This window comes from Pseudomonas sp. LS1212, assembly GCF_024741815.1.
In the GTDB taxonomy this organism is placed as follows: Bacteria; Pseudomonadota; Gammaproteobacteria; order Pseudomonadales; family Pseudomonadaceae; genus Aquipseudomonas.
On sequence record NZ_CP102951.1, the window covers coordinates 2,024,919 to 2,082,589 of the forward strand.

General features: G+C 60.8%; 44 protein-coding genes, 2 tRNA genes, 3 rRNA genes and 5 pseudogenes (2 of these 54 cut by a window edge). 38 read left to right on the plus strand and 16 right to left on the minus strand.

All coding sequences use genetic code 11. The features are described 5' to 3' along the window. From NVV94_RS09565 to NVV94_RS09585, 5 genes are all read left to right on the plus strand, one after another. On the plus strand, positions 1-1,035 hold the end of the coding sequence (locus NVV94_RS09565; RefSeq protein WP_258446934.1) for an acetate--CoA ligase family protein. The gene continues 1,056 nt to the left of window position 1, outside the view; 1,035 of the gene's 2,091 nt are visible here — the last part of the coding sequence; the start codon falls outside the window, past its left edge; its stop codon occupies positions 1,033-1,035. A gap of 7 nt (positions 1,036-1,042) precedes the next feature. Further along, positions 1,043-2,659 (plus strand): 5-guanidino-2-oxopentanoate decarboxylase, encoded by a 1,617-nt coding sequence (locus NVV94_RS09570; protein WP_408733458.1) that lies wholly within the window; start codon positions 1,043-1,045, stop codon positions 2,657-2,659. Positions 2,660-2,751: 92 nt separating this feature from the next. Next, positions 2,752-3,981, plus strand: coding sequence for an alanine racemase (alr, locus tag NVV94_RS09575; protein ID WP_258446936.1), 1,230 nt, complete (start codon positions 2,752-2,754; stop codon positions 3,979-3,981). A 32-nt stretch (positions 3,982-4,013) separates the two neighbouring features. After that, a complete protein-coding gene (locus NVV94_RS09580; protein WP_258446937.1) occupies positions 4,014-5,201 on the plus strand; it encodes a pyridoxal phosphate-dependent aminotransferase in 1,188 nt (395 codons plus the stop codon). Continuing rightward, positions 5,194-6,612, plus strand: a complete 1,419-nt coding sequence (locus NVV94_RS09585) for an aldehyde dehydrogenase family protein (RefSeq protein ID WP_258446938.1) — start codon at positions 5,194-5,196, stop codon at positions 6,610-6,612. Before NVV94_RS09580 ends, NVV94_RS09585 begins: the two co-directional genes overlap by 8 nt. On the opposite strand, the gene NVV94_RS09590 is transcribed toward NVV94_RS09585, so the two are convergent. Further along, positions 6,603-7,037, minus strand: a complete 435-nt coding sequence (locus tag NVV94_RS09590) for an Rrf2 family transcriptional regulator (RefSeq protein WP_258446939.1) — start codon at positions 7,035-7,037, stop codon at positions 6,603-6,605. The genes NVV94_RS09585 and NVV94_RS09590 overlap by 10 nt on opposite strands. Before the next feature lie 339 nt (positions 7,038-7,376). Between NVV94_RS09590 and NVV94_RS09595 the strand changes: the two genes are divergently transcribed. From NVV94_RS09595 to NVV94_RS09615, 5 genes are read left to right on the plus strand one after another with little or no spacing between them, the layout of a single operon-like run. Then, positions 7,377-8,978 carry an ABC transporter substrate-binding protein gene (locus NVV94_RS09595; protein ID WP_258446940.1) on the plus strand — a complete coding sequence of 534 codons (1,602 nt, stop codon included), beginning with the start codon at positions 7,377-7,379 and terminating at the stop codon, positions 8,976-8,978. Between the two features lie 53 nt (positions 8,979-9,031). After that, positions 9,032-9,991, plus strand: a complete 960-nt coding sequence (locus tag NVV94_RS09600; protein ID WP_258446941.1) for an ABC transporter permease — start codon at positions 9,032-9,034, stop codon at positions 9,989-9,991. 3 nt (positions 9,992-9,994) lie between these two features. Further along, positions 9,995-10,825 carry an ABC transporter permease gene (locus tag NVV94_RS09605; protein WP_258446942.1) on the plus strand — a complete coding sequence of 277 codons (831 nt, stop codon included), beginning with the start codon at positions 9,995-9,997 and terminating at the stop codon, positions 10,823-10,825. A 2-nt stretch (positions 10,826-10,827) separates the two neighbouring features. Then, positions 10,828-12,483 (plus strand): ABC transporter ATP-binding protein, encoded by a 1,656-nt coding sequence (locus NVV94_RS09610; protein ID WP_258446943.1) that lies wholly within the window; start codon positions 10,828-10,830, stop codon positions 12,481-12,483. 17 nt (positions 12,484-12,500) lie between these two features. Then, positions 12,501-13,211 (plus strand): NAD(P)H-dependent oxidoreductase, encoded by a 711-nt coding sequence (locus NVV94_RS09615; RefSeq protein ID WP_258446944.1) that lies wholly within the window; start codon positions 12,501-12,503, stop codon positions 13,209-13,211. A 5-nt stretch (positions 13,212-13,216) separates the two neighbouring features. Here the strand turns inward: NVV94_RS09615 and NVV94_RS09620 are convergent, their stop codons facing one another. Beyond that, positions 13,217-14,515 carry a sugar MFS transporter gene (locus NVV94_RS09620; protein ID WP_258446945.1) on the minus strand — a complete coding sequence of 433 codons (1,299 nt, stop codon included), beginning with the start codon at positions 14,513-14,515 and terminating at the stop codon, positions 13,217-13,219. A gap of 440 nt (positions 14,516-14,955) precedes the next feature. Here NVV94_RS09620 and pgi point away from each other — a divergent pair, with 440 nt between their 5' ends. The 10 genes from pgi (at position 14,956) to NVV94_RS09670 (ending at position 31,402) form a co-directional block, all read left to right on the plus strand. Continuing rightward, positions 14,956-16,644 (plus strand): glucose-6-phosphate isomerase, encoded by a 1,689-nt coding sequence (gene pgi / locus NVV94_RS09625; RefSeq protein ID WP_258446946.1) that lies wholly within the window; start codon positions 14,956-14,958, stop codon positions 16,642-16,644. 180 nt (positions 16,645-16,824) lie between these two features. Further along, the gene (locus NVV94_RS09630; RefSeq protein ID WP_258446947.1) at positions 16,825-18,102 is read left to right on the plus strand and encodes a serine/threonine transporter; all 1,278 of its coding nucleotides are present in this window, start codon (positions 16,825-16,827) and stop codon (positions 18,100-18,102) included. A gap of 188 nt (positions 18,103-18,290) precedes the next feature. Beyond that, the gene (locus NVV94_RS09635) at positions 18,291-18,806 is read left to right on the plus strand and encodes a hypothetical protein (RefSeq protein WP_258446948.1); all 516 of its coding nucleotides are present in this window, start codon (positions 18,291-18,293) and stop codon (positions 18,804-18,806) included. Positions 18,807-19,107: 301 nt separating this feature from the next. After that, complete coding sequence (locus NVV94_RS09640) at positions 19,108-19,374, plus strand: DUF1652 domain-containing protein (RefSeq protein ID WP_258446949.1); 267 nt, start codon at positions 19,108-19,110, stop codon at positions 19,372-19,374. A gap of 188 nt (positions 19,375-19,562) precedes the next feature. Next, the gene (gene tpx / locus NVV94_RS09645) at positions 19,563-20,063 is read left to right on the plus strand and encodes a thiol peroxidase (protein ID WP_258446950.1); all 501 of its coding nucleotides are present in this window, start codon (positions 19,563-19,565) and stop codon (positions 20,061-20,063) included. Positions 20,064-20,218: 155 nt separating this feature from the next. Continuing rightward, positions 20,219-21,508 (plus strand): MdtA/MuxA family multidrug efflux RND transporter periplasmic adaptor subunit, encoded by a 1,290-nt coding sequence (locus NVV94_RS09650; protein WP_258446951.1) that lies wholly within the window; start codon positions 20,219-20,221, stop codon positions 21,506-21,508. Beyond that, on the plus strand, positions 21,505-24,606 hold the full coding sequence (locus NVV94_RS09655; protein ID WP_258446952.1) for an MdtB/MuxB family multidrug efflux RND transporter permease subunit: 3,102 nt from the start codon (positions 21,505-21,507) through the stop codon (positions 24,604-24,606). Before NVV94_RS09650 ends, NVV94_RS09655 begins: the two co-directional genes overlap by 4 nt. Continuing rightward, positions 24,603-27,710, plus strand: a complete 3,108-nt coding sequence (locus tag NVV94_RS09660) for an efflux RND transporter permease subunit (protein ID WP_258446953.1) — start codon at positions 24,603-24,605, stop codon at positions 27,708-27,710. Before NVV94_RS09655 ends, NVV94_RS09660 begins: the two co-directional genes overlap by 4 nt. Further along, positions 27,707-29,200 carry an efflux transporter outer membrane subunit gene (locus NVV94_RS09665; protein WP_309304284.1) on the plus strand — a complete coding sequence of 498 codons (1,494 nt, stop codon included), beginning with the start codon at positions 27,707-27,709 and terminating at the stop codon, positions 29,198-29,200. The genes NVV94_RS09660 and NVV94_RS09665 overlap by 4 nt, the downstream gene beginning before the upstream one ends. Before the next feature lie 117 nt (positions 29,201-29,317). Beyond that, positions 29,318-31,402, plus strand: coding sequence for a bifunctional diguanylate cyclase/phosphodiesterase (locus tag NVV94_RS09670; RefSeq protein WP_258447658.1), 2,085 nt, complete (start codon positions 29,318-29,320; stop codon positions 31,400-31,402). 186 nt (positions 31,403-31,588) lie between these two features. Here NVV94_RS09670 and NVV94_RS09675 read toward each other — a convergent pair whose 3' ends face one another. The 3 genes from NVV94_RS09675 to NVV94_RS09685 all read right to left on the minus strand — a co-directional run bounded on the left by NVV94_RS09675 (position 31,589) and on the right by NVV94_RS09685 (position 34,973). After that, positions 31,589-32,740: an acyl-CoA dehydrogenase family protein gene (locus NVV94_RS09675; RefSeq protein ID WP_258446954.1), complete on the minus strand. Its 1,152-nt coding sequence runs from the start codon at positions 32,738-32,740 to the stop codon at positions 31,589-31,591. Positions 32,741-32,756: 16 nt separating this feature from the next. After that, complete coding sequence (locus tag NVV94_RS09680) at positions 32,757-33,848, minus strand: enoyl-CoA hydratase/isomerase family protein (protein WP_258446955.1); 1,092 nt, start codon at positions 33,846-33,848, stop codon at positions 32,757-32,759. A gap of 165 nt (positions 33,849-34,013) precedes the next feature. After that, the gene (locus NVV94_RS09685) at positions 34,014-34,973 is read right to left on the minus strand and encodes a DMT family transporter (RefSeq protein ID WP_408733459.1); all 960 of its coding nucleotides are present in this window, start codon (positions 34,971-34,973) and stop codon (positions 34,014-34,016) included. A gap of 70 nt (positions 34,974-35,043) precedes the next feature. Between NVV94_RS09685 and NVV94_RS09690 the strand changes: the two genes are divergently transcribed. Continuing rightward, the gene (locus tag NVV94_RS09690; protein WP_258446956.1) at positions 35,044-35,607 is read left to right on the plus strand and encodes a helix-turn-helix domain-containing protein; all 564 of its coding nucleotides are present in this window, start codon (positions 35,044-35,046) and stop codon (positions 35,605-35,607) included. Between the two features lie 143 nt (positions 35,608-35,750). Here the strand turns inward: NVV94_RS09690 and NVV94_RS09695 are convergent, their stop codons facing one another. Next, positions 35,751-36,185: a hypothetical protein gene (locus NVV94_RS09695; protein WP_258446957.1), complete on the minus strand. Its 435-nt coding sequence runs from the start codon at positions 36,183-36,185 to the stop codon at positions 35,751-35,753. Between the two features lie 133 nt (positions 36,186-36,318). Further along, positions 36,319-36,495 (minus strand): annotated as a pseudogene (locus NVV94_RS09700) (alpha/beta fold hydrolase); the annotation flags it as partial. Positions 36,496-36,911: 416 nt separating this feature from the next. On the opposite strand from NVV94_RS09700, the gene NVV94_RS09705 reads away from it, so the two are divergent. Further along, complete coding sequence (locus tag NVV94_RS09705) at positions 36,912-37,181, plus strand: hypothetical protein (RefSeq protein WP_258446958.1); 270 nt, start codon at positions 36,912-36,914, stop codon at positions 37,179-37,181. 6 nt (positions 37,182-37,187) lie between these two features. On the opposite strand, the pseudogene NVV94_RS09710 reads toward NVV94_RS09705, so the two are convergent. Both NVV94_RS09710 and NVV94_RS09715 read right to left on the minus strand, forming a co-directional pair. Further along, a pseudogene (locus NVV94_RS09710) lies at positions 37,188-37,475 on the minus strand (alpha/beta hydrolase); the annotation flags it as partial. Further along, positions 37,399-37,824, minus strand: coding sequence for a DUF3182 family protein (locus tag NVV94_RS09715; protein WP_258446959.1), 426 nt, complete (start codon positions 37,822-37,824; stop codon positions 37,399-37,401). The pseudogene NVV94_RS09710 and the gene NVV94_RS09715, both read right to left, overlap by 77 nt. A 251-nt stretch (positions 37,825-38,075) precedes the next feature. Between NVV94_RS09715 and NVV94_RS09720 the strand changes: the two genes are divergently transcribed. Further along, positions 38,076-39,242: an aminotransferase class V-fold PLP-dependent enzyme gene (locus NVV94_RS09720; protein WP_258446960.1), complete on the plus strand. Its 1,167-nt coding sequence runs from the start codon at positions 38,076-38,078 to the stop codon at positions 39,240-39,242. Between the two features lie 51 nt (positions 39,243-39,293). Beyond that, the gene (locus NVV94_RS09725; protein ID WP_258446961.1) at positions 39,294-41,102 is read left to right on the plus strand and encodes an aminopeptidase P family protein; all 1,809 of its coding nucleotides are present in this window, start codon (positions 39,294-39,296) and stop codon (positions 41,100-41,102) included. 41 nt (positions 41,103-41,143) lie between these two features. Here the strand turns inward: NVV94_RS09725 and NVV94_RS09730 are convergent, their stop codons facing one another. From NVV94_RS09730 to rhtA, 4 genes are all read right to left on the minus strand, one after another. Continuing rightward, complete coding sequence (locus NVV94_RS09730; RefSeq protein WP_258446962.1) at positions 41,144-41,740, minus strand: 2-hydroxychromene-2-carboxylate isomerase; 597 nt, start codon at positions 41,738-41,740, stop codon at positions 41,144-41,146. A 34-nt stretch (positions 41,741-41,774) separates the two neighbouring features. After that, entirely contained in the window at positions 41,775-42,515 is a 741-nt protein-coding gene (locus NVV94_RS09735) for an SDR family oxidoreductase (protein WP_258446963.1), read from the minus strand. Between the two features lie 105 nt (positions 42,516-42,620). After that, positions 42,621-42,902 carry a hypothetical protein gene (locus NVV94_RS09740; protein WP_258446964.1) on the minus strand — a complete coding sequence of 94 codons (282 nt, stop codon included), beginning with the start codon at positions 42,900-42,902 and terminating at the stop codon, positions 42,621-42,623. Positions 42,903-43,072: 170 nt separating this feature from the next. Next, on the minus strand, positions 43,073-43,960 hold the full coding sequence (rhtA, locus tag NVV94_RS09745) for a threonine/homoserine exporter RhtA (protein WP_258446965.1): 888 nt from the start codon (positions 43,958-43,960) through the stop codon (positions 43,073-43,075). A gap of 45 nt (positions 43,961-44,005) precedes the next feature. On the opposite strand from rhtA, the gene NVV94_RS09750 reads away from it, so the two are divergent. The 8 genes and pseudogenes from NVV94_RS09750 to NVV94_RS09785 form a co-directional block, all read left to right on the plus strand. After that, positions 44,006-44,143, plus strand: a complete 138-nt coding sequence (locus NVV94_RS09750; protein WP_258446966.1) for a hypothetical protein — start codon at positions 44,006-44,008, stop codon at positions 44,141-44,143. Positions 44,144-44,204: 61 nt separating this feature from the next. Further along, a complete protein-coding gene (locus NVV94_RS09755; RefSeq protein ID WP_258445958.1) occupies positions 44,205-44,465 on the plus strand; it encodes a hypothetical protein in 261 nt (86 codons plus the stop codon). A gap of 153 nt (positions 44,466-44,618) precedes the next feature. After that, positions 44,619-46,157, plus strand: a 16S ribosomal RNA gene (locus NVV94_RS09760). Between the two features lie 84 nt (positions 46,158-46,241). Then, positions 46,242-46,318, plus strand: a tRNA-Ile gene (locus tag NVV94_RS09765). Between the two features lie 10 nt (positions 46,319-46,328). Continuing rightward, positions 46,329-46,404: transfer RNA gene (locus NVV94_RS09770), tRNA-Ala, on the plus strand. Between the two features lie 224 nt (positions 46,405-46,628). Then, a 23S ribosomal RNA gene (locus NVV94_RS09775) occupies positions 46,629-49,519 on the plus strand. A gap of 135 nt (positions 49,520-49,654) precedes the next feature. Then, positions 49,655-49,770: ribosomal RNA gene (gene rrf / locus NVV94_RS09780) — 5S ribosomal RNA — on the plus strand. The 16S, 23S and 5S rRNA genes sit together here with 2 tRNA genes alongside, the layout of an rRNA operon. Before the next feature lie 104 nt (positions 49,771-49,874). Then, positions 49,875-50,144 (plus strand): annotated as a pseudogene (locus NVV94_RS09785) (DUF4432 family protein); the annotation flags it as partial. 50 nt (positions 50,145-50,194) lie between these two features. Here the strand turns inward: NVV94_RS09785 and queD are convergent. Further along, positions 50,195-50,551: a 6-carboxytetrahydropterin synthase QueD gene (queD, locus tag NVV94_RS09790; RefSeq protein ID WP_258446967.1), complete on the minus strand. Its 357-nt coding sequence runs from the start codon at positions 50,549-50,551 to the stop codon at positions 50,195-50,197. Positions 50,552-50,781: 230 nt separating this feature from the next. On the opposite strand from queD, the gene NVV94_RS09795 reads away from it, so the two are divergent. The 4 genes from NVV94_RS09795 to NVV94_RS09810 are packed head-to-tail and all read left to right on the plus strand — an operon-like array spanning position 50,782 to position 53,386. Beyond that, on the plus strand, positions 50,782-51,090 hold the full coding sequence (locus NVV94_RS09795) for a PepSY domain-containing protein (protein ID WP_258446968.1): 309 nt from the start codon (positions 50,782-50,784) through the stop codon (positions 51,088-51,090). Beyond that, entirely contained in the window at positions 51,091-51,399 is a 309-nt protein-coding gene (locus NVV94_RS09800) for a PepSY domain-containing protein (RefSeq protein WP_258446969.1), read from the plus strand. After that, positions 51,399-52,067, plus strand: coding sequence for a response regulator transcription factor (locus NVV94_RS09805; protein WP_258446970.1), 669 nt, complete (start codon positions 51,399-51,401; stop codon positions 52,065-52,067). The genes NVV94_RS09800 and NVV94_RS09805 overlap by 1 nt, the downstream gene beginning before the upstream one ends. Continuing rightward, positions 52,064-53,386, plus strand: coding sequence for a sensor histidine kinase (locus NVV94_RS09810; protein WP_258446971.1), 1,323 nt, complete (start codon positions 52,064-52,066; stop codon positions 53,384-53,386). The genes NVV94_RS09805 and NVV94_RS09810 overlap by 4 nt, the downstream gene beginning before the upstream one ends. A gap of 40 nt (positions 53,387-53,426) precedes the next feature. On the opposite strand, the gene NVV94_RS26830 is transcribed toward NVV94_RS09810, so the two are convergent. Both NVV94_RS26830 and NVV94_RS26835 read right to left on the minus strand, forming a co-directional pair. Further along, positions 53,427-54,182 (minus strand): methyl-accepting chemotaxis protein, encoded by a 756-nt coding sequence (locus NVV94_RS26830; RefSeq protein ID WP_408733490.1) that lies wholly within the window; start codon positions 54,180-54,182, stop codon positions 53,427-53,429. A gap of 150 nt (positions 54,183-54,332) precedes the next feature. Continuing rightward, positions 54,333-55,574 (minus strand): annotated as a pseudogene (locus NVV94_RS26835) (chemotaxis protein); the annotation flags it as partial. Between the two features lie 356 nt (positions 55,575-55,930). On the opposite strand from NVV94_RS26835, the gene NVV94_RS09820 reads away from it, so the two are divergent. Together NVV94_RS09820 and NVV94_RS09825 are read left to right on the plus strand one after the other, a co-directional pair. Continuing rightward, the gene (locus tag NVV94_RS09820; RefSeq protein ID WP_258446973.1) at positions 55,931-57,250 is read left to right on the plus strand and encodes a Na+/H+ antiporter family protein; all 1,320 of its coding nucleotides are present in this window, start codon (positions 55,931-55,933) and stop codon (positions 57,248-57,250) included. A 119-nt stretch (positions 57,251-57,369) separates the two neighbouring features. Further along, positions 57,370-57,671: pseudogene (locus tag NVV94_RS09825) on the plus strand (AI-2E family transporter); it runs 759 nt beyond the window's last position.

Sequence of the window (57,671 nt, forward strand, 5' to 3'; positions counted from 1 at the left end):
TGGGGTGACCGCGATGCCCTCGAGCGTATGCTCGACAGCGCCCTGCGCACCCCCGCCGACGCAGCCATGCTGGTGCTCGACTACCCGACCGAAGCCACTGGCGAGCGCAAGGAATGCGACCTGTTGCTGGAACTGTACTGCGCGGCGCTCAAGCGCCACGGCAAGACCGGCTTCGTCACCTCGGCCTTCCCGGAACTGCTCCCGGCCAATGCCCGGGAAAAACTTCACGAGCAAGGCGTGGCCGCCCTGCAGGGCGTCGAAGATGGCTTTGCGGCCTGGGGCCTGATCGCCGGTTACCGCCAGCGCCGCGAGGCATTGCTGGCCTTGGGCGAGTCGGCATTGGTGCCGGTCTGCCCGCAGGCATTGGCAGGCGAGGGCGCGCTGCTCGATGAGTGGCAATCCAAGCAAGCCCTGCACGCATTCGGCCTGGCCACCCCACAAGCCCTGTTGAGCACGCCGGCTCAAGCAGCGCAAGCGGCAGCCCAACTGGGTTACCCGCTGGTGCTCAAGGCGGTCAGCGCCCAGTTGCCGCACAAGACCGAAGCCGGCGCAGTGGCCCTGAACCTGGCCGATGAAGCCGCCCTGAACACCGCGCTGGTGACGATGCAACAACGCATCGCCGCCTACGCGCCGGGCGTGCCGTTCGACCAGGTATTGCTCGAGCGCATGGCGACCCCGCCACTGGCCGAGCTGATTGTCGGGATCAAGCGCGAAACCAACTTCGGCCTGGCGCTGGTGATCGGTACCGGCGGGATCCTGGTCGAGCTGCTCAAGGACAGCCGCAGCCTGCTGCTGCCGACCACCGACGGGGCCATCCATGCCGCGCTGCTGGGCTTGCGCAGTGCACCGCTGTTGCAGGGTTTCCGTGGCCGCCAGGCGGCGGACCTGGACGCCCTGGTGGCGGCGATTCGTGCGGTGGCCGACTACGCCTGCGAGAACGCCGGGCAGTTGCTCGAACTCGATGTGAACCCCTTGTTGGTCGGTGCCCAGGGCACGGTAGCGGTCGATGCGTTGATTCGTCTTGGCAAGCAGTGAAGAGGATATGACCATGCAAACTGAACAAACCTTGACGGGCGGCCAGGCGCTGGTGCGCTTGTTGGCCAACTACGGTGTCGACACCGTGTTCGGCATTCCCGGGGTGCATACCCTGGAGCTCTATCGCGGCTTGCCCGGCAGTGGCATCCGCCATGTGCTGACGCGCCACGAACAGGGCGCCGGCTTCATGGCCGATGGCTATGCGCGGGTCAGCGGCAAGCCGGGGGTGTGCTTCATCATCACCGGTCCCGGCGTGACCAATGCCGCGACGGCCATCGGCCAGGCCTATGCCGATTCGATCCCGATGCTGGTGATTTCCAGCGTCAACCATACCGCCAGCCTGGGCAAGGGTTGGGGCTGTCTGCACGAGACCCAGGATCAGCGTGCCATGACGGCGCCGATCACCGCGTTCTCGGCGGTCGCTTTGAGTGCTGAAGACTTGCCCGAGCTGATTGCGCGGGCCTATGCAGTGTTCGACAGTGAACGACCGCGCCCGGTACACATCTCGGTACCCCTCGATGTGCTGTCGGCCAAGGTCGCTCGCGACTGGAGCAATGAGGTCGTACGGCGACCAGGCCGTGGCGTGCCGTCGGCTGATGCGTTGAGCGCTGCCGTGGCAAAGCTGCAGGCTGCGCGCAAGCCGATGATTATCGCCGGTGGCGGTGCAATCGACGCAGGCCAGGAACTCGAGGCGCTGAGCACGCGTCTGGCCGCGCCATTTTTTACCAGTGTCGCCGGCAAGGGCCTGCTGGCGCCGGATGCGCCCTTGAACGCCGGATCAACCCTGTGCGTGCAGCCGGGCTGGGATTTGATTGCCCAGGCCGATGTGCTGCTCGCCATCGGCACTGAAATGGCCGATACCGATTACTGGCGCGAGCGCTTGCCGCTCAATGCCGAAATCATTCGGGTGGATATCGATTCGCGCAAGTTCAATGACTTCTATCCCTGCGCCTTGGCCTTGCAGGGCGATGCGCGGGAAACCGCTGCCGCATTGCTGGCACGTCTGCCCGAGGTTGCACGCGACAGCAGCGCCGCAGTGGCTGCCGTGAGTGCGCTGCGTACAGCGATCAAGTCTGGGCACGGGCCACTGCAGGCGATCCATCAGTCGATCCTGGACCGTATCCATGCGGTGCTGCCGGACAACGCGTTCATCAGCAGTGACATGACTCAACTGGCCTACACCGGCAATTACGCCTTCGCCAGCAATGCCCCGCGCAGCTGGTTGCACCCGACCGGTTACGGCACCCTCGGTTACGGCCTGCCGGCCGGCATCGGTGCCAAGTTCGGCGCGCCCGGGCGGCCGGGGCTGGTGTTGGTCGGCGACGGTGGCTTCCTTTACACCGCCCAGGAGCTGGCCACGGCAACCGAAGAGCTGGACAGCCCGCTGGTGGTACTGCTGTGGAACAACGATGCGCTCGGCCAGATCCGCGACGACATGCTCGGGCTGGATATCGAACCGATCGGCGTGTTGCCGCGCAACCCGAATTTCGCAGGTCTGGGCCGGGCATTCGGCTGCACCGTCAAACAGCCGCAAAGCCTCGATGCGTTGCAGGAGGATCTACGCGCAGGATTCAGCCGAAACGGTGTGACGCTGATCGAATTACGACACAAATACGCCTGTTGAGGGTCCGTAAAATCCTGCGGCGACCACCTGTTTGGTGTAGCCGCAGTCCATCGAACCCACAGTGCTTGATCAAAATAATAAGGATCGTTTCCATGCCCTTTACCCGTACTCTCCTGGCGCTTTCCCTTGGTCTGGTCTTCTTGCAGAGCCAGGTCCAAGCTGCACCACCGCTGACACTGAACAACGGTACCGCCGAGTTGACGGCGCAAAACAGCAACGCCTGGGTCGAGGTCAACAAGGCGGCGCTGGAGCACAATATCCAGACCCTGCAGGCGACGCTTGCCGGAAAGTCCAAGCTCTGCGCGGTACTCAAGGCTGACGCCTACGGTCATGGCATCGGCCTGGTCATGCCTTCGGTGATCAAGCTGGGCGTACCCTGCGTGGCGGTCGCCAGCAATGAAGAGATGCGCGTGGTTCGTCAGAGTGGCTTCAAGGGCCAGTTGGTCCGTGTACGCGCCGCGGCTTTGAGCGAACTGGAGGATGCACTGCAGTACAACGCCGAAGAGCTGGTCGGTAACCTCGACTTCGCTCGCCAGGCTGCCGAGCTTGCCCACAAGCACGGACGCAAGCTGCAGGTGCACATCGGGCTGAACTCCAGCGGCATGAGCCGCAACGGCCTGGAAATGGCCAGCGAGCAGGGCAAGCAGGATGCCGTGGCGATCACCAAGGTGCCGAACCTGGAGGTGGTTGCGATCATGACCCACTTCGCCGTCGAGGATAAGGACGACGTGCGCAAGGGCCTGGCGACCTTCAACGAACAGGCCGCCTGGTTGATGGACGTGGCCCGGCTCGACCGCAAGAAAATCACCCTGCACGCCGCCAACTCGTTCGCCACCCTGGAAGTGCCCGAGTCGCACCTGGACATGGTCCGCACCGGCGGCGCCCTGTTTGGCGATACCGTGGTCTCGCACACCGAGTATCAGCGGGCGATGCAGTTCAAGTCGCACGTGGCGTCGGTCAACAGTTACCCGGCCGGCAATACCGTTGGCTATGACCGTACCTACACCCTGGCGCGCGATTCGAAGCTGGCCAACATCACCGTCGGCTACTCCGATGGTTACCGCCGCGTCTTTACCAACAAGGGCGTGGTGCTGATCAATGGCCATCGCCTGCCGGTGGTGGGCAAGGTTTCGATGAATACCCTGATGGTCGATGTCACCGATGCGCCGGACGTGAAATCCGGCGATGAAGTGGTGCTGTTCGGCAAGCAGGGCGCGGGCGAAATCAGCCAGGCCGAAATCGAGGAAATCAACGGGGCCCTGTTGGCCGACCTCTACACCGTCTGGGGCAATTCAAACCCCAAGGTGCTGGTAGATAAGTAACCACTCAAGCGCTATCCATAGGGGAGAGCATCATGCGTTTTTCCGCACTGACTCAACGCATCGCCGGCGACGGCGCTGCTGCCTGGGACATTCACTACCGTGCCCTGGCCTTGCAGGAACAGGGCGAGGACATTCTGTTGCTCTCGGTCGGCGACCCGGATTTCGATACCCCGGTGCCGATCGTCGACGCAGCAGTCGAGAGCCTTCGGGCCGGCAATACCCATTACGCCGATGTCCGTGGTAAACGGGCCCTGCGTGAAAGCATTGCCAGGCGGCATCAACAGCGCAGCGGCCAGGCGGTCGACGCCGATCAGGTCGTTGTGCTGGCCGGCGCCCAGTGCGCCTTGTTCAGCGTTGCCCAGTGCGTGCTCAACCCCGGCGATGAAGTGCTCGTCGCCGAGCCGATGTATGTCACCTACGAAGCGGTGTTCGGTGCCTGTGGCGCCACAGTGATTCCGGTACCGGTGCGCTCGGAGAATGGCTTTCGGGTGCTGCCCGAAGACGTCGCCGCGCGCATCACCCCGCGCACCCGTGCGCTGGCCCTGAACAGCCCGCACAACCCGTCGGGTGCAAGTCTGCCACGGGCCACCTGGGAGGCGCTTGCCGAGCTGTGCATTGCCCATGATCTATGGCTGATCTCCGACGAGGTCTACAGCGAACTGCTGTTCGACGGCGAACATGTCAGCCCGGGCAGTTTGCCTGGCATGGCCGAGCGCACCGCGACCCTGAACAGTTTGTCGAAATCCCATGCCATGACCGGTTGGCGAGTCGGCTGGGTGGTGGCGCCGTCGGCATTGACCGCGCACCTGGAAAACCTCGCGTTGTGCATGCTCTACGGTTCGCCGGATTTCATCCAGGACGCCGCGGTCGTGGCCCTGGAAGCGCAGTTGCCGGAACTGGAGTCGATGCGCGAAGCCTATCGGCAGCGCCGCGACCTGGTCTGCGAAACCTTTGCGGGCTGCCTGGGCCTGCGTGCCTTGAAGCCCGATGGCGGCATGTTCGTGATGGTCGATATCCGTGAAACCGGGTTGAGTGCCCAGGAATTCTCCAACCGCCTGCTCGATCGCCATGGCGTTTCGGTGCTGGCCGGCGAAGCGTTCGGCCCGAGCGCGGCCGGGCATATCCGCCTTGGCCTGGTGCTGGGCATCGCGCAGTTGCAGGACGCCTGCCAACGTATCGCGCGCTGCGCGGCTGAACTGATGGAGCATCGCAATGCATAAACACACCGCGCTGTTTATCGACGGCGCCTGGCAGGCGCCTTCCGGGCAGGGCCTGGCCGAGGTTGTCAACCCGGCGACCGAAGCCGTGGTCGGTGTCGTGCCTTTGGGCGATGAGCGGGATGTCGACAACGCCGTCGCAGCTGCACGCAAGGCTTTCGCCAGCTGGTCGCGCACGCCCTCGAGCGTGCGTGCAGAGTACATTCGCGCCCTGGCCGATCAATTGCAGGCCCGCGCCGATGAGATGGCCGCCGTGATCACCAGCGAGCTGGGCATGCCGGTGCAATGGTGCCGTTCGGTGCAGGTCGAAGGGCCGATTGCCGGGCTGGAGCACTACATTGAAATCGCCGGGCTGATGGATGAGGTGCGTGAGGTCGGCAATTCGCTGGTGCTGCGTGAGGCGGTCGGTGTCTGCGCCTTCATCAACCCGTGGAATTATCCGCTGCATCAACTGATCGGCAAGCTGGCGCCGGCCCTGGCGGCCGGTTGCACGGTGGTGGTCAAGCCGAGCCAGGAAACGCCGCTGCACGCCTTCTTGCTGGCCGAGATGATCGACGCGATCGGGCTGCCAGCCGGGGTGTTCAACCTGGTCAGCGGGCCGGGCTCCAAGGTTGGCGAAGCCCTGGCGCGCCACCCGGACGTGGACATGGTCTCGTTCACCGGTTCCACCGGTGCCGGCGTGCGGGTTGCCCAGGCAGCGGCGCCGTCGGTCAAGCGGGTGTGCCTGGAGCTGGGCGGCAAGTCACCGCTGCTGATCGCCGAGGATGCCGACCTGGCGGCGGCGGTACGCTACGGTGTGCAGGACGTGATGATCAACTCGGGGCAGACCTGCACCGCCTTGACTCGCATGCTGTTACCGGCCAGCCGCTATGCCGAGGCGCTGGAAATCGCTCGGGCCGAGTGCGAAAACCTGCGCATGGGCGACCCGCTCGACCCGCAAAGCTTCCTCGGGCCGATGTGTTCGGCGGCCCAGCGGCGCACGGTGCGCGAGTACATCCAGATCGGCCTGCAAGAGGGCGCACGCTTGCTCTGCGGAGGTGACGAAACACCAGCTGAGCTGGAGCGCGGTTACTACGTCAAGCCGACCCTGTTTGCCGACGTCGACAACCGGATGCGCATCGCCCAGGAAGAAATCTTCGGGCCGGTGCTGTGCCTGATTCCGTATACCGATGAGGCGCATGCGATCGAGTTGGCCAACGATTCACCGTTTGGCCTGTCCAGCGGCGTCTGGGCCGGTTCCCCGGCGCGTGCATTGGAACTGGCGCGGCAACTGCGCGCCGGGCAGTGCTTCCTCAACGGCGGCGCGTTCAACTACCAGGCGCCGTTCGGTGGCTACAAGCAGTCGGGCAACGGCCGTGAGTGGGGCGAGGAAGGGCTGGCCGAGTTCGTCGAAATCAAGGCCATTCAACGCTGAGCTTCGAGCGGCGTGTCGAAGGCGACGAACAGCTGATCGGCGGTGATCTTGCCCAGGTCCAGCCGGACATTGTTTTCCAGCATGGCGAAAAGGTTGGTGAAGACCTCGAAGACCTTGCAATGGTCCTCCATGCCGGAAAACGGGTTGTCGATTTTCTCGGCGATCAGCGAGCTTTCCTGCACTGCGTCATACACCTCGCGCAGGGTGATCTGACTGGCCGGCCTGGCCAGGGTCAGGCCGCCCCGGGCACCCCGATACGACTTCAGAATATTGGCCTTGACCATCTGCGAGACCAGGTTGCGCACGCGGGTAGGGTGGGTCTTGACCCACTTGGCGATGGTTTCGGTGCGCAGTTTCTGCGGCGCGTTGGCAGCGACGAACGACAGGATGTAGGACGCTGTGATCAGGCGGGTCGACTGGCTCATGAGGCGGTTAGGCTCCCAGGGTTGGGCAAAGTATGTGTGAGAGCATCTCAGGCATTTTCGGCGCTGTGAATATTATCCGCTCAAACGATGAAAGTGGGTTTCAAATTGTTAATGTGTTTGCTACGTTAACAATTAGAAGGCTAGCAGCTTCCGCAAAAAACGTAAGGCTCTTCTAACGATCAACGCCGATCAATGTAGCCGCTGCCGAAGGCTGCGCTGGGGCCGCAAGGCCCCCGGGGATTTCGAGATTTTGCGCCTGCCGTGCAGGCGAGCGCAGCCTGCGGCAGCGGCTACATGTGCGTGTCAGCAACTCCGCGTTTTAACGACAGGGGCAATGCAATGAGCGATAACAACAACAAGATTACTCAAGCACTTCAAAACGGCACGCTTCACCGCCGCGATTTCCTCAAGTACAGCATGGCGGCGGGGTTGGCAGGCGCCGCGTTGTCCATGGGCCTGCCGATGGGCGCCTTTGCCCAGGAGGCCACGCCAAAAGCGGGTGGGGTATTGCGCCTGGGCCTGGCCGGGGCCAGCACCACTGACTCCTATGATCCAGGTTCCTGGAGCGACACCTTTACCTTTGTCGGCTTCTCGGCGGTATACAACACCCTGGTCGAAATTGCCGTGGATGGCACCGCCATTCCGGAGCTCGCCGAAAGCTGGACGTCCTCGCCCGATGCCAGGGTCTGGACCTTCAAGCTGCGCCAGGGCGTGCAGTTCCACAACGGCAAGAGCCTGACCGTCGATGACGTGGTTGCCTCGATCAATCACCACTTGGGTGATGCCTCCACCTCTGCGGCCAAGACTGTGTTGGGTGACGTGGCCAAGGTCCGCGCCGACGGCAGCGACAGCGTGGCCTTCGAGTTGCACTCGGGCAATGCCGATTTCCCCTATGTGGTCGCCGACTACCACCTGGCAATCATGCCGAGCAAGGACGGCGTCGCCGACTGGCGTGCCGGCGTCGGCACCGGCGGCTACAGCATCAAGGCCTTCGAGCCGGGCGTGCGCATGGCGCTGGAACGCAACCCCAATTACTGGAAGCCGGGCCGGGCGCATTTCGCCAGTGCCGAGCTGATCGGTATCGCCGACGGCGCGGCGCGGATCAATGCGCTGGTGACCGGTGAAGTCGATGTGATCAACAAGGTCGACCTCAAGACCGTCGGCCTGCTCAAGCGCAACCCGAACCTGGTGATCGAGGAAACCAAGGGGGCGCAGCACTACACCTTCCCGATGCTCTGCGACAGCCAGGAGTTCAAGAACAACGATATCCGCATGGCCATGAAACACGGCATCGACCGTGATGTCATGCTTGGCACCGTGTTGCACGGCTACGGCCTGGTCGGCAACGACCACCCGATCCAGCCCGGCAGCCGCTTCCTCAACACTGCGCTGGAGCAGCGCAAGTACGATCCGGACAAGGCGCGTTTCTACCTGAAAAAGGCCGGCGTCGATACGTTCAAGGTCCGCCTGCAAGCCTCCGATGCGGCCTATGCCGGCGCCGTGGATGCCTCGGTGCTGTTCAAGGAGCAGGCGCGCAAGGCTGGCATCGACATCGATGTGGTGCGCGAACCGGCCGACGGTTACTTCTCCAATGTCTGGAACAAGCAACCCTTCACCAGCTCCTTCTGGTACAGCAGCCTGACCGCCGACCGCATGTTCAGCATCGGTTACGCCAAGGGCGCGGCCTGGAACGAGACCCACTGGGACAATGCCCGTTTCAACCAATTGCTCAACGCCGCCCGCGGCGAGCTCAACGACCCGCTGCGCCGTGAGATGTACAACGAGATGCAGCAGATCTGCCGCGACGACAGCGGTGCCATCGTGCCGTTGTTCGCAAGCTCCGTGGCAGCGCGTTCCAACCGCGTCAGCCATGGCCCGCAAACGGCACCTTACGGCGAGCTCGATGGCTTGCGGGTGATCGAGCGCTGGTGGCAGGCCTGATCGACTGATCGCTTGCAGGAAAGCCGGGTTGTGTTCACGCGAGGAGTAGTGCGGTGAAGAGTATTTGCACGTTGTTGCTGCAGCGCCTGGCGCTGGGGTTGTTATCGTTGTTCGCCGTCTCGGTGATCATCTTCCTGGCCGTCGGCATGCTGCCGGGCGACGTTGCCCAGGCCATGCTCGGCCAGTCCGCCACGGCAGAAACCGTGGCGGCGTTCCGCGCCCAGCTGGGGCTGGATTTGCCGCCGCTGACGCGTTTCGGTCAGTGGATCTGGCATTTCCTGCAAGGTGACCTGGGCACTTCGCTGGCCAACCAGCGGCCTATCGCCGAACTGGTCGGCACGCGGCTGGGCAACACCCTGTCGCTGGCTGCACTGGCTGCACTGGTCTCAGTACCGCTGGCGTTGCTGCTGGGGATGCTCGCGGCGCTGTACCGCAATTCCTGGTTCGATCGCCTGCTCAACACCTCGGCCTTGAGTGCGGTGTCGTTTCCCGAGTTCTTCGTGGCCTATCTGCTGATCCTGTTTTTCTCGGTGAAGCTCAACTGGTTCCCGAGCATCTCCAACCTGGCGCCGGATGCGTCCTTCGGTGATGTCCTGGAGCGCTCGGTGCTGCCGGTGGCGACCCTGAGCCTGGTGGTCATTGCGCAGATGATGCGCATGACCCGGGCCTCGCTGATCAACCTGTTGGCCAGCCCGTACATCGAAATGGCGCGGCTCAAGGGCATCAGCCAGACGCGGATCATCTTCAGGCACGCCTTGCCCAATGCGCTGGCGCCGATCGTCAACGTGGTGGCGCTGAACCTGGCCTACCTGGTGGTCGGCGTCGTCGTGGTCGAAGTGGTCTTCGTCTACCCGGGGCTGGGCCAGTTGCTGGTGGACTCGGTGGCCAAGCGCGACATTCCGGTGGTGCAGGCTTGCAGCCTGATCTTCGCGGCGACCTACGTGTTGCTCAATACCCTGGCCGATGTGCTGTCCATCGCCAGCAACCCACGTCTGATGCATCCGAAGGGGTAGTCCATGAAGCGTCTGCTCAATGAATTGATCAGGGCGCCGCTGAGTGCGCAATTCGGCATCGCGGTGATCCTGTTGTACATCCTCGTGGCGCTGTTCGCCCCGGTGCTGGCGCCTTTTGGCGAAACCGAAGTGGTCGGCGAAGGCTTCGCGCCCTGGGGCGGGCAGTTCCTGCTGGGAACCGACAACCTTGGCCGGGACATGTTCAGCCGCCTGGTCTATGGCGCACGCAACACCCTGGGCATTGCCTTCCTGACCACCGTGCTGGCGTTCCTGCTCGGTGGCACCTGCGGCCTGATCGCGGCGATCAAGGGCGGTTGGGTCGACCAGGGCCTGTCGCGGGTCGTCGATATTCTGATGGCCATTCCGCAACTGATTTTCGCCTTGCTGATTCTCAGCGTGGTCGGCACCACCGCCACCTCGCTGGTGCTGGTGATTGCCTTGCTCGACGCCACCCGGGTGTTTCGCCTGGCACGGGCGGTGGCCATGACCGTGGTGGTCCAGGACTTCGTCGAGGCGGCGCGCCTGCGGGGTGAAGGCCTGTGGTGGCTGGTGACGCGCGAAGTATTGCCCAATGCCGCCGCGCCACTGATCGCTGAATTCGGTCTGCGCTTTTGCTTTGTTTTCCTGTTTATCAGTGCGCTGTCGTTCCTCGGCCTGGGTATTCAGCCGCCGACGGCCGACTGGGGCAGCATGGTCCGTGACAACGCGGTGCTGATCACCTTTGGCGATATCAGCCCGCTGCTGCCGGCACTGGCGGTGGCCTTGATCACCGTGAGCGTGAATTTCGTCGTCGACTGGATGCTGCATAAATCCAGCGGGCTCAAGGAGTGCTGAGCATGAACAAACCATTAGAGCGTGGCGCAGCACCCTTGTTGACCATCCGCGACCTGCAGATCGAAGGGCATTACGAAGAGGCCTGGCACCCGCTGGTCAAGGGCATCGACCTGACCCTGCAGCGTGGCGAGGTGCTGGGCTTGATCGGCGAGTCCGGCGCGGGCAAGTCCACTCTCGGCCTGGCGGCCATGGGCTACACCCGCGATGGCTGTCGCATCACCGGCGGCTCGGTGCAGTTTGATGGCGTGGACCTGCTCAAGGTGGCGCCCGATGCCTTGCGCAAGCTGCGTGGCACGCGCATCGCTTATGTCGCGCAGAGTGCTGCGGCGTCCTTCAACCCGGCGCATCGGCTGATCGATCAGCATGTCGAAACGGCGGTCATCAACGCCGGCATCAGCCGCGCCCAGGCCGAGGCCGAAGCCATCGAGCTGTACCGGGTGTTGCGCCTGCCGAACCCTGAAACCATCGGCCAGCGTTATCCGCATCAGGTCTCCGGTGGTCAGTTGCAGCGGGTGATGACGGCCATGGCGATGGCCTGCCACCCCGACCTGATCATCTTCGACGAGCCGACCACGGCATTGGATGTGACCACACAGATCGAAGTGCTGGCAGCCATTCGCGATGCGGTGAAGCGCTATGGCAGTGCGGCTATCTACATCAGCCATGACCTGGCGGTGGTGGCGCAGATGGCCGATCGGATCATGGTGCTGCGTCACGGCAAGCTGGTCGAAGAGGCCGAAACCCGCAAGATGCTCGCAGCGCCAGAGCAGGAATACACCAAGTCGTTGTGGGCTGTGCGCTGCTTCCGTACCGAGCCCAAGCCACGTCCGCATGGGGAGTTGCCGTTGCTGGAAGTGCGCAAGGCCTGCGCCAGCTATGGTCAGCAACCGGTCCTGCATGACGTTTCGCTCAGTCTCTACCGTGGCCAGACCCTGGCGGTGATCGGTGAGTCGGGCAGTGGCAAGAGCTCCACCGCAAGGCTGATCACCGGTCTGTTGCCACCTACTGGCGGCCAGGTGTTGTATGACGGCCACCCGCTGCCGGCCGATTTCCGTCAGCGCAGCAAGGAACAATTGCGCCGGGTCCAGATGATCTACCAGATCCCGGACACGGCCTTGAACCCGCGCCAGCGCATCGTCGACATCATCGGCCGGCCGCTGAGTTTCTATCTCGGTCTCAAGGGCAAGGCATTGCGCGATCGCGTCGCCGAACTGCTGGAAATGATCGAGCTGGATCCCGCCAAGTTCATGGAGCGCCAGCCCCGCGAGCTTTCCGGCGGGCAAAAGCAACGCATCTGCATCGCCCGCGCCCTGGCCGCCGAGCCGCAGCTGATCATCTGCGACGAGGTTACCTCGGCGCTGGACCAGTTGGTGGCCGAAGGCATCCTCAAACTGCTCGACCGGGTCCAGCGTCAGCTCGGCGTGTCCTACCTGTTCATCACCCACGATGTCGCCACCGTGCGCGCCATTGCCGATGAGGTGGTGGTGATGCAGCGGGGCAGGGTGGTCGACCACGGCGCCCGCAACGCCATTTTCACGCCACCGCATCAGGACTACACCGGCTTGTTGTTTTCTTCCGAGCCGGAAATGGACCCCGAATGGCTTGATCGCATCCTCGACCAGCGCGGCGCTCCACAGCCCCTGGTTACTCCAATCTGACATTTCAAGGAGCCACCATGAACGTACTGATCGTCCACGCTCACCCCGAGCCCAAATCCTTCACCGCCGCCCTGCGCGACCAGGCCGTGCAAACCCTGCAGGCCCAGGGGCATGAGGTGCAAGTCTCCGACCTGTATGCGATGAACTGGAACCCGATCGCCAGCGCCGACGACTTCTCCACCCGGGAAAACCCGGACTACCTGGTCTATGCCCTGGAACAACGCCTGGGCGTGAAAAGCCAGTCCCTGGCCGGCGATATCCGCCAGGAGCTGGACAAACTGCTCTGGGCCGACCTGCTGATTCTCAACTTCCCGATCTACTGGTTCTCGGCACCGGCCATGCTCAAGGGCTGGATCGACCGCGTGCTGGTTTCGGGCATCTGCTACGGCGGCAAGCGTTTCTACGACCAGGGCGGCCTGGCCGGCAAGAAGGCGCTGGTGACCGTGACCCTGGGCGGGCGCGAGCACATGTTCGGCGAAGGCGCGATCCATGGGCCGCTGGAAGACATGCTGCGGCCGATCCTGCGCGGCACCCTGGCGTATGTCGGCCTGGACGTGCTGCCACCGTTCGTGGCCTGGCACGTGCCTTACATCAGCGCCGAGGCGCGGGAGGAGTTTCTTGGGCAGTATCGCCAGCGACTGGAAAGCATCGAGCAGGATTCGCCGATTGATTTCCCGCGGTTGTCGCAGTTCGATGAGGCATTGTATCCGTTGGTCAACAATGCCTGACGGACCTAGTCACGCATCAGGGAATGCTCGTGCTTCGGAGCGCGGGCATACCAACCGTAGATTGCGATGCCGGCATAACAGGCTGCTGGCACGCTCAACGCCATCGCCAGTGTCGAGAGGTCGGCTGCGTACCCTGTCAGTGGCGGAATAAATGCCCCGCCAACAATGGCGCAACAGAACAGGCCCGAGCCTTCTGCCGCGCGGTGACCGAGCCCTGCGGTCGCAAGGGTAAAGATCGTCGGAAACATGATGGAGTTGAACAGCCCGACGGCCAGCAGCGACCATCCGGCAACAACGCCTTGTGTGGTGGCAGAGACCGTCAACAGCACAATGACTGCCGTGGCGGCAAAGGCCAGCAGTTTCCCGGGCGCGAAGGTGCGCATCAGCGCCGAGCCGATAAAGCGGCCGACCAGGGCGCCACCCCAATAGAAGGCAACATGCTTGCCCGCGGATTCGGCGGGAAGGGCCAGGGTTGTCGGCAGCATGAGGTAGTCAGTGATCAGGCTGCCAATTGTGACCTCTGCGCCGACATAGAGAAATATGCAGGCTGTGCCGAGTGCAAAGCGGGGTTGTTTTAAAAGGTTGAGCGCAGAAAGTGGGTTGAGGCGCTCGGGTCTTGTCGACGACTGCAGTTCATTTCTTTTGAGCCAGACGATCATGGCGACAAGGCAAATGAAGAGCGTAATGCCTGCATAGGTGCTACTGATCACGCTAGCTTCCTGTGCCAGGAAGGACGTCAGTTCCGATGGCGACAGTGCCGAGGTGTCCACCGCGTTCAGAGAACCCAGAATCAGGATGGCTCCCATATACGGCGCGACCGTTGTTCCCAGCGAATTGAACGCATGGCCGAGGGTGAGGCGGCCAGGGGCCGTTGCGGCCGCCCCCAACAGCGCAAGCAGCGGATTGGCAACGACCTGAACGGTTGTAACGCCAATCGCAAGCACAAAGAGGGCGCCAAGGAAGGCTGGAAACACTGCTGACTGAGTGGCGGGAATAAAGAGCAGGCATCCGGCAGCCATCAACAAGAGCCCAATGACGGCAGCTCTCATGTAGCCGATTCGCGAGATGAGCATTCCCGCGGGTATGGAGGCAACGAAGTAGGCAAAAAAGAATGAGGACTGTACAAGCATCGCCTCGGTATAGCTCAGGCTGAAGAGATGCTTCAGTTTTGGAACCAGTACGTCGTTAAGGCTGGTGATGCCGCCGAGAATGAAAAACAGCGCAAACACATAGGTGCTCATCTGTTGGGCGTGGGGTGTTGCCAAACTGTTCGTGACAGTCCCGCTGGCACTAGCGTTTGTCATCACGGGCTTCCTCTTTCTTGTGATTGTTACTTTCAAGGAATGCTCTATCGAGCCTCAGGCACCTTGACATTGAGATAGCGCAATCTTTGCTCGCTAAAGGAGCGGTCGCTGCCATCTGGTTTTTTGTCTATTGCTGCTATGGCTCACTCAATCGGTGCCCCGGGCAGGTGCGCCAGTCGTTGAGAGGGCGCTACATTAGTGCCTGGGATTTCGTTTGGCAAGCAGCTCGATTGCTTGGTTTTCGCATCAAGTGAAACGATTAATCATGGCGATTTGCCCTGATACTGCTAGCGGCCACCTTTACGACGTTACAGCAATGGATCGGAGCGAGGTTCAGCAGGTCGGGCATAACAAATGTTGTTTTATTACTACAAATCACATTGATGAAGCGATTAATCTAGTGTATTTCTAGTGTTTTGTTGGATATAAAAATAAATACTATGACCGCAATCACACTCCCCCGAAAGCAGCATCACCTCACACCCCTGGACGCGACCCAGCTCGATAGCTGGCAAGCCTTGGTTGCTCATCGCAAGGACCTGCGGCACTTCACGATGCGCCAGGCCTTTGCCGAAGACCCAAAACGCTTCGATCGTTTTTCCCTCAGTGCTTGCGGCCTGTTTCTCGACTTCTCGAAGAACCTCATCCGCGAGGACACCCTCGATCTGTTGGTCAAGCTGGCGCAGGAAGCCCAGCTCGGCGATGCCATCGATGCCATGTTCCGTGGCGATGCGATCAATGCCTCCGAGCGCCGACCGGTGCTGCACACCGCACTGCGCCGGCCTGTTGCGGACAAGGTGCTGGTCGACGGTCGGGACGTGATGCCGTCGGTTCATCGGGTGTTGCTGCAGATGACGGAGTTGGTCGGTGATGTACACAACGGCCTGCGGCGCGGTTACACCGACAGGCCGATCACTGATGTGGTGAACATAGGCATAGGCGGCTCATTCCTGGGTCCGCAATTGGTTGGCGAAGCGCTGTTGCCATTCGCTCAGAAAGGGGTGTGCTGCCATTATCTGGCGAACATCGACGGCAGCGAGTTCCGCGAACTGGTTGGTCGCCTGAGCGCTGAAACCACCCTGTTCATTGTCTCGTCCAAGACCTTCAGCACCCTCGAAACCCTGAAAAACGCGCAGGCGGCACGCGCCTGGTACCTCGCCCGGGGTGGTAGCGAGCAAGAGCTGCACCGTCACTTCATTGCCGTTTCCAACAACAAGGAGGCGGCGGTGGCTTTCGGTATGCGTGAAGAAAACATCCTGCCGATGTGGGATTGGGTCGGCGGGCGCTACTCGCTGTGGTCGGCCATCGGCTTGCCGGTCGCCATGTCCATTGGCATCTCCAATTTCAAAGAGCTGCTGTCGGGTGCATACGGCATGGACCAGCACTTCAAGGCTGCGCCCTTCCAGCGCAACATCCCGGTGCTCCTGGCGCTGTTGGGCGTCTGGTATGGCGACTTCTGGGGAGCGAAGAGCCACGCCATCCTGCCCTATGACCACTACTTGCGTAACATCACCGATCACCTGCAGCAGTTGGACATGGAGTCCAACGGCAAGAGCGTGCGCCAGGATGGTACGCCGGTCACTGCCGGCACCGGGCCGGTCATCTGGGGTGGGGTCGGCTGCAATGGTCAGCATGCCTACCATCAGTTGCTGCACCAGGGCACCCACTTGATCCCGGCAGACTTCATCGTGCCGGTAAGCAGCTACAACCCGCTGGCCGATCACCACCAATGGCTGTTCGCCAACTGCCTGTCGCAAAGCCAGGCCTTGATGGTCGGCAAGTCCCGCGGGGAAGTCGAAGCGGAGTTGCGCGCCCAGGGTTTGCTTGAAGAGGAGGTCCAGCGTTTGGCCGCCCACAAGGTGATTCCAGGGAACCGGCCGAGCAACACCCTGGTCATGGAGCGCATCAGCCCGCGCACGCTGGGGGCGTTGATTGCCATGTATGAACACAAGGTCTACGCGCAGAGCGTGCTCTGGGGGATCAATGCCTTCGACCAGTGGGGGGTGGAGCTGGGCAAGGAGCTGGGCAAGGGCGTTTATTCCCGGTTGGTGGGCAGCGAGCAATTGCCCGCCGAGGATGGCTCGACCCAGGGCTTGATCGAGTTTTTCCGTGGTCGGCATCGGGGCTAGGGCGGGCCATCAGTTAGTTTCTGGCGAGCTGTGATTTCAACCGCTCCTCAGCTAAGTCTTTGCTTCTGTTGGATAATCCCGGACAATCGCGCCCCTCTTTATGGCTGGGGCGCTGCCGTTCATGTGTTTTGATCCGCCCCGGCCATGTGTCAATGACCGGCTAGCGGAGATCTCGACCGGATGAATGACCAGGCCCAGAGCGTTGACCAACGCTTCGATTCGGCAACGGCGAGCGTTGCTACCTGGAATCGCCATGACACCACGTGGATGCTCGGCCTTTTTGGCACGGCCATCGGCGCGGGTACGCTGTTCCTGCCTATCAATGCCGGCATCGGCGGCTTCTGGCCGTTACTGATCCTGGCCTTGCTGGCGTTCCCGATGACGTTTTACGCCCACCGTGGCCTGACCCGTTTCGTGTTGTCCGGGCGTGAAGGTTCGGACATTACCGAAGTGGTCGAGGAGCATTTCGGGATCAAGGCAGGGGCGTTGATCACGCTGCTGTATTTCTTCGCGATCTTCCCGATCCTGTTGATCTACAGCGTGGCGCTGACCAATACCGTCGGCAGCTTCATGGAGCATCAACTGCATATCGCGCCGCCACCGCGGGCGATCCTGGCCTTTGTGCTGATTCTTGGCTTGTTGGCCGTGGTGCGTTGCGGCGAGCAGGTGATCGTCAAAGCCATGAGCCTGATGGTCTATCCGTTCATCGTGGCCCTGCTGTTTTTGGCGGTGTTCCTGGTTCCGCACTGGAACGGCGGCATCCTGGCCACCGCGACGACCCTGCCATCCTCCTCGGCGTTGCTGCACACCTTGTGGCTGGCGATTCCGGTAATGGTGTTTTCGTTCAACCACTCGCCGATCATTTCGGCCTTCGCGGTGGATCAGAAACGTCGTTATGGTGAGCATGCCCAAGAGCGTAGTTCGCAGATCCTCGGGCGTGCCCACGGCCTGATGGTGGTCATGGTGCTGTTCTTCGTCTTCAGTTGCGTGCTGACCCTGTCGCCGGCACAACTGGCCGAGGCCAAGGCGCAGAACCTGTCGATCCTGTCGTACCTGGCCAACCACTTCAGCAACCCGACTATCGCCTTTGCTGCGCCGTTGATTGCCTTCGTGGCGATTGCCAAGTCGTTCCTGGGTCACTACATCGGTGCCAGCGAAGGCCTCAAGGGCTTGATCGTCAAGAGCGGTCGGTGCCCGGCGGCCAAGACTCTGGACCGGGTGACCGCCGCCTTCATGCTGGTGGTGTGCTGGCTGGTGGCCACGTTGAACCCGAGCATTCTCGGCATGATCGAGACCCTGGGCGGGCCGATCATTGCGGCCTTGCTGTTCCTGATGCCGATGTACGCGATTCGCCGGGTACCGGCCATGCGCCGCTATGCCGGGCACGCTTCGAACGTGTTCGTGGTGGCAGTGGGGTTGGTGGCGATTTCGGCGTTGATTTATTCGTTGTCGGTTTAAGCTCGCGTATTGCGACCGCTTTGCGGTCGTTTCGCTGGCAAGCCAGCTCCCACATGCCCCTGTGGGAGCTGGCCGGGCGGCGCTCCGCTTGCCAGCGATGAGGCCCTTGATTCACATTCATTCCCACATTCCTGCCCATTCTTTGCCATGCTGATAGATGCACTCATCGCTGGCAAAGGAGTTCGGCTATGGACGAAATTCAGCAACTGGGCGAAATGCTGCGCCAACATGCCCTCAGCGAAGAGCACAAGAAGCGCCAGTTCGAAGAGCAGGCCGCAGCCTGGGCTGCCAGTGTCGCGCGGTTGTATGCCGATATCGAGCAGTGGCTACAGCCAGTTCAGAGCGAGGGATTGCTGGAGGTCCAGCGCGAGCCCTATATCGCCTCCAGTTCGGCGTTCCCGGTCACTGTCTCGCCTTTCGCCGCCGAGAAGCTCGGCGTGACCATTACCGGCAAGACCGTCGAACTGGTGCCCGAAGTCATGGGGGCCAAGGGTTCGATCACGATTTCGGTGGTAGGCCTGCCTTCGGATCGCTACGGGAGCATCTCGCTGATCTGCCTGCCGCCGTCCACCAACTGGTTGTGGCGCAAGGACCGCGGTATCAAGGAGCCTGATCTGTTTCCTTTTACCGCCGATTTCTTTGCCCTGCAGCTGCAGAGCCTGATACCCAAGTTGCGCGAGCAGGCTGAACCGCCCGCGCCCTAGGGCGAGCCACGGGCTGACGAACGGATTGGGGGTCATTAGTGCGACGGGAATTGGTGATGCCTGCATATTTCATGAAGTTAACGATGATGAATCGTTTCACTAAAAAATTGATTTGCCGAGTCAATCGGTGTTCCGGCACCGATTGACCGAATTGTCGGGGGATCGTTTGCGAGCGGGGGGGTGTCAGGGGTATATACAGAAGGATACATCTAATGCGATGCAGCGGATCAGTAGCCAGGATTCCGTTGCCATCAGCGGCGAGCGTTGCACTTTTTGCGGTTTCTGCCTGAGGAAATGAACCATGATGACTCTAGGTCTTTGCCCGCTGGAACTACGCAACATCATTGAATGCGCCTTCCTGCCTCTGCAATGTACCTGCACATGCGCGCCTGATCAGTCGCTGACTGTGCAGATCAACGATCCGGTTACCGGTCGTGTCGATTTGCTGGAGGCGGGAATTTCCATGGATCGCCTGTCCAGCAGTCATGACATCTTGAAACTGGTCGATGAGTTGCGTGAGCGTCTGGAGCGCAACCGGCATACCTTCCCGCATGCGAAAACGGGTTGACCGTCCGGGCCGATTCCAGAAATGCCACATTCTTGTCCGATGCTGCTTCCCGCACGCCGTTCAGTCTTGAACCGGGGTGCGGGAAGCTGTCCGTGAGTTCAACATTTTCTTGCAGGCCCATAGGTGCAGCAGCACTTTCGTGTTTAACTTTGCGGCTCAACCAAAAACCCTTCAGAAGGACTTCGTTCATGGCTCAAGTGACTCTCAAAGGCAATCCTGTACAGGTCAACGGTCAACTGCCGCAGGCAGGTTCCCAGGCACCGGCATTCTCGCTGGTTGGCGAAGGTCTGGCTGATGTGACGCTGAAGGATTTCGCCGGAAAGCGCAAAGTGCTGAACATCTTCCCAAGCATCGATACCCCGACCTGCGCCACCTCGGTTCGCACGTTCAATGCCAAGGCCAATGACGCGGCAAACACCGTAGTACTCTGCATTTCGGCCGACTTGCCGTTTGCCCAGGCGCGTTTCTGCGGCGCCGAAGGTCTGGAGAACGTCAAGAACCTGTCCACCTTGCGTGGTCGCGAGTTCATCGAGAATTACGGCGTAGCCATCGCCGACGGCCCGCTGGCCGGCCTGACCGCCCGCGCCGTGGTGGTGCTGGACGAGAACGACAAGGTCCTGCACAGCGAGCTGGTCAAGGAGATCGCTGAGGAGCCGAACTACGAAGCAGCCCTGGCCGTTCTGAAATAATATCGTTGCTGTTTGCGACGGCCTGGCTCTGTCCAGGCCGTTTTTGTTTGCGGTTCAAGGCTTTAGGTGAATGTCAGGGTTAAGTAAAGGCCCTTTGCTAAATGCTCGTCACTGCTTATCGTTCAGCCTCCCCCCAGTAAAAGTTCACGCGCACAATGGTCGGTCTCCCCATGCAATCCTCCGGTTCCCGCAATTCCCGTCGCTGGCTGTTCGGCCTGCTAGTCCTGCTGCTCGTTGCCCTGCTGTGCTGGTGGCTGTGGCCTGCCACGCAAGCACCCAAGGCCGACGCGGCGGCCAGGGGCGGGGCGGGGCGGCCCGGTTTCGGTGCGTTCGGCGGGCCGGTACCGGTGCGTGTGGCACCGGCGACGGTGGGTGATTTCCCGGTGTACTACAAGGCACTGGGGACGGTAACCGCGACCAATACCGTCAACGTGCGCAGCCGGGTGGCCGGGGAGCTGATCAAGGTCGCGTTCCAGGAAGGCCAGATGGTCAAGGCCGGAGACCTGCTGGCTGAAATCGACCCGCGCAGCTATCAGATCGCCCTGCAGCAGGCCGAGGGGACCCTGCTGCAAAACCAGGCCCAGCTCAAGAACGCCCAGCTGGATCTCGAGCGCTATCGCGGGCTGTACGCCGAAGACAGTATCGCCAAGCAGACCCTCGATACCCAGGCTGCGCTGGTCAGCCAGTATCAGGGGACGATCAAGACCAACCAGGCGGCGGTGGGTGACGCCAAGCTCAACCTGGAGTTCACCAGGATCCGCGCGCCGATTGCCGGGCGCCTGGGCTTGCGCCAACTGGACGTCGGCAACCTTGTAGCGGCCAATGACACCACGGCCCTGGTGGTCATCACCCAGATCCAGCCGATCACGGTCAGCTTCACCTTGCCGCAAACCAACCTGACCCCGGTGTTGGCGCGCTTTCGCAGCGGCGCGAGCCTGCCGGTCGAAGCCTGGGACCGCAACGACCTGAAGCAGCAGGGCACCGGCGTGCTGCGCAGCCTCGACAACCAGATCGATACCGCCACCGGCACCCTGAAATTCAAGGCCCGCTTCGAAAACAAGGACGAAGCGCTGTTTCCCAATCAGTTCGTCAACGTTCGGCTGCTCGCCGATACGCTGATGGATGTCGTGCTGGCACCTTCGGCGGCGATTCAATTCGGTAACGACGGCACCTTCGCCTACGTCATGGACGGCGACAAGAAGGTCAAAATCCGTCCTCTGACCGTGGGCGCCACCGACGGCACTTCCACCGTGGTCACTGCGGGCCTGGCCAAGGGCGAGCGGGTAGTGCTCGAAGGCACCGACCGGCTGCGCGACGGCAGCGACGTGGAAGTGGTCGATGACAGCTCCCAGGTGCCGACCACGCCTGGCCAGCACCTGCAGGGCCAGGATTCGAAGCAGGGCTCGTCGGCCGGGGCAGTCGAGCAGGGCAAGAGCGGCGTATGAATCTCTCGCGGCTGTTCATCCTGCGTCCGGTAGCGACGACCCTGAGCATGCTGGCCATTGTCCTGGCCGGCCTGATCGCCTATCGCCTGCTGCCGGTGGCGGCGTTGCCGCAGGTCGATTACCCGACCATCCGGGTGTTGACCCTGTACCCCGGCGCCAGCCCGCAAGTGATGACCAGCGCGGTCACGGCGCCGCTGGAGCGCCAGTTCGGGCAAATGCCCGGCCTGACCCAGATGGCCTCGACCAGCTCGGGCGGCGCTTCGGTGCTGACCCTGCGTTTCAACCTCGACATCAACATGGATGTGGCCGAACAACAGGTCCAGGCCGCGATCAATGCCGCGACCAATCTGCTGCCCAGCGACTTGCCGGCGCCACCCGTGTACAACAAGGTCAACCCGGCCGACACCCCGGTGCTGACCCTGGCGATCACCTCCAAAACCATGCCTTTGCCCAAGCTCAACGACCTGGTCGATACCCGCATGGCGCAGAAGATCGCCCAGATCAGCGGCGTCGGCATGGTCAGCATCGCCGGCGGCCAGCGCCAGGCGGTGCGGATCAAGGTCAATCCCGAGGCGTTGGCCGCCAACGGCTTGAACCTGTCGGACGTGCGCACGCTGATCGGCGCCTCCAACGTCAACCAGCCCAAGGGCAACTTCGACGGCCCGACCCGGGTCTCGATGCTCGACGCAAACGATCAGCTGCGCTCGCCCGAGGAGTACGCCAACCTGATCCTGGCCTACAGCAACGGCGCGCCGTTGCGGCTCAAGGACGTTGCCCGGATCGTCGACGGTGCCGAGAACGAGCGCCTGGCCGCCTGGGCCAACCAGAACCAGGCCGTGCTGCTGAACATCCAGCGCCAGCCGGGTGCCAATGTCATCGAGGTGGTCGACCGGATCAAGGCGTTGTTGCCATCGATCACCGATAACCTGCCGGCAGGCCTCGATGTGGTGGTGCTGACCGACCGCACCCAGACCATCCGCGCCTCGGTCAAGGACGTGCAGCATGAACTGTTGATTGCCATCGCCCTGGTCGTGATGGTCACGTTCCTGTTCCTGCGTCGCTTCAGTGCCACCATCATCCCCTCGATCGCAGTGCCACTATCGCTGGTAGGCACCTTCGGGGTGATGTACCTGGCCGGGTTTTCGATCAATAACCTGACCCTCATGGCGCTGACCATTGCCACCGGTTTTGTGGTCGATGATGCGATCGTCATGCTGGAGAACGTTTCGCGCCATATCGAAGAGGGCGAAACGCCGATGCAGGCCGCCCTCAAGGGCGCCCGACAGATCGGTTTCACCCTGATTTCGCTGACGTTCTCCCTGATCGCGGTCCTGATTCCGCTGCTGTTCATGGCCGATGTGGTCGGGCGGCTGTTCCGCGAGTTCGCCATTACCCTGGCCGTGGCAATCCTGATTTCCCTGGTCGTCTCGCTGACCCTGACGCCGATGATGTGCGCCCGATTGCTCAAGCGTGAGCCGAGCGAAGCCGAACAGGGCCGGTTTTACCGGGCCAGCGGCGCCTGGATCGACTGGCTGATCCAAGCCTACGGGCGCAAGTTGCAGTGGGTCCTCAAGCATCAGCCGCTGACCCTGCTGGTCGCCGTCGCGACCCTGGGCCTGACCGTTGTGTTGTACCTGGCGGTGCCCAAGGGCTTCTTCCCGGTGCAGGACACCGGGGTGATCCAGGGCATTTCCGAGGCGCCGCAGTCGACTTCCTTCAGCGCCATGAGCCAGAGCCAACAGGAACTGGCCAGGGTCATCCTGCAGGACCCGGCGGTGGCCAGCCTCTCGTCCTATATCGGTGTGGATGGCGATAACAGCACCCTCAACAGTGGCCGCCTGCTGATCAACCTCAAGCCCCATGGCGAGCGTGACTTGACGGCCGCGCAAGTGATTGCGAGGTTGCAGCCGCAGGTCGACAAGCTGGTTGGCGTGCGGCTGTTCATGCAACCGGTGCAGGATTTGACCATCGAGGACCGGGTCAGCCGTACCCAGTACCAATTCAGCATGTCCTCCCCGGATGCCGAATTATTGAGCCTGTGGAGCGGCAAGTTGGTGGAGGCCCTGGTCAAACGCCCGGAACTCACCGATGTCGCCAGCGACCTGCAGGACAAGGGCCTGCAGGTGTATCTGGTAATAGACCGCGACGCCGCCAGCCGGTTGGGGGTGAACGTCGCCGACATCACCAATGCGCTGTATGACGCCTTCGGCCAGCGGCAGATCTCCACCATCTACACCCAGGCCAGCCAGTACCGGGTGGTGCTCCAGGCTGCCGCGGCGGTCGATATCGGCCCCCAGGCGCTGGAGCAGATCCACGTCAAGACCACCGACGGCGGGCAGGTGCGGCTGTCGAGCCTGGCGCATATCGAACAGCGCCAGGCACAACTGGCGATTGCCCACATTGGCCAGTTCCCGGCGGTGATGATGTCCTTCAACCTCGCCCCGGGCGTGGCGCTGGGCCAGGCGGTCGAGCTGATCGAGCAGGTGCAGCAGGAAATCGGCATGCCGACCGGTGTGCAGACGCGCTTCCAGGGTGCGGCCGAAGCGTTTCAGGCCTCGCTGTCGAGCACGCTGCTGTTGATCCTGGCGGCGGTGGTGACCATGTACATCGTGCTCGGGGTGCTCTACGAGAGCTATATCCACCCGGTGACGATTCTCTCGACCTTGCCCTCGGCGGCGGTAGGCGCCTTGCTGGCATTGCTGATCAGTGGCAACGACCTGGGCATGATCGCCATTATCGGCATCATCCTGCTGATCGGTATCGTCAAGAAGAACGCGATCATGATGATCGACTTCGCCCTGGAGGCCGAGCGTAACCAGGGGCTCGATCCGCAGACGGCAATCTACCAGGCCGCCTTGTTGCGCTTCCGGCCGATCCTGATGACCACCCTGGCGGCGCTGTTCGGTGCCATACCGCTGATGCTGGCCAGTGGTTCCGGTGCCGAGTTGCGCCAGCCGCTCGGGCTGGTGATGGTCGGTGGGCTGCTGGTCAGCCAGGTGCTGACACTGTTCACGACGCCTGTGATCTACCTGTACTTCGACCGCCTGGCCCGGCGCTGGCGGCATGAGCCGCAGGGCCAGGAGCAAACCCCGGCATGAACCTCTCAGGGCCGTTCATTCGCCGGCCAGTGGCGACCATGCTGCTGAGCCTGGCGATCATGTTGCTGGGCGGGGTCAGCTTCGGCCTGTTGCCGGTGGCGCCGTTGCCGCAGATGGATTTTCCGGTGATCGTGGTCTCGGCCAACCTGCCGGGGGCCAGCCCCGAGGTGATGGCGTCGACCGTGGCCACGCCACTGGAGCGCTCCTTCGGCACCATCGCCGGGGTCAACACCATGAGCAGCCGCTCGAGTCAGGGCTCGACCCGGGTGATCCTGCAGTTCGACCTCAACCGTGACATCAACGGCGCCGCGCGCGAAGTGCAGGCCGCGATCAATGCCTCGCGCAACCTGCTGCCCAGCGGCATGCGCAGCATGCCGACCTACAAGAAGGTCAACCCGTCCCAGGCGCCGATCATGGTGCTGTCGCTGACGTCCAACGTCCTGCAGAAGGGCCAGCTCTATGACCTGGCCTCGACCATCCTGTCCCAGAGCCTGTCCCAGGTGCCCGGGGTCGGCGAAGTGCAGATCGGCGGGAGTTCGCTACCGGCGGTGCGGGTCGAGCTCGAGCCGCAATTGCTCAACCAGTACGGCGTGTCGCTGGACGAGGTCCGCGAGACCATCGCCAACGCCAACGTGCGGCGCCCCAAGGGTTTTGTCGAAGACAGCCAGCGCAACTGGCAGATACAGGCCAACGACCAGCTGGAAAAGGCCAAGGATTACGAACCGCTGATCATTCGCTACGAAAACGGCTCTGTGTTGCGCCTGAGTCACGTGGCCAAGGTCAGCGATGGGGTGGAAGACCGCTACAACAGCGGCTTCTACAACGACGATTCCGCCGTGCTGCTGGTGATCAACCGCCAGGCTGGCGCCAACATCATCGAGACCGTGGCGCAAATCAAGGCGCAGCTGCCGGCGCTCGAGGCGGTCCTGCCGGCCAGCGTCAAACTGAACGTGGCCATGGACCGTTCGCCGGTGATCAAGGCGACCCTGCACGAAGCCGAAATGACCTTGCTGATCGCCGTGGCGCTGGTGATCCTGGTGGTGTTCCTGTTTCTTGGCAATTTGCGCGCTTCGCTGATTCCAACCCTGGCGGTGCCGGTGTCGCTGGTGGGTACTTTCGCGGTTATGTACCTCTGTGGTTTTTCTCTGAACAACCTGTCGTTGATGGCGCTGATCCTGGCGACCGGTTTGGTGGTCGATGACGCCATCGTGGTGCTCGAGAACATTTCCCGGCACATCGATGAAGGCGTGGCGCCAATGCGTGCTGCCTACCTGGGGGCCCAGGAGGTCGGCTTTACCCTGCTGTCGATGAACGTTTCGCTGGTGGCGGTGTTCATCTCGATCCTGTTCATGGGCGGTATCGTCGAAAACCTGTTTCGCGAGTTCTCGATTACCCTGGCGGCAGCGATCATCGTGTCGTTGCTGGTCTCCTTGACCCTGACGCCCATGCTCTGTGCGCGCTGGCTCAAGCCCCATGTTCCGGGCCAGGAGAATGGCCTGCAGCGCAAGAGCCGGCTGGCCAACGAGCGCATGATGGCGGTTTACGAACGCAGCCTGGGCTGGGTCCTGCGTCACCCGCGGTTGACCCTGTTCAGCCTGCTGGTGACCATCGCGGTGAACGTCGCCCTGTATGTTGTCGTGCCCAAGACCTTCCTGCCACAGCAGGACACCGGCCAACTGATCGGCTTTGTGCGTGGCGACGACGGCCTGTCGTTCTCGGTCATGCAGCCGAAAATGGAAACCTATCGCCGGGCCATTCTTGCCGACCCGGCCGTGGAGAGCGTGGCGGGCTTCATCGGCGGCAACAGCGGCATCAACAACGCCATGATCCTGGTCAAGCTCAAGCCGATCAAGCAACGCAATATCTCTGCGCAGAAAGTCATCGAGCGGCTGCGCAAGAGTGTGCCCAAGGTCGCCGGTGGCCGGCTGTTCCTGGTGGCCGACCAGGACCTGCAATTTGGCGGCGGGCGCGAGCAGAGCAGCGCGCAATACCAGTACATCCTGCAAAGCGGCGACCTGGCCTCCCTGCGCCTGTGGTACCCGAAAGTGGTGGCGGCGCTCAAGTCGCTGCCGGAACTGACGGCCATCGACGCCCAGGAGGGCAGGGGCGCGCAGCAGGTGACCCTGGTGGTCGACCGGGATCAGGCCAAGCGCCTGGGGATCGACATGAGCATGGTCACCTCGGTGCTGAACAACGCCTACAGCCAGCGGCAGATATCCACCATCTATGACAGCCTGAACCAGTATCGGGTGGTGATGGAGATCAACCCCAAATACGCCCAGGACCCGGAAACCCTTAACCAGGTCCAGGTGATCACGGCCGATGGCGCGCGGGTGCCGCTCTCGACCTTCGCTCGCTACGAGAACAGCCTGGCCGAAGACCGGGTCAGCCATGAGGGACAGTTCGCCTCCGAAAGCATTGCCTTCGACCTGGCCACCGGGGTCAGCCTGGACACCGCCATGGTCGCCGTCGAGCGAGCAGTGGCCAAGGTTGGCCTGCCCGAGGAAGTGATCGCCAAGGTGGGCGGCACCAGCGATGCCTTCGCGGCCAGCCAGAAGAGCCAGCCGTGGATGATTCTCGGCGCGCTGCTGGCGGTCTATCTGGTGCTGGGGATCCTCTATGAGAGCTATATCCACCCCTTGACCATTCTTTCGACACTGCCTTCGGCCGGGGTTGGCGCCTTGCTGACCATTTACCTGCTTGGCGGCGAGTTCAGCCTGATCTCCCTGCTGGGGCTGTTCCTGTTGATCGGCGTGGTCAAGAAGAATGCCATCCTGATGATCGACCTGGCCCTGCAGCTCGAGCGCCAGAGCGGCCTGACCCCGCTGGAGTCGATCCGCAGTGCGTGCCTGCTGCGCCTGCGACCGATCCTGATGACCACCCTGGCCGCTATTCTCGGGGCCTTGCCCCTGTTGCTCAGCAGTGCCGAAGGGGCCGAAATGCGCCAGCCGCTGGGCCTGACCATCATCGGCGGCCTGGTGTTCAGCCAGGTCCTCACGCTTTACACCACTCCGGTGGTTTACCTTTACCTCGACCGCCTGCGCCATCGCTTCAACCATTGGCGCGGCGTGCGAACCGATGCTTCCCTGGATACCCCGCTATGACCGCCAGCCTGCCCACCTCTGTCTGTAAACCACGGCTTATGCGCCTGCTCTGCGCGCGCGGTTCGCGCCTGCTCAGCCTGAGCCTGTGCGGCTTGATGCTCAGCGCCTGTGCCATTGGCCCGGACTACCAGCGCCCGGACGTGACCACGCCGGCCCGGTTCAAGCAAGCCGAAGGCTGGCGCCAGGCCCAGCCGGCCGACGCGCTGGCGCGCGGCACCTGGTGGGAGCTGTATGGCGATGCACAACTCAATGGCCTGGTCGAGCAACTCAACAGTGCCAACCAGACGGTCGCCCAGTACGAGGCGCAGTACCGCCAGGCCCAGGCGCTGGTGCGCAGCACCCGGGGCGCGCTGTTTCCGTTCATCGACCTGAGCGCGGGCAAGACCCGCTCCAGCCAGGGCACCGGCAGCAGCAGCTCGAGCCTGACCAGTTCCAGCAGTGGCATTCGCGATACCTACAGCACCCAGTTGGGCGTGAGTTGGGAGGCCGATCTCTGGGGCAAACTGCGGCGCGGCCTGGAAGCCGACCGGGCCAGTGCCCAGGCCAGCCAGGCCGACCTGGCAGCGATTCGCTTGAGCCTGCAATCGGAGCTGGTGCAGAACTACCTTCAGCTGCGGGTGATCGATGAGCAGAAACGCTTGCTCGAGGCGACGGTCGAGGCGTATGAACGCTCGCTGAAAATGACCGAGAACCAGTACCGTGCCGGCGTTTCCGGCAAGGATGCGGTGGCGCAGGCGCAGACCCAGTTGCGCACGACCCAGGCCGACCTGATCGACCTGGCCTGGCAGCGGGCGCAGTTCGAAAACGCGATTGCCGTGCTGATGGGCAAGGCCCCGGCAGACTTCAGCCTGGCCGCGACCACGCAGATTCCGGCGTTGCCGCCGATCCCGCTGGCGCTGCCGTCGCAGTTGCTTGAGCGCCGCCCGGACATCGCTGCCGCAGAGCGCGCGGTGATGGCCGCCAACGCCGAGATCGGCGTGGCCAAGACCGCCTACTTTCCGGACCTGACCCTGAGCCTGAGCGGCGGCTATAGCAGCAGTAGCTTCTCCAACTGGATCAGCCTGCCGAACCGTTTCTGGTCGGTCGGGCCGCAACTGGCCATGACCCTGTTCGACGGTGGTCAGCGGGCGGCGGAAGTGGACCACACCGAGGCGGTGTACGATCAGACCGTGGCCCAGTACCGGCAAACCGTGCTGGACAGCTTCCGCGAGGTGGAGGACTTCCTGGTCCAGCTCAAGGTCTACGAGCAGGAGGCGGCTGTACGTGCCCAGGCGCTGGAGTCGGCGCGCGAATCGCTACGGCTGACCAACAACCAGTACAAGGCCGGGCTGATCGCCTACCTGGACGTGGTCAATGTCCAGACCACGGCCCTGAGCAATGAGCGCAGCGTGCTCACCCTGTTGCAGGGCCGGCTGATTGCCAGCGTCCAACTGATTGCTGCACTGGGTGGTGGCTGGGATGCCGAGACCGCCCTGAGCGAGAAAAAATAGGTTGCCTTTGCGAATGATGGCTATTTAATTCCCGTGCGTTTCCTGGAAGGTTGAGTACAATGATCGGCTTTTGATCGAGCAGGGATGCTGTTCGCCAAATCGGTCTCGGAACACTTGATGCTCATCGGTAGCTACTCTCCCTCCCTCGTTTTCGTCTCCCTCTGCGTGGCAGTCCTTGCCTCCTATACCGCACTTGACCTGACCGGCCGAATCGCTACGGCGAAGGGCCGGGCGGTCCCGTTATGGATGGCAGGGGGCGCCCTGGCCATGGGCATCGGTATCTGGTCGATGCACTTTATCGGGATGCTTGCCTTCAGCCTGCCGATCGAACTGGGGTATGACCTGACGATCACCCTGCTTTCGCTGTTGATCGGGGTGATGTCCTCGGGGTTTGCCTTGTGGCTGGTCAACCAGCCGAGCCTGCCGCTGGGGCAGTTGGCCTACGGTGCGCTGATCATGGGGGCGGGCATCAGTGCGATGCACTACACCGGTATGGCAGCCATGCGCATGCAGCCGGGCATCGACTACCACCCCGGGGTGCTTGTCGCGTCACTGGTCATCGCTGTGGTGGCCTCGGCGGCGGCACTCTGGATTGCTTTCCGTCTGCGGCGCCAGTCGCCTCATGTGCGCCTGGTGCGCGGCGGGGCAGCGATCGTGATGGGCGTGGCTATCGTGGGCATGCACTACACCGGCATGGCTGCCGCGAACTTTGCCGAGGGCAGCTTCTGCGGCGCGGCCGGCTCGGGGCTCAGTGGCAATGGCCTGGAATACCTGGTGCTGATCACCAGCCTGGCGGTACTGGCCATCGCCTTGCTGACGTCGGTGCTCGATGCTCGTCTGGAAACCCGCACCGCGGACCTGGCCAATTCCCTGACCCTGGCCAACCAGGAGCTGACTCAGCTGGCATTGCACGACACGCTGACCGGCCTGCCGAACCGTGTGCTGCTGGCCGATCGCCTTGATCAGGCGATGCACATGGTCAACGAAGGCGGCGGCTGTTTTGCCTTGATGTTCATCGATCTGGATGGCTTCAAGCCGGTCAACGATGCGTTCGGCCACCATACCGGCGACCAGTTGCTGCGCGAAGTCGCCCTGCGCCTGCGCGATAGCCTGCATGGCCAGGACACCCTGGCGCGTATCGGCGGCGATGAATTCGTCCTGCTGGTACAACTGCGTGAGCCAAACGACGCACCGAGCGTCGCGGCCGAGTTGGTCGACCTGATCTCGCGCCCGTTCCGTGTCGCCGAGCAGGACCTGCAGATTTCCGCCAGCATCGGGATTGCCATGTACCCCGGCAACGGCGCCGATCAGCACGAGTTGCTGATGAATGCCGATGCCGCCATGTATCACGCCAAGAGTGCCGGCAAGAACGGCTACAGCTTCTTCGATGGCTCGATGAATACCAACGCCCGCAAACAGTTGCAACTGTTGCAGGACCTGCGCATGGCCCAGGAGCTGGGGCAGTTGCGCCTGCACTATCAGCCCAAGTTCGATGCCCTCAAGGGGCACCCGGTGGGCGCCGAAGCACTCCTGCGCTGGGAGCATCCGCAGTTGGGGCTGTTATTGCCGGATAAATTCATCGTCCTGGCGGAAAAAACCGGGTTGATCATCCCCATCGGCGAGTGGGTGCTCGATGAGGCCTGTCGGCAAATGCGCGTCTGGGCGCTGCAGGGGTACAGCCATTGGCGCATCGCCGTGAACCTCTCGGCCTTGCAGTTTTGTCATGCCGGCCTGGTCACCAGTGTCGCCAGCGCCTTGGCCCGGCACCAGTTGCCGGCCAACAGCCTGACCCTGGAAATCACCGAGACCACTGCCATGAGCGATGCCGACGCAAGCATGACGGTATTGCAGCAGCTCTCGGAAATGGGCGTGGACCTGTCGATCGACGATTTCGGCACCGGCTATTCGAGCCTGATGTACCTCAAGCGCCTGCCGGCCAACGAGCTAAAGATCGATCGCGGTTTTGTCCGTGACCTGGAGCAGGACAGTGACGACGCCGCCATCGTTTCGGCCATCGTTGCGCTGGGGCAGGCACTGGGGCTGCGCATCGTCGCCGAAGGTGTGGAAACCAACCTGCAACAGAGTTTCCTGACCCAGTTGGGCTGCGATTCACTGCAGGGTTACCTGCTGGGGCAGCCGTTGCCGGCCGAGTGCTTCCTTGCCGATATCCGCCGTAGCGAGCGCGAGGCGATGGTTACTTAAGGTAGATACCGTCTCGCCCATCATCGGGCAAGCATTATCTTTGGGGCAAATGCGGACCGTGTAGCCGCTGCCGAAGGCTGCGCTCGCGTGCGTTAGCGTGCGCAAGATCTCAAGACCGCCAGAGGAGCCCCTGCGGGACTCCAGCGCAGCCTGCGGCAGCGGCTACAGGTCTCTATGTGCCAGCCTTCAGATCGAGTAGTGCTTCAACTCCCGCGCAATCAGCATCCGCTGAATCTCGCTCGAGCCTTCGTAGATCTGCGTTATCCGCGCATCGCGGTAGTAGCGCTCGACCGGGTAATCCTCCAGATAGCCATAGCCGCCATGCACTTGTATGGCCTTGGAGCACACCGACTCGGCCATTTCCGAGGCGAACAACTTGGCTTGCGAGGCTTCCGACAGGCAGGGCAGGCCGGCGCTGCGCAGGCGTGCCGCGTGCAGGATCAGCAAGCGCGTGGCATTGATCTGCAGGTGCATGTCGGCCAGCAGGTTGGCGATGCTCTGGTGTTCGCCGATCGGTTTGCCGAATTGCACCCGATCACGGGAATAGCCCAGGGCCGCCTCGAAGGCTGCACGGGCAATGCCCAGGGCCTGGGCGGCGATGCCGATACGGCCGCCTTCGAGATTCGACAGGGCAATGGCCAGGCCCTTGCCGCGCTCACCCAGCAGGTTGGCCGCCGGAATCCGGCAATCGTTGAAGGTGACCGCGCAGGTATCGGAGGCGCGAATGCCCATCTTGTGCTCGGTACGGTCGACGATGTAGCCCGCAGTGTCGGTCGGCACCAGGAAGGCCGAAATGCCCTTTTTGCCAAGGTCCGGATCGGTCACGGCAAAGACGATGGCCAAACCTGCGCGTTTGCCGTTGCTGACGAATTGCTTGGCGCCATTGATAACCCAGTGATCACCCTGCAACTCGGCCCGGGTGCGCAGGTTGTGCGCCTCGGAACCGGCCTGGGGCTCGGTCAGGCAAAAGCATCCGATCACTTCACCGCTGGCCAGCCGCGCCAGCCAGGTTTCCTTCTGCGCCTGGCTGCCATAGGCCAGCAGCGGCCCGCAGCCGACCGAGTTGTGGATGCTCATCAGGGCGCCGGTGGCGCCATCGCCGGCAGCGATTTCCTCGACGGCCAGGGCATAGGCGACATAGTCGGTGTAGCTGCCGCCCCATTGCTCGGGCACGACCATGCCCAGCAGGCCCAGTTCGCCCAGCTTCTCCACCAGCGCATCGTCGATCCAGCGAGCCTTTTCCCAGGCCTGGGCATGAGGTGCGATCTCGCCTTTGGCGAAGTCGCGCGCCATGTCGCGGATCATGATCTGTTCTTCGCTAAGCTCAAGGTCTTGCATGTCGTGGCTCCGGCCTTCAAAGGCCTTCGAAGAATTGTTCAACCCGCCCGGGATCCAGCGCTTGCAACGTGGCGGGGTTCCACTTGGGTTGTTTGTCCTTGTCGATCAGCAGGGCACGCACGCCTTCGATCAGGTCGCCGTGCTCGAACCATTGCCGGTCCAGGTGCAACTCCATGGCGAAGCAATCTTCCAGGCTTAGGTGGCGACCGCGCCGCAGCATCGCCAGGGTAACGGCCATGGCCAGCGGCGAGCGGCTTTGCAGCAGGTCGGCTGTTTTCAACGCCCACGCATGGCTGTCGGCAACCGTTACCCGGCGTAGTTGTTCGATCATGCTCGGCAAATCCGCCAAGGCAAAGAAGTGGTCGATGGCCGGTCGCAATGCTGCCAGGGGAGGATTGGCCAGTTGTTGTACGCCGAGCTTGGCCAGCAGGCCTTGCAGGTTCTTGAGCGGGTATTGGCTCCACGCCAGGGTGTCGAGCTGCTCGTTCAGCGTGGCCAGTTTCGAGCTGTCCAGGTACCAGTCGGCCAACCCGCAATACAGTGCATCGGCGGCCTGGATCTGCACGCCGCTGACGCCCAGGTAGATTCCCAGTTCGCCGGGAATGCGCGGCAGGAAGTAGCTGCCACCGACATCCGGGAAATAACCGATGGCCGTCTCCGGCATGGCCAGCCGGCTACGCTCGGTCACTACCCGCAGGTCGGCACCCTGGGCCAGGCCCATACCGCCGCCGAGGGTGAAGCCATCCATCAGCGCCAGGATCGGCTTGGGGTAATGATGAATGCACAGGTCCAGGGCGTATTCTTCGACGAAGAAGTCCTGGTGCAGGGTGTCATTGCTCTTGAAGCTTTCATACAGCGAACGGATATCGCCACCGGCGCAGAAGCCTTTTTCACCGGCGCCGCGCAATACAACGGCGTGGATCTGCGGATCAACGGCCCAGGCATCGAGGTGGCCTTGCAGGCTGCGAACCATGTCCAGGGTCAGGGCATTGAGGCCGGTAGGGCGATTGAGGGTCAGGTGACCGATATGGTTGCGGACTTCGTTCTGGACGTGGGCATCCAGAGAACTGGCAGTCGACTCGGCGGAAGGTCGGGCCTGGGCTGTCATCGCTATCTCCCTGCGTTGTTATTGGTTTTCCAAATGATTTGGAGCGGATACAGGCTAGGGCGTGGATCGTAACAGTGCAAATTTGCCGAAGACAATCAGGAAAACCGCGGATTGCCTCCAGCAGACTAGCCCTCGCACTTGAGCCTTGCGTTGCCGCTCGGCGGCCTATCGGCTTGGTTCCTGTTCTCGCGGGGTATCCGTGCAGGTCTCCAGGGGTTCGGCCTTGCGCTTGCCCTTGAGCTCACTGACGATCACCGCCGCCACGATCAGCACTGCACCAAACAGTGCAATCCCCGGCAGGCGTTCGCCGGCGATTCGCCCGACGATCCCGGCCCAGACCGGTTCGCCGGCATAGATCAGGGTTGCCCGGGTCGGCGATACGGATTTCTGCGCCCAGTTCATCGCCACCTGGATCACCGCGCTCATCGCGCCCAGGCCCACGGCGCTGAGCAACAACAGCCAGGAGAAGTCCGGCAGGCGTTCCTGGGTTGGCACCACCATCATGAATGACAGGGCCGAAGCGGTGGCCAATTGCACCACAGTGACCCGGCGCACATCGACCTTGCCGGCATAATTGCTGATCAGGATGATCTCGGCGGCGATTGCCACGGCACTGACCAGGGTGGCGATTTCACCCGGGCTGAAGCTGATCGAACTGCCGCTGGGACCTGCCACCAGCATCAAGCCGGCAAAGGCCAGGCCGATCCCCAGGCTTGGCATCAAGCCGGGCCGGCGCCCCAGGATCAGCCATTGCAGCAATGGCACGAAGGGCACATAGAGCGCGGTAATGAAGGCCGACTGGCTGCTGGTGATGGTTTGCAGGCCGACGGTCTGCAGGCCATAGCCGAGCATGATGGAGGCACCGATGAAGACCCCGGCCTTGAGCTCGGTCAGGGTCAGCCCCGGCAGTGATTTGAGGGAGAACAGCCCGACGAACAATGCGGCGGCGGCAAAGCGCAGGCCGACGAAGAACATCGGCCCGCTGACCGTCATCACGTTATGGACCAGCAGAAAGGTCCCGCCCCACAGCATGGTGATGAACACCAATACCAGTTCGGCTTTGCTCAGACGGATGTTCATGGGGAAACGCTGTGAGGTGTTCACCGGATTCATGGCCTTGCGCATGGAGTGAGGTCGACGCACAATGCGCCAAAGTGGGCAGTATACTGCGCAAACCCTATCAGTGAGCAATATAGTGCACAAAGATCCAGCCCAAAGAGCTTCGGTACTCCAACACGTCAGCCACAATGTGCGACGCCTGCGCCATATTGCCGAGATGAGCCAAAGTGCGCTGGCGGAAAAGTCCGGGGTCAGCCGCCGGATGCTGGTAGCCATCGAGGCGGGAGAAAAAAACGTCAGTCTCACCACCCTCGACCGGGTGGCCGAGGCGCTGGACGTGGCCTTCACCGACTTGATCAAGGCCCCGGACAATCGCGACCCAAGCCGCATCAATGAGCTGGCCTGGGCAGGTATCCATCCCGGCAGCAAAGCGGTGCTGCTGGGCAGTGCCGTGGCCAGTAGTGAAGTGGAATTGTGGGAATGGCGGTTGGAGCCCGGCGAGATTTACGCCGCCGAAGCAGACCCCGATGGCTGGAGCGAGCAGCTTTATGTGTTCGAGGGCTGCCTGACGCTGGTGGTCGAGGACCAGGAGCAACGACTGGAAACGGGCGAATTCATTGTGTTCACCAGCAACCGGACACACGCCTATCGCAATGATGGGTCGGTGGCGACGCGATTTATCCGCAATGTGGTGATTTGAACTGGTCGGGGGAACCCGGCCAGCGGCGCGTAATCGCCAGTAGGTTGTCTGATAGCTCGAAACATCGAAGCCCCTGCACAATGCGCATCGTACAGGGGCTTTGTATTACTTCAGCCGTATCACGGCAGGAAGCGCAACGCTCTTCAGCGAATGCTCTCGATGCTGCCCTTGTTGCCTGTCACTTTCACATCGACTTTCTTGAAGATCAGGTAGTTCTGTACGGACACTTCATAGCGCGGCGCAACGATCAGGTCGGCGTTCGAGCTTTTGACGGCCTTGTAGGCGGCTGCAGCCTTGGCGGAGGACACTGGATCGGGCAGGCTGAAGCCACCGCTGGGGGCGCCGCCGTAGCTCACGCCGTCAGCGAATTGATTGTCGCCACCCAGGTTCAGGAAGCCGAACAGTATGTTGCTCGAAGACTGGCCGGTAATGGTTTCGCCGACAGCGACCTTGGCTTTCAGGTCGGCGCTTACGGTGCCCGCGATAGGTGCGATCGGCTGGCTTACGTTATGGCTCATGCAACCACTGGTGGTGACGATGACTGCAACGATAGCGGCGGGCAACCATAGCTTTTTCATGTGTAGCTCCTTGTGTTACGACTTATTTATTTACAGCGGCGAAACTCTAAACATCTGATTGTTTTGTTGATGTCGGACGATTCGGATTTGAGTGAGCGATTTTGGTGTCGTAGTGAGTAGGATCTGCTTCATTGGGGCGGCTCTCGGTTTTCAGCATCAGCGGTGGCACTGCCGAAATCAGCCCGGCCTTGGCCAGTCGCGAAGTGCCATGCCGGCCGATATAGCGGGCCACTTCACCACCCCCGGTGGAAAACCCGAACAGAATCACGTCCTTGAAATTCAGCGTTTCGATCAGCTCGGCCAGATCGTCGGGGGTCGGTGGGAAAGCGATGAAAAGCGTGAGACGGGTTCAGGTTAGCGGACGCTTCAGATGTTCACCGGACTTGCCCCCAGCGATTACCGTCGTCGCTATGGCGTGGCGGCGCTGGCGCGGTCTTCGGTGAGTAGCCAGGCCTGAATGCTGCCTGCAATCAACTGTTTGTGTGCCAACAGTGATTCCGCCCTGGCGGCAGCTGCTACAGAGAATGAGTGATGCCAAACCGGTGTTTCATTCGATGCCCGGCTCCAGCAACTGCGGCTGAAACGGTAGGCGGTTCGCAGTGGCTGGTCGAGGCGTAGCGAACAGCAATACTCACTATCGAGCAGGATGATTTTTTCGAGAGAAGCGGGCGCTGTAGCCTTTGTTCAGCACTGAATCATTCAGGACTGAGAGCACTGGAGGCTTTCATGAATCGCATGCTCGCCACCGCACTGTTGATTGCCATGACCATACTCGCCGGCTGTGCCAGCGGGCCTGGGCCGGAGTCGCGGCGCCATACTGCCGAGGAAACTCGTCAACTGGCGCTGGAGGCCTTGAACCGTCGCGGGTTGTCTTTCGACGAGTACCATCGGCTCAAAGCCCAACTGCAACGCGAACAGCCTCAGGCTTATGGTTTCGAAGGCATGGGCCAGGTGAATGCCGAACGCGCGCAGGTCACCCATGGTCGTCAAGGTTGATCGCCCTCAGGAGTACCAGGGCGAGTGATGCGGGTATTTGTCCAGCCGCGCACCGATCACCATCTCGCTGACCCAGGCGCTCAGTATCGAACTGTAGGCCTTCTGGCTGATGCCGGAGGACAGGCCATGATCGGCGCCATCGACGATGCGATGGGTCAGCGAATGGGCGCTGACGAACGCCGAGCGATAACTCATCAAGGTGGCGTGCGGCACATAGTCATCCTGCTCGGACTCCACCAGCAGAACGTCCCCGGCGAATTCGGCGCAGGCTGCCAGCGCACGGTTGTCGGCCGCGCTTGGCGAACTCATCGGTCCAACCTTCAGGCGAGGTCGCGTAGGCAGGCAGCGGGTGGGAAATAGCCTTGGTCGCCATATAGGGCTGACTGATCATGCCACCGAAGAAATCTTCCATCGATTCGATGCCCAGCTTGCGGTAGCGCTCAGGGCCGATCAACGTATCGGTCGGCAGGTAGTACAGGTTGCCTTTGGCTGCGGCACGGTCTTTTTCTTCGATCACTTCAGTGCCCAGCGATTTCGCCAGGCGCGCCGCGAGGTTCTGATGCACGACGCGTTCGTGGGGAGGCGTCGGGGCTCGTGCGTCAAGCAGAACTACGCCGGCCTTGGCTGCATTGGAACGGGGCATGAGCGAATTCCTTGGTCCGGTTCAAGATGCCTTCACAGGTTCTGAAAGACACCCATACCCGGAAGTTCAGCGGGGCTGATGAATGGCGGAGCGTCTTTATGCTGTTTATGGAATATAAGTATGAAAATTAATAATTAAAAGATCTATGCGGTGTCGTGCACTATGGCGTGACTGAAATGGAAGTCTTTTTCCGACACGAACTTAGGAAACGTCTGCTTCTAAAGGCAGCGACGCCCAGAGAGTCTTACACCATGAAAAATCTCCCGCTTTATTTCGACTACGCCGCCACAACACCCGTCGACGAGCGAGTCATCGAGGTGATGGTCGAGTGTCTGGGCAAGGCCGGTAACTTTGGCAATCCGGCTTCCGGCTCGCATATCTATGGACAGCAGGCGCAGCAGGCGGTAGAGCTGGCGCGGCGTCAGGTGGCAAGCCTGGTCGGGGCGAGCGCCGAGCAGATCGTCTGGACCTCCGGTGCTACCGAATCGAACAACTTGGCGCTCAAGGGGGTTGCGCAAAGTCGGGCGGGGCAGGGTGGGCATATCATCACAAGTCGTATCGAACACAAGGCCGTGCTCGATACCGCCGGGCAACTGGAACAGGCCGGGTTCAGCGTCACTTGTCTGGCCCCGGACGCGCAGGGCTTGATCAGCCCGCAGGCGGTCAAGGCGGCCTTGCGCGACGATACATTTCTGGTTTCCCTGATGCTGGTCAACAATGAACTGGGTACGCTCAACGACGTTGTCGGGATCGGCGAGCAGGTCCGTCGTCATGGTGCCTTGCTGCATGTGGATGCTGCTCAGGGGGCCGGCAAGGTAGCGATCGATCTGGCCAGTTGGCCGGTCGATCTGATGTCCTTTTCCGCGCACAAGGTCTATGGGCCCAAAGGTATCGGTGCGTTGTACGTCGGCCCTCGCGCCCGCTCGCAGCTGCGGGCACAGATCCACGGGGGCGGGCATGAAGGTGGCCTGCGGTCCGGGACGCTGGCGACCCATCAGATCGCGGCGATGGGCGCCGCCTTCGCCCTGGCCGGTGAGGTGTTCGAGGAAGAAACGGCGCGCATCCGCCGCTTGCAACGGCGGCTGTTGGCGCACCTGGCCGACATCCCGTACGTGGGGCGTAACGGCAGTCCGCAGCAGTGCATTGCCCATACCTTGAGCCTTACCTTCATCAATGCGGATTTCAATCGGCAGGCGCTGTCCCAGGTGCTGGCGTTCTCCTCGACCTCGGCCTGCAACTCGGCCAGCACGGCACCCTCCCATGTACTGTTGGCGCTGGGGCGTGATGCCGAGGCCGCCCGGCAGACCATCCGTTTGAGCCTGGGCCGCTACACCACTGAGCAGGACGTCGAGCAAGCGGCACAGGCAATCAAGGCTTCATTGAGTGCGCCGGCATTCTGGGCAGTTGCTCGCCACTGAGTGCTGCTCCATTATCTTCTCCGAATAATTACCGTGGTAGCAGGAGTCAGAATGAGCACGCAGCCTTTAACCCAGGAAGTGATCACCGAGCGCCTGGCGCGCATACGTGAAGTGATGAGTCGCGAAGGTGTCGATGCTTTGCTGGTGCCTTCGGCCGACCCGCATCTTTCCGAATACCTGCCGGGCTACTGGCAGGGGCGGCAGTGGCTCTCCGGCTTCCACGGCTCGGTGGGTACCTTGATCGTGACCAGGGATTTCGCCGGTCTGTGGGCTGACAGCCGTTATTGGGAACAGGCCGACAAAGAGCTTGCCGGCTCGACCATCGAATTGATGAAGCTGTTGCCGGGCAATCCTGGCCCGCTCGAGTGGCTGGCCGAGCAAGCCCCGCAAGGCGGCGTGGTGGCGGTGGACGGCGCGGTGATGGCAGTGGCTTCGGCTCGCCAGCTGGGTGACAAGCTTGAGCCGCGCAATGTTCGCTTGCGTACTGATATCGACCTCTTGGCCGAGGTCTGGGAGGACCGCCCGGCACTGCCGGACAACCCTGTCTACCAACACTTGCCGCCGTATGCCACCCTCAGTCGTGTCGACAAACTGGCGAGCCTGCGCCAGAGCCTCAAGGAGCGGGGGGCGGACTGGCATTTCCTCGCCACCCTCGATGACATCGCCTGGCTGTTCAACCTGCGTGGCAGTGACGTTTCGTACAACCCGGTATTTGTTTCCTTCGCCTTGATCGGCGAGCATCAAGCCACATTGTTCGTCGGGCCAGGCAAGATCGACGCCGCGTTGCGTCAGGCGCTGGAGCGCGATGGTGTCAGCCTGCGCGATTACACCCAGATCCACTCGGCACTGGGTGCATTACCGGCCGGCGCCTCGTTGCTGGTGGATCCGGCGCGAGTTACCTGCGGTCTGCTGGTCAACCTTGGCAGTGAGGTCAAACTGCTTGAGGGGCTCAACCCCACTACCTTGTTCAAGTCCCGCAAGAGCGACGCCGATGCCGCGCATATCCGCCAGGCCATGGAGCAGGATGGGGCCGCCTTGTGCGAGTTCTTCGCCTGGTTCGAGTCGGCACAGGGGCTGGAACCGATCACTGAAGTTACTGTAGACGAGCATTTGAGTGCAGCGCGAGCACGTCGGCCCGGTTACGTCTCCCTGAGTTTTGCCACCATCGCGGCCTTCAATGCCAATGGCGCGATGCCGCACTACCGTGCAACCGAACAATCCCATGCGCGCATCGAAGGTGATGGCCTGTTGTTGATCGACTCGGGTGGCCAGTATCTGGGGGGAACCACCGATATCACCCGCATGGTACCGATCGGTTCGCCGAGCACTGAACAGAAGCGCGACTGCACCCGCGTGCTCAAAGGGATGATCGCCCTGTCGCGCGCGCGTTTTCCGCGTGGAATTCTTTCGCCGTTGCTCGATGCCATCGCTCGTGCGCCGCTGTGGGCAGAGAATGTCGATTACGGCCATGGCACCGGCCATGGCGTGGGTTATTTCATGAATGTCCACGAAGGGCCGCAAGTGATTGCCTATCAGGCGGCGACCACGCCGCAGACGGCCATGCAAGCGGGGATGATTACCTCCATCGAGCCCGGCACCTACCGGCCAGGCCAATGGGGGGTGCGCATCGAAAACCTGGTACTGAACCGCGAAGCGGGCCAGAGCGAATTCGGCGAGTTCCTCGAGTTCGAGACATTGACCTTGTGCCCGATCGACACCCGCTGCCTGGAGCATGAGTTGCTGACGGTCGAGGAGCGAGCCTGGCTCAATGCCTATCATCAGCAGGTTCGCGAACGCCTCAGCCCGTTGTTGGCCGGCGCCCCATTACAATGGCTGCAGACACGCACAGCCGCTATCTGACCTGCCTTGGCGCCATCGGCAATGTGGCCGATGGCACCGCTTCAGTCCTGGCTCAGGGCTTCACGAACGAACTCCAGCCGATCCTGGCCGAAAAACAGTTCGTCGCCGACGAACATGCTCGGTGCCCCGAAGACGCCGCGTGCTACGGCTTGCTCGGTGGTGTGCTTGAGCTGATCCTTGACCTTGTCGTCCTGGGTCAGGGCGAAGACCTCGTGGGCTTCGAAACCCTTGTCTTCCAGCAGCCTGGCCAGTACATCCGGGTTGCCCAGATCGAGCTCATCGACCCATAACGCCGAGAACACACTGTCGACCAGTGCCTGGAAATGTTCCGGCTGACGCATTTGCACGCCTGTGATGGCGCGCATCAAGTACAGCGTGTTGATCGGGAAGTAGGGGTTGAAGTTCAGCGTGACCCGGTAGCGTTTTGCGTAGCGCTGCAGGTCATGGGTCATGTAGGCGCCTTTGGCCGGGATGCTGTTGGGCGATGTGTTGCCGGTGGCCTTGAAGACACCCCCGAGCAACATCGGCCGGTAAATCAACTGGCTGCCGGTTTCAGCACACAGCGCTGGCAGTTGAGTGTGAGCCAGGTAACTGGCGGGGCTGCCCACATCGAAGTAGAACTCAACGGTCTTGATCATTTATCTGGCTCGCTCGGGTCGGTTGGGGCGGGATTTACCAGCGTTCGCTCCAGGGGCGCAGGTCCAGTTCGAAAGTCCAGGCATCGCGTGGCTGGTTGTGCAGGTACCAGTAGTTCTCGGCGATGTGGTCGGGGTTGAGGATGCCGTCCTGGTCCTTTTGCGCATACTTGTCCGGAAATTTGTCGCGGATGAACTCGGTATCGATGGCGCCGTCAACCACCACATGCGCTACATGCAGGTTCATGGGCCCCAATTCGCGGGCCATGCTTTGGGCCAGGGCGCGGATGCCGTGCTTGGCCCCGGCGAACGCAGCAAATCCGGCACTGCCACGCAGTCCTGCTGTCGCGCCGGTAAACAGGATCGTGCCGCGCTTGCGTGTGACCATGCGTTTGGCGACTTCCCGTGCATTGAGAAAGCCCGCGAAGCACGCCATCTCCCATACCTTGAAGTACTTGCGTGCTGTTTCCTCAAGGATGCTGCAGGGGACGTTGGCGCCGATATTGAAAACGAAGGCTTCGATGGGGCCAATTTCAGACTCGATCTGCTCAACCAGGGCAATCACGTCTTCTTCCCTGCGGGCATCGGATGCGAACCCATGGGCCTCACCGCCGGCGGCCTGGATAGCGGCGACCAGAGGTGCGAGCTTGTCGGCGCTGCGTCGTGTGACGCAGGCAACATAGCCTTCGCGGGCGAAGCGCCGGGCAATAGCGCCGCCGGTTGCATCACCGGCGCCAATGATCAGGGCGACTTTCTTCTTGGAGGCAGGGGCACTCATGGCAAATGTCCTTGATGGAACGACGGTCGTCTCAGCGAACCTTAGCCACGAGTGGAGGTGGCGGCAACTCGAAAGCTGCCGATTGATAAGCAGGGATTCAGCGGATTACTTGCAGATGACGATCATGCTGCGGCTAGTGTAGCCGGCGGGATTGAGACCAAACGGGTAATCGCCCGGGTCTTCGACGCCGTCGCCGGACTTGGCGACAACCTTGTAGCCCTTGTCACCGCAGGAATTGGCGGCCTTGGTGTAGCACTTGTTCCATGAGGAGGACAGTCCCGAACAATTGATATGAAGGCCCTTTTTGCCATGCTTGACCTCGGTCTTGGAGGTGGCCGCACAACCGGCAATGGCCAGAATGGCCAGGATGATAAGAATTGGTTTCATTCCTGTCCTTATTGCATGCCCGGTTGCCCGGGTCAGGTCTCTTGATTTCTGCTGATGCTCGTAGACTTCCGTGTCAGTTTAAAATTTCAAGCTTGGCACAGGGTTACAATGTAAACATGGCCTAAACGACGCTGAATTACCAGACCTGGGGCAAAAGTAACAATTCTCAATCAGTCGGTAGCGACCAGCCGCGCGCTTTCTCGACGCATTGTCAGTGTTGCGCCGACCGAGGCGGTGATGATCGACGCGATCGCCAGCCATTGTGCCAAAGACAGCACCTCGTGCAGGAACAACAGCCCCGAGAGTGCACCGAAGGCCGGCTCGATGCTCATCAGCGTGCCGAAGGTACGGGCGGGCATTCGGGTGAGTGCGACCATTTCCAGGCTATAGGGGAGGGCGGTGGACAGGATCGCAACGCCCAGGGCGATCGGAATCAAGGACGGCGTCAGCAAGGCGCTGCCAGCATGGACAATGCCGAAGGGGGCAACAAACAGCGCGGCAACGATTACCCCCAGCGCGGCGGTCTGGATGCCATTGTCGGCACCGGCCTTCTGGCCATACAGAATATAGAGTGCCCAGCACCCACCCGCGCCCAGCGCATAGCACGCACCCAGGAGGTCAATACCGCTGCTGGACTCACCCACGGGGATCAGCAGTAGCAGGCCAATGATGGCCAGGCCTATCCAGAGAAAGTCGATGGCGCGGCGCGAGGCGTAGATGGCGACCGCGAGCGGCCCGGTGAACTCGAGCGCTACGGCGATCCCCAGCGGCACAGTGCGCAGGGACATATAGAAGAGGAAGTTCATGCCGCCCAGGGCCATACCGTAGATCACCACGGTGCGCAGTGACTGGGCTGTCAGCCGTACGCGCCAGGGTCTGAGCAAGAGGGTCATGATGACGGCGGCAACGATCAGGCGCAGGGTAGTGGTTCCCTGTGCGCCTATAAGGGGGAACATGCTCTTGGCCAATGACGCCCCTGATTGGATCGAGGCCATTGCAATGAGCAACAAGCCGATAGGGAACAGGGTCGATGCCAGACTGCGAGGTTGGTCGCTCATTGCGATGCTTGTCCCTTATATAGAGAAGAACAACAGGAGGCCGGAATGCCTATGGGTATCTATGATGCGCAAGCGCTGGACAATGAGCAATATAGTGCGCAGTTTTCTTTCTTTATGGGGCTTAAAGCCTTGATAGAGAGGCCTGTGGACCGAGAATTGCCGAAACCTGGAATTAACCCTTGACGCCCCCGCGGATCTCTCTATAATTCGCCCCACTTCCGGCGCAGACGAAACGGAAAACTCCTTGAGAATCAAAGAGTTAACCGAAGTAAGCAGCGAAGAAGCAGCTTCGATCTTCCGATCGGAAGCGGTGAAAAAGGTGGTTGACAGCGGTTTGAAACGCTGTAGAATTCGCCTCCCGCAACGAGAGATCGAAGCGAGTCAAGTGTTTGAAGTTGAACGAGAAAATCGAAAAACTTCTGAAAATAAACGCTTGACAGAGACAGAGGAAAGCGTAGAATTCGCGCCTCGGTTGAGACGAAAGAATCAACCAACCGCTCTTTAACAACTGAATCAAGCAATTCGTGTGGGTGCTTGTGAGCTCAGACTGATAGTCAGAAAGATTATCAGCATCACAAGTGGCTACATGAGCAATCATATAGTTCATTTTGAGATTGCTGAGCCAAGTTTAGGGTTTTCTCAAAACCCAAGCAGTATTGAACTGAAGAGTTTGATCATGGCTCAGATTGAACGCTGGCGGCAGGCCTAACACATGCAAGTCGAGCGGCAGCACGGGTACTTGTACCTGGTGGCGAGCGGCGGACGGGTGAGTAATGCCTAGGAATCTGCCTGATAGTGGGGGATAACGTTCGGAAACGGACGCTAATACCGCATACGTCCTACGGGAGAAAGTGGGGGATCTTCGGACCTCACGCTATCAGATGAGCCTAGGTCGGATTAGCTAGTTGGTGGGGTAAAGGCTCACCAAGGCGACGATCCGTAACTGGTCTGAGAGGATGATCAGTCACACTGGAACTGAGACACGGTCCAGACTCCTACGGGAGGCAGCAGTGGGGAATATTGGACAATGGGCGAAAGCCTGATCCAGCCATGCCGCGTGTGTGAAGAAGGTCTTCGGATTGTAAAGCACTTTAAGTTGGGAGGAAGGGCATTAACCTAATACGTTGATGTTTTGACGTTACCGACAGAATAAGCACCGGCTAACTCTGTGCCAGCAGCCGCGGTAATACAGAGGGTGCAAGCGTTAATCGGAATTACTGGGCGTAAAGCGCGCGTAGGTGGTTCGTTAAGTTGGATGTGAAATCCCCGGGCTCAACCTGGGAACTGCATCCAAAACTGGCGAGCTAGAGTAGGGCAGAGGGTGGTGGAATTTCCTGTGTAGCGGTGAAATGCGTAGATATAGGAAGGAACACCAGTGGCGAAGGCGACCACCTGGGCTCATACTGACACTGAGGTGCGAAAGCGTGGGGAGCAAACAGGATTAGATACCCTGGTAGTCCACGCCGTAAACGATGTCAACTAGCCGTTGGAATCCTTGAGATTTTAGTGGCGCAGCTAACGCATTAAGTTGACCGCCTGGGGAGTACGGCCGCAAGGTTAAAACTCAAATGAATTGACGGGGGCCCGCACAAGCGGTGGAGCATGTGGTTTAATTCGAAGCAACGCGAAGAACCTTACCAGGCCTTGACATCCAATGAACTTTCCAGAGATGGATTGGTGCCTTCGGGAACATTGAGACAGGTGCTGCATGGCTGTCGTCAGCTCGTGTCGTGAGATGTTGGGTTAAGTCCCGTAACGAGCGCAACCCTTGTCCTTAGTTACCAGCACATTATGGTGGGCACTCTAAGGAGACTGCCGGTGACAAACCGGAGGAAGGTGGGGATGACGTCAAGTCATCATGGCCCTTACGGCCTGGGCTACACACGTGCTACAATGGTCGGTACAGAGGGTCGCCAAGCCGCGAGGTGGAGCTAATCTCACAAAACCGATCGTAGTCCGGATCGCAGTCTGCAACTCGACTGCGTGAAGTCGGAATCGCTAGTAATCGCGAATCAGAATGTCGCGGTGAATACGTTCCCGGGCCTTGTACACACCGCCCGTCACACCATGGGAGTGGGTTGCACCAGAAGTAGCTAGTCTAACCTTCGGGAGGACGGTTACCACGGTGTGATTCATGACTGGGGTGAAGTCGTAACAAGGTAGCCGTAGGGGAACCTGCGGCTGGATCACCTCCTTAATCGAAGACATCAGCTGTCTTATAAGCTCCCACACGAATTGCTTGATTCATTGAAGAAGACGATATCGGTAACAGCTCTTAACTGGGTCTGTAGCTCAGTTGGTTAGAGCGCACCCCTGATAAGGGTGAGGTCGGCAGTTCGAATCTGCCCAGACCCACCAGTTTCTTGTTGGGGCCATAGCTCAGCTGGGAGAGCGCCTGCCTTGCACGCAGGAGGTCAGCGGTTCGATCCCGCTTGGCTCCACCACCCCTTGTTACCGTGTCAAAGCTTAGAAATGAATATTCGCATCGAATATTGATTTCTGAACTTTTTCAGAATCGTTCTTTAAAAATTTGGGTATGTGATAGAAAGATAGACTGGATAGCACTTTCACTGGTGTTTATTCAGGCTAAGGTAAAATTTGTGAGTTTAATCGCGAATTTTCGGCGAATGTCGTCTTCACAGTATAACCAGATTGCTTGGGGTTATATGGTCAAGTGAAGAAGCGCATACGGTGGATGCCTTGGCAGTCAGAGGCGATGAAAGACGTGGTAGCCTGCGAAAAGCTTCGGGGAGTCGGCAAACAGACTGTGATCCGGAGATGTCTGAATGGGGGAACCCAGCCATCACAAGATGGTTATCTTGTACTGAATACATAGGTGCAAGAGGCGAACCAGGGGAACTGAAACATCTAAGTACCCTGAGGAAAAGAAATCAACCGAGATTCCCTTAGTAGTGGCGAGCGAACGGGGACTAGCCCTTAAGTTGATTTGAGATTAGCGGAACGCTCTGGAAAGTGCGGCCATAGTGGGTGATAGCCCTGTACGCGAAAATCTCTTGTCAATGAAATCGAGTAGGACGGAGCACGAGAAACTTTGTCTGAATATGGGGGGACCATCCTCCAAGGCTAAATACTACTGACTGACCGATAGTGAACTAGTACCGTGAGGGAAAGGCGAAAAGAACCCCGGAGAGGGGAGTGAAATAGATCCTGAAACCGTATGCGTACAAGCAGTGGGAGCAGACTTGTTCTGTGACTGCGTACCTTTTGTATAATGGGTCAGCGACTTATATTCAGTGGCGAGCTTAACCGAATAGGGGAGGCGTAGCGAAAGCGAGTCTTAATAGGGCGTTTAGTCGCTGGGTATAGACCCGAAACCGGGCGATCTATCCATGGGCAGGTTGAAGGTTAGGTAACACTGACTGGAGGACCGAACCGACTACCGTTGAAAAGTTAGCGGATGACCTGTGGATCGGAGTGAAAGGCTAATCAAGCTCGGAGATAGCTGGTTCTCCTCGAAAGCTATTTAGGTAGCGCCTCATGTATCACTGTAGGGGGTAGAGCACTGTTTCGGCTAGGGGTCATCCCGACTTACCAAACCGATGCAAACTCCGAATACCTACAAGTGCCGAGCATGGGAGACACACGGCGGGTGCTAACGTCCGTCGTGAAAAGGGAAACAACCCAGACCGTCAGCTAAGGTCCCAAAGTTATGGTTAAGTGGGAAACGATGTGGGAAGGCTTAGACAGCTAGGAGGTTGGCTTAGAAGCAGCCACCCTTTAAAGAAAGCGTAATAGCTCACTAGTCGAGTCGGCCTGCGCGGAAGATGTAACGGGGCTCAAACCATACACCGAAGCTACGGGTATCACCTTAGGGTGATGCGGTAGAGGAGCGTTCTGTAAGCCTGTGAAGGTCAGTTGAGAAGCTGGCTGGAGGTATCAGAAGTGCGAATGCTGACATGAGTAACGACAATGGGTGTGAAAAACACCCACGCCGAAAGACCAAGGTTTCCTGCGCAACGTTAATCGACGCAGGGTTAGTCGGTCCCTAAGGCGAGGCTGAAAAGCGTAGTCGATGGAAAACAGGTTAATATTCCTGTACTTCTGGTTATTGCGATGGAGGGACGGAGAAGGCTAGGCCAGCTTGGCGTTGGTTGTCCAAGTTTAAGGTGGTAGGCTGGACTCTTAGGTAAATCCGGGGGTTCAAGGCCGAGAGCTGATGACGAGTGCTCATTAGAGCGCGAAGTGGTTGATGCCATGCTTCCAAGAAAAGCTTCTAAGCTTCAGGTAACCAGGAACCGTACCCCAAACCGACACAGGTGGTTGGGTAGAGAATACCAAGGCGCTTGAGAGAACTCGGGTGAAGGAACTAGGCAAAATGGCACCGTAACTTCGGGAGAAGGTGCGCCGGTGAGGGTGAAGCATTTACTGCGTAAGCTCATGCCGGTCGAAGATACCAGGCCGCTGCGACTGTTTATTAAAAACACAGCACTCTGCAAACACGAAAGTGGACGTATAGGGTGTGACGCCTGCCCGGTGCCGGAAGGTTAATTGATGGGGTTAGCTAACGCGAAGCTCTTGATCGAAGCCCCGGTAAACGGCGGCCGTAACTATAACGGTCCTAAGGTAGCGAAATTCCTTGTCGGGTAAGTTCCGACCTGCACGAATGGCGTAACGATGGCGGCGCTGTCTCCACCCGAGACTCAGTGAAATTGAAATCGCTGTGAAGATGCAGTGTATCCGCGGCTAGACGGAAAGACCCCGTGAACCTTTACTATAGCTTTGCACTGGACTTTGAATTTGCTTGTGTAGGATAGGTGGGAGGCTTTGAAGCGTGGACGCCAGTTCGCGTGGAGCCATCCTTGAAATACCACCCTGGCAACTTTGAGGTTCTAACTCAGGTCCGTTATCCGGATCGAGGACAGTGTATGGTGGGTAGTTTGACTGGGGCGGTCTCCTCCTAAAGAGTAACGGAGGAGTACGAAGGTGCGCTCAGACCGGTCGGAAATCGGTCGTAGAGTATAAAGGCAAAAGCGCGCTTGACTGCGAGACAGACACGTCGAGCAGGTACGAAAGTAGGTCTTAGTGATCCGGTGGTTCTGTATGGAAGGGCCATCGCTCAACGGATAAAAGGTACTCCGGGGATAACAGGCTGATACCGCCCAAGAGTTCATATCGACGGCGGTGTTTGGCACCTCGATGTCGGCTCATCACATCCTGGGGCTGAAGCCGGTCCCAAGGGTATGGCTGTTCGCCATTTAAAGTGGTACGCGAGCTGGGTTTAGAACGTCGTGAGACAGTTCGGTCCCTATCTGCCGTGGACGTTTGAGATTTGAGAGGGGCTGCTCCTAGTACGAGAGGACCGGAGTGGACGAACCTCTGGTGTTCCGGTTGTCACGCCAGTGGCATTGCCGGGTAGCTATGTTCGGAATAGATAACCGCTGAAAGCATCTAAGCGGGAAACTAGCCTCAAGATGAGATCTCACTGGAGCCTTGAGCTCCCTGAAGGGCCGTCGAAGACTACGACGTTGATAGGTTGGGTGTGTAAGCGCTGTGAGGCGTTGAGCTAACCAATACTAATTGCCCGTGAGGCTTGACCATATAACACCCAAGCAATTTGAGCGAAAGCCAGATTGCGGTGTTGTGAAGACGAAACGAACCGAAAGTTTGCGAACACAAATCATCACATACCCGATTCGCTGGAGTGTCTGACAAGACCTTCTGGCTACAGAATTTCTTGACGACCATAGAGCATTGGAACCACCTGATCCCATCCCGAACTCAGTAGTGAAACGATGCATCGCCGATGGTAGTGTGGGGTTTCCCCATGTGAGAGTAGGTCATCGTCAAGATTAAATTCCGAAACCCCATCTGCGAACGCAGGTGGGGTTTTGTTTTTGCCCCGCAAAAAGCCCGAACAACGCCGGCCCCGTAGCCGCTGCGGCAGCGGCGATCCTCGCTGTGGAAAAACACCGATACCCGCGGCCAGGGCTACGTGACCGGACTGGAGCCGGGCACCAGCTTTTCCTACAACCGCCGCTACCAACGGCCACTGAATCTGGTGCCGACCATCGGCCCGAGAGAACAGCGTCAGTTCCATGTCAGCTACAGCCTGCTGGCCGATAAAGGTGCGGTCGACAAGGCGCTGGGGGAGGTCAAGACCATTCAGGCGGGACGCACGACCGAGGTGCGCAAAGAACCGCTGGTGGACCTGACCAAGGAATGACGAATAAAAAAACCACCGGCAACGGTGGTTTTTTTATGCCCTGTACACACTCACTCGCCGTAATACTCACAGCCACTGGTGCAAGTCTCGTGGATACGCACCTTCGACAGTTCCGGTAGCAGCGGCTTGAGTTGATCCCAGATCCACTTGGCGATGTTTTCGCTGGTCGGGTTTTCCAGGCCAGGGATTTCGTTCAAATAATTGTGGTCCAGCTGATCATAGAAGGGCTTGAAGATGGCCTTGAGTTCGGAAAAGTCGCGAATCCAGCCAGTGTACGGGTCGACCTTGCCGCTGATGTAAATAGCAGCCTTGAAGGAGTGGCCATGCAGGCGAGCGCACTGATGCCCTGCCGGGACATGCGGAAGACGGTGCGCTGCTTCAAAAGTGAACTCTTTAAAAATTTCCACGGTTTCTTGGACTCTGAAAGGTAATGCCGACTGCCAGTTTACCAGTAAAAAACTGCCCCTTGGGCCAAATACCCTACAGCAGGGGCTGAAGCCTCTACCCCCGGACGTCCAGCCTCAAAGGAATGCCCCGTATATTCAGTTATCATGTCAGCGCTCATTTTCAGCTTCAATTAAGTTGCGTTCGATACTCTGAGCCCCGTAGACAAGATACTTCTCAACGGAGACTCACCATGAAAACTTTGACTGCCTTGATGGCCGCCGCTGCCTTGGCCTTGACTGCCGGTATTGTCCAGGCCCGTGACCTTGGCCCGGACGAAGCGTTGACGTTGCGCGACGCCGGTACCGTCCAGTCGTTCGAGAAACTCAATGCAGCGGCACTGGCCAAGCACCCGGGTTCGACTATTCATGAAACCGAACTTGAGCAGGAATACGGCAAGTACATTTACCAGGTCGAGTTACGTGACGCCCAGGGCGTGGAATGGGACCTGGAGCTGGATGCCACCAGCGGCGCTGTACTGAAGGACCATCAGGACCAATGAATGAAAGGTAAGACGCGGGATTCGGTGATCGTTGGCCTGCTGGCATTCTGCTCGCTGGCAATGGCCCGTGACCTGGATCAGGATGAAGCCCTGCGCCTGCGGCAGCAGGGCGTCATCCTGCCCCTTGAGCAACTCCTGCATCACGCGTTGGATCGCTATCCCGGCGCGAAGCTGTTGGAGGCCGAACTGGAAGAGGAAGACGGTACCTACGTCTATGAAGTCGAGTTGCTGACCGTCGACGGTACAGTGCGCGAGATCGAACTCAATGCGGCCACCGGGCAGGTCCTCAAAGACAAGGAAGATGACTGATGCGCTTGTTACTGGTCGAGGACAATGTCCCGCTGGCGGATGAATTACAGGCTGGCCTCAACCGCCAGGGTTACGCGGTCGATTGGCTGGCCGATGGCCGCGATGCGGTCTACCAGGGCAGCAGCGAGCCCTATGACCTGATCATTCTCGACCTTGGCCTGCCGGGCCTGCCGGGCCTTGAAGTGTTGAGCCAATGGCGCAGCGGCGGGCTCGCTACACCGGTGCTGATCCTTACGGCGCGGGGCTCCTGGGTCGAGCGGATCGAAGGGCTCAAGGCTGGTGCCGACGACTACCTCACCAAGCCCTTTCATCCTGAAGAGCTGCACCTGCGCATTCAGTCGCTGCTGCGACGTGCGCGCGGTCTGGCCAACCAGCCAACGCTGGATGCCGCTGGCCTGCAACTGGATGAGGGGCGCCAGTGTGTCAGTCGAGGCGGGGTCGATGTTCAGCTGACGGCGGCGGAATTTCGCCTGTTGCGCTACTTCATGCTGCACCCCGGCCAGATCCTCTCCAAGAGTCACCTTGCCGAGCACTTGTACGACGGTGAGACCGAACGTGACTCCAATGTGCTCGAGGTGCATGTCAATCATCTGCGGCGCAAGCTGGGTCGCAGCGTCATCGAAACCCGGCGCGGACAGGGCTACCGGTTCAGTGGGGCGCTGGAGTGAAGTCGATCCAGGCTCGATTGAGCCTAGGTCTGATCGGTGTGCTGGTCGTCATCGGCCTGGGGGTGGCTCAACTGAGCCTCTGGCTGTTCGAAGTGGGCTTGCAACGCTATCTCGAAGCCGGCCTGCGCAACGAAAGCGAGAGCCTCCTGGTGGCACTGGTCCGTGGGCCCAACGGGCTGAAACTGGACGAGCAGCGCATTTCCCCTGCCTATGAGCGCCCCTTTTCGGGCCACTACTTCCGGATCGACTTTGCCGATGGCAACTGGCGTTCGCGCTCGCTCTGGGACCTGGAGCTGCCACGCCCGCAGACGCCCGGGCTGCACACTGATCTTGAGCTGGGTCCAGAGGGCCAACAGCTGCTGGTACTGCGCGCCGACTACCGGCGTATGGGCCAGGCGATCTCCATCAGCGTCGCCCAGGATTACACGCCGGTTCGCTCCAGTTTTCGGCGCATGCAACAGATCGGCATGGGGCTGGGCCTGGCGGCGTTGGTCCTCATTCTGATCCTGCAGCGCATCATCGTTAAGCGGTCCTTGCGCCCGCTGGAACGTACCCGCGAACAGATTGCACAGTTGCAGCAAGGAAAGCGCTCGCAACTGGACACCGAAGTCCCCGTCGAGTTGGAACCACTGGTTGGGCAGATCAACCATTTGCTGGCCCATACCGAAGACAGCCTCAAGCGCTCGCGCAATGCCTTGGGTAATCTCGGGCACGCCCTGAAAACGCCGCTGGCGGTCTTGCTCAGCCTGGCCGCCAGCGATCGGTTGCGCGGCCTGCCGCAGGTCCGCGAGCAACTGCGCGAACAGCTCGAGCAGATTCAGCAGCGCCTCAGTCGTGAGTTGAACCGCGCACGCCTGGCCGGCGATGCCTTGCCGGGCGCGCAGTTCGACTGCGATGCCGAGTTGCCAGCGCTGCTCGGCACCCTGAACATGATTCACGGCAGTGAGTTGCGCCTGAGCCAGGCCGTCGAACCGGGATTGATGCTGCCCTGGGATCGCGAAGACCTGTTGGAAATGCTTGGCAACCTGCTGGATAACGCCTGCAAATGGGCTGACGCGCAGGTGAGCCTGACGATCAGCGAGGCAGCAGGGGTGTATCGGCTGTGGATCGATGACGACGGCCCGGGCATTCCCGAATCCTCGCGTCAGGAGGTACTCGGTCGGGGGGCAAGGCTCGACGAGCAGGTCAGCGGCCATGGCCTGGGCCTGGGGATCGTGCGCGATATCGTCGAGGCCTGGGATGGCCGGATGACGTTTGAGGACAGCCCGCTGGGCGGGTTGCGGGTCAGTATCGAATTGCCCGCCAGGACGCGGCACTGAGGTGCTGCGCTCCTGCACGGGGCAGGAGCGCAGGGTGTGATCAGACGCGGAACTGGTCCATCAGCCCTTGTTGTTGATTGGCCAGACTGTTGAGCGACTGGCTGACGCGAGCCGATTCGTTGGCCTGGCCGGACAGCGATTCGGTCACATCGCGGATGGTCGCCACGTTGTTGTTGATCTCTTCGGCCACGGCGCTCTGCTCTTCGGCAGCACTGGCAATCTGCAGGTTCATGTCGGTAATGACCGTCACAGCATCGCCGATCTGGCGCAGGGCGGTGACGGCCTGGCTGACCTGCTCGACACTGCCATTGGCCTGACGATGGCTGTTGCCCATGGCGTCGACCACGACCCTGGTGCCTTCCTGCAGATGTTCGATGACCTGGCGCGTCTCTTCCACCGACTCCTGGGTGCGGCGTGCAAGGTTGCGCACTTCGTCGGCGACTACCGCAAAGCCACGCCCGGCTTCACCGGCGCGGGCGGCTTCGATAGCCGCATTGAGCGCCAGCAGGTTGGTCTGTTCGGCAATCGCACGAATCACTTCCAGTACCGAACCGATTTTCTCGCTGCTCGCGGCCAGGCCTTCGACCTGGGACATGGCGGTGCTCATGTCGGCGGCCAGGTGGTCGATGCTACTGGTGGTGCGGTCGATGACGGCCAGCCCCTGACGCGTTGCCTGGTCCGCGTCACGTGCAGCCTGGGCGGCCTGCGCGGCGCTGCGGGCGACGTCCTGGGCAGTCGCGCTCATTTCGTGGGAGGCCGTGGCCACCTGGTCGACCTGGCGATACTGTTGCTCCATGCCGGCGCTGGTCTGGCTGGCGATGGCCGCGGACTGATCGGCGGTGTTGCGGGCATCCTGAACCGAGCGTTTGACCTCGGCGATGGTCGGCTGCAGCTTGTCGAGAAAACGGTTGAACCAGCCAGCCAATTCGCCCAGCTCGTCGCGTTTGTCATAGTGCAGGCGACGGGTGAGGTCGCCCTCGCCGCTGGCGATGTCCTGCAGCATGTGCGCCACGCCCAGAATCGGTTTAGTCACGCTGCGCGCCATCAGCCAGATCAGCAGCAGGCCGATGACGGCCGCCAGCAGGCCCAGTCCCAGTTCGATCAAGGTGCCGGTGGTGTTGCGTTGGTCGAGTTCGGTTTTCAGTGCCTCGGCCGGGCCGATCAGGGCTTGCTCCGGTACATCGAGCAGTACACCCCAGGGTTTGCCGCCAGGGATCGGAGCGAACGACGCCAGCACCTTGAGGCGCGCTTCGTGGTGCACGCTGTGCATCCTTTTGCTGTCCGACAGCAGGCCAATCAGCTCGGCACCCTTGTCGGGGTCGATCTGGTCCAGGCGCGTGGCCAGTTTGCTCGCATCGGGGCTGTAGCCGGCCAGCAAACCTGCAGGGCTGAGGATGCTGACGTTGGTCCGACCTTCGTACAGATTGCGGCTGGCCTCCTGGCTGACGGCCTGCAGGCTGTTGAGGTTGATGTCGACCGAGAGCGACGCGATCACCTTGCCATTGGCGATCAGCGGGAAGACGATGCTGGTCATCAGCACGTTCTGGCCGTTGATTTCGTAGAAGTAGGGTTCGATCACGCAGGTTTTCTGGGTGCTGCGCGGGCAGACGAACCAGGCGTTGTTGGGCTCGCCGCTGGGGCCTTTGCTGGTATCGACCAGGTCGCGTTCGGGCAACGCCATGGAGGTCAGCTGGCCGGGTGTCGGTTGCGACCAGTAGAGCGAGAAGCGACCCTTCTCGTTGCTGCCCACGGCCGGCTGGTCGGCGAACAGCTCATCCTTGCCATCGAGCGCATTGGCCTCGAATACCAGCGACAAGCCGAGTAAATCCGGGTTGGCCTGCAGGGCGGACTTGACCTGACGGGTCAGGTCCTCGCGCAGGTCGAAGGCGTCGAGAAAGCGCTTTTCCGCCTGTTCGCGCAAAAACAGTACCTGACGGGAAAAGCCATTGCCGTACTGATAGGCATCCATGAACTGGCGGCGGATGCTCAAGGCCTGGACTTCGCCCTGGGATTCGATGCGGGCCTGTGCGGCGCCGGTCAGCATTTGCATGCTGCTGGCCTTGACCAGCTCCGAATTGTGCTCCATGCGATACAGCGAGAGCCCGACAAGCAGGGTGACGATGCCCGCAAGGCACAATCCGGCAAGCAGGGTGATCTTCCATTGGATGGAAAGTTGTCTGAGCGACATGGCGAAGTCCCTTGATCGATAAACACGAAGGCTGTCGTCTATATCGGTAAACGGGCGGCTTTCTTTATTCGAGCGGGGCAATTAAATGCACTTTCGCGGCCTGTTTGGCTGCCGACTTTTTCGAACTTGTCATGCGCGCCAATGCAAACGCTTTTACGCCGTTAATGGTCAGGACTGCGACCCTGCCCAGGCCTGCGGCAACGCGTTTTGACAACCCGCCAGAGCTGCTTCAGAGTGTGCGCCCTTTCGCCGGGACACCCCTGTGCGCAAGGCCGCCGAAGATCCCGTTCGGTCGCTGCAACAGATGCGTTGTGCAGTGTTTTTCGAGTGACTTGTTCCAAGAGGTTGGATATTAAATGAATGCAGTTATTGCCGCGGTCGGCATCATGCTGATTCTCAGCTTGTCCCGCGTGCACGTGGTCATCGCGCTGATTGTCGGTGCATTAGCGGGTGGCCTGATCGGCGGCCTGGGAATTGAGGGTACGTTGAAGGCCTTCAACGGGGGGCTGGGTGGTGGTGCCACTGTTGCCTTGTCCTACGCGTTGCTGGGCGCATTCGCGGTAGCCATTGCCAGGTCGGGGCTGGCCCACGCCCTGGCCGACAGGATCCTGGCCATGGTCGATCGCCGGCATGCGGCCCAGACCGGGCAAATCAAATGGTTGTTGATCGGCCTGCTTTTGGTGGTGGCGATTTCCTCGCAAAACATCCTGCCGATCCACATCGCCTTCATCCCCTTGCTGGTTCCGCCCTTGCTGTATGTACTGACCCGCCTGGAAATCGATCGGCGGCTGGTGGCCTGCGTGATCACCTTCGGTCTGATCACGCCGTACATATTTCTGCCGGTAGGCTTCGGCAATATCTTCCTCAACGAGATCCTGCTGGCCAGTGTCAGCAGGAGCGGGGTGGATGTCAGCGCGGTGAGCGTGACCCACGCCATGGCGATTCCGGCGGCGGGCATGCTGGTCGGCCTGCTGGTCGCGGTCTTCATCAGCTATCGCAAGAAGCGGGTCTACGATCTTGAGAAGATCGAACAGGTCGAACAGGTCAGCATCCGCTACAACCCACTGACACTGCTGGTCGCCCTGGGGGCCATTGCCGCGGCGTTCATCATTCAGCTGTGGCTGGATTCGATGATTGTCGGCGCCCTGGCCGGTTTCGTGATTTTTTCGCTATCGGGCATCGTGCGCTGGCGCGAGACCGATGACCTGTTCACCGAAGGCATGAAGATGATGGCCATGATCGGCTTCATCATGATTGCCGCCTCCGGGTTTGCCGAGGTGATGAAAGCCACCGGTGAGGTTCGCAGTCTGGTCGAATCGTCCGCTTACTGGATCAATCACAGCAAAGGCATCGGCGCGCTGTTGATGCTGCTGGTTGGCCTGCTGGTGACCATGGGGATTGGTTCGTCGTTTTCGACAGTACCGATCCTGGCAGCGATTTTCGTCCCGCTTTGCGTGCAATTGGGGTTCGACCCTATCGCCACGGTCTGCATAGTGGGCACGGCCGGCGCCTTGGGCGACGCCGGGTCGCCGGTCTCGGACTCGACCCTGGGGCCGACCTCCGGCTTGAACGTTGATGGCCAGCATAGCCACATCTGGGACACGGTAGTACCGACCTTTCTGCACTACAACCTGCCGTTGCTGGGGTTTGGTTGGGTGGCGGCGATGGTGTTGTAAGCCTCCTGCCTTTGCGGGCCTTCGGGATTTATGATGCAGTTCTAAACTCGTACCTGGATCGGTTGACCAAGCATTAAGGCGCACCGCTTTATCCGGCGCTTTGCTGACAAGGACCAGGCATGAACGAGACCACGCTGCAAAACAGATACCTGCTACTGCTCCTGTTGCTGGTAACCATCGCCTTCATGTGGATTCTGGTGCCCTTTTACGGCGCAGTATTCTGGGCAGTGATTCTGGGCATTCTCTTCGCCCCGCTGCAGCGCTGGTTGTTGATGCGCCTGAAATGGCGGCGCAATCTGGCGGCGTTCATCTCGTTGCTGGTCTGTCTGGTCATTGCGATCCTGCCTGTGCTCATCGTCGGCACCTTGCTGATTCAGGAGGGTGCGGCGCTGTACAAAAGCATCGAAAGCGGGCAGTTGGA

Bases quoted from the DNA above. Each gene is read 5' to 3' on its own strand.
- NVV94_RS09705 (WP_258446958.1), top strand. From the start codon at position 36,912: ATGAATCGCATGCTCGCCACCGCACTGTTGATTGCCATGACCATACTC.
- NVV94_RS09620 (WP_258446945.1), bottom strand. From the start codon at position 14,515: ATGACAAACGCTAGTGCCAGCGGGACTGTCACGAACAGTTTGGCAACA.
- NVV94_RS09730 (WP_258446962.1), bottom strand. From the start codon at position 41,740: ATGATCAAGACCGTTGAGTTCTACTTCGATGTGGGCAGCCCCGCCAGT.
- NVV94_RS09820 (WP_258446973.1), top strand. From the start codon at position 55,931: ATGAATGCAGTTATTGCCGCGGTCGGCATCATGCTGATTCTCAGCTTG.
- NVV94_RS09640 (WP_258446949.1), top strand. From the start codon at position 19,108: ATGATGACTCTAGGTCTTTGCCCGCTGGAACTACGCAACATCATTGAA.
- NVV94_RS09650 (WP_258446951.1), top strand. From the start codon at position 20,219: ATGGTCGGTCTCCCCATGCAATCCTCCGGTTCCCGCAATTCCCGTCGC.
- NVV94_RS09735 (WP_258446963.1), bottom strand. From the start codon at position 42,515: ATGAGTGCCCCTGCCTCCAAGAAGAAAGTCGCCCTGATCATTGGCGCC.
- NVV94_RS09635 (WP_258446948.1), top strand. From the start codon at position 18,291: ATGGACGAAATTCAGCAACTGGGCGAAATGCTGCGCCAACATGCCCTC.
- NVV94_RS09655 (WP_258446952.1), top strand. From the start codon at position 21,505: ATGAATCTCTCGCGGCTGTTCATCCTGCGTCCGGTAGCGACGACCCTG.
- NVV94_RS09795 (WP_258446968.1), top strand. From the start codon at position 50,782: ATGAAAACTTTGACTGCCTTGATGGCCGCCGCTGCCTTGGCCTTGACT.
- NVV94_RS09805 (WP_258446970.1), top strand. From the start codon at position 51,399: ATGCGCTTGTTACTGGTCGAGGACAATGTCCCGCTGGCGGATGAATTA.
- NVV94_RS09595 (WP_258446940.1), top strand. From the start codon at position 7,377: ATGAGCGATAACAACAACAAGATTACTCAAGCACTTCAAAACGGCACG.
- NVV94_RS09740 (WP_258446964.1), bottom strand. From the start codon at position 42,902: ATGAAACCAATTCTTATCATCCTGGCCATTCTGGCCATTGCCGGTTGT.
- NVV94_RS09605 (WP_258446942.1), top strand. From the start codon at position 9,995: ATGAAGCGTCTGCTCAATGAATTGATCAGGGCGCCGCTGAGTGCGCAA.
- NVV94_RS09585 (WP_258446938.1), top strand. From the start codon at position 5,194: ATGCATAAACACACCGCGCTGTTTATCGACGGCGCCTGGCAGGCGCCT.
- NVV94_RS09570 (WP_408733458.1), top strand. From the start codon at position 1,043: ATGACCATGCAAACTGAACAAACCTTGACGGGCGGCCAGGCGCTGGTG.
- NVV94_RS09725 (WP_258446961.1), top strand. From the start codon at position 39,294: ATGAGCACGCAGCCTTTAACCCAGGAAGTGATCACCGAGCGCCTGGCG.
- NVV94_RS09750 (WP_258446966.1), top strand. From the start codon at position 44,006: ATGCCTATGGGTATCTATGATGCGCAAGCGCTGGACAATGAGCAATAT.
- alr (WP_258446936.1), top strand. From the start codon at position 2,752: ATGCCCTTTACCCGTACTCTCCTGGCGCTTTCCCTTGGTCTGGTCTTC.
- NVV94_RS09685 (WP_408733459.1), bottom strand. From the start codon at position 34,973: ATGCGCAAGGCCATGAATCCGGTGAACACCTCACAGCGTTTCCCCATG.
- rhtA (WP_258446965.1), bottom strand. From the start codon at position 43,960: ATGAGCGACCAACCTCGCAGTCTGGCATCGACCCTGTTCCCTATCGGC.
- NVV94_RS09680 (WP_258446955.1), bottom strand. From the start codon at position 33,848: ATGACAGCCCAGGCCCGACCTTCCGCCGAGTCGACTGCCAGTTCTCTG.
- tpx (WP_258446950.1), top strand. From the start codon at position 19,563: ATGGCTCAAGTGACTCTCAAAGGCAATCCTGTACAGGTCAACGGTCAA.
- NVV94_RS09720 (WP_258446960.1), top strand. From the start codon at position 38,076: ATGAAAAATCTCCCGCTTTATTTCGACTACGCCGCCACAACACCCGTC.
- NVV94_RS09800 (WP_258446969.1), top strand. From the start codon at position 51,091: ATGAAAGGTAAGACGCGGGATTCGGTGATCGTTGGCCTGCTGGCATTC.
- NVV94_RS09610 (WP_258446943.1), top strand. From the start codon at position 10,828: ATGAACAAACCATTAGAGCGTGGCGCAGCACCCTTGTTGACCATCCGC.
- NVV94_RS09615 (WP_258446944.1), top strand. From the start codon at position 12,501: ATGAACGTACTGATCGTCCACGCTCACCCCGAGCCCAAATCCTTCACC.
- NVV94_RS09660 (WP_258446953.1), top strand. From the start codon at position 24,603: ATGAACCTCTCAGGGCCGTTCATTCGCCGGCCAGTGGCGACCATGCTG.
- NVV94_RS09665 (WP_309304284.1), top strand. From the start codon at position 27,707: ATGACCGCCAGCCTGCCCACCTCTGTCTGTAAACCACGGCTTATGCGC.
- NVV94_RS09675 (WP_258446954.1), bottom strand. From the start codon at position 32,740: ATGCAAGACCTTGAGCTTAGCGAAGAACAGATCATGATCCGCGACATG.
- NVV94_RS09590 (WP_258446939.1), bottom strand. From the start codon at position 7,037: ATGAGCCAGTCGACCCGCCTGATCACAGCGTCCTACATCCTGTCGTTC.
- NVV94_RS09630 (WP_258446947.1), top strand. From the start codon at position 16,825: ATGAATGACCAGGCCCAGAGCGTTGACCAACGCTTCGATTCGGCAACG.
- NVV94_RS09670 (WP_258447658.1), top strand. From the start codon at position 29,318: ATGCTCATCGGTAGCTACTCTCCCTCCCTCGTTTTCGTCTCCCTCTGC.
- NVV94_RS26830 (WP_408733490.1), bottom strand. From the start codon at position 54,182: ATGGAGCAACAGTATCGCCAGGTCGACCAGGTGGCCACGGCCTCCCAC.
- NVV94_RS09695 (WP_258446957.1), bottom strand. From the start codon at position 36,185: ATGAAAAAGCTATGGTTGCCCGCCGCTATCGTTGCAGTCATCGTCACC.
- NVV94_RS09580 (WP_258446937.1), top strand. From the start codon at position 4,014: ATGCGTTTTTCCGCACTGACTCAACGCATCGCCGGCGACGGCGCTGCT.
- pgi (WP_258446946.1), top strand. From the start codon at position 14,956: ATGACCGCAATCACACTCCCCCGAAAGCAGCATCACCTCACACCCCTG.
- NVV94_RS09715 (WP_258446959.1), bottom strand. From the start codon at position 37,824: ATGCCCCGTTCCAATGCAGCCAAGGCCGGCGTAGTTCTGCTTGACGCA.